This is a genomic window from Lacisediminihabitans profunda (assembly GCF_008040105.1).
GTDB lineage: Bacteria > Actinomycetota > Actinomycetes > Actinomycetales > Microbacteriaceae > Lacisediminihabitans > Lacisediminihabitans profunda.
The window spans coordinates 1-55,430 of record NZ_VRMG01000007.1; the positions used below are offsets into that span (position 1 = coordinate 1).

57 protein-coding genes (1 of these 57 running past the window's edge) are annotated in these 55,430 nt (G+C 67.8%); 13 read left to right on the forward strand and 44 right to left on the reverse strand.

All coding sequences use genetic code 11. The annotated features are described in order from the left end of the window. Positions 1-60 precede the first annotated feature (60 nt). Together sucD and sucC are read right to left on the reverse strand one after the other, a co-directional pair. Positions 61-963: a succinate--CoA ligase subunit alpha gene (sucD, locus tag FVP33_RS09400; RefSeq protein ID WP_147783412.1), complete on the reverse strand. Its 903-nt coding sequence runs from the start codon at positions 961-963 to the stop codon at positions 61-63. 12 nt (positions 964-975) lie between these two features. After that, positions 976-2,139 (reverse strand): ADP-forming succinate--CoA ligase subunit beta, encoded by a 1,164-nt coding sequence (sucC, locus tag FVP33_RS09405; protein ID WP_147783413.1) that lies wholly within the window; start codon positions 2,137-2,139, stop codon positions 976-978. Between the two features lie 241 nt (positions 2,140-2,380). On the opposite strand from sucC, the gene FVP33_RS09410 reads away from it, so the two are divergent. Together FVP33_RS09410 and FVP33_RS09415 are read left to right on the forward strand one after the other, a co-directional pair. Then, entirely contained in the window at positions 2,381-3,124 is a 744-nt protein-coding gene (locus FVP33_RS09410) for an oxygenase MpaB family protein (protein ID WP_147783414.1), read from the forward strand. 259 nt (positions 3,125-3,383) lie between these two features. Further along, positions 3,384-4,451 carry a winged helix DNA-binding domain-containing protein gene (locus FVP33_RS09415; RefSeq protein ID WP_147783415.1) on the forward strand — a complete coding sequence of 356 codons (1,068 nt, stop codon included), beginning with the start codon at positions 3,384-3,386 and terminating at the stop codon, positions 4,449-4,451. Here FVP33_RS09415 and FVP33_RS09420 read toward each other — a convergent pair. Both FVP33_RS09420 and FVP33_RS09425 read right to left on the reverse strand, forming a co-directional pair. Then, positions 4,448-6,862, reverse strand: coding sequence for an ATP-dependent helicase (locus FVP33_RS09420; RefSeq protein WP_147783416.1), 2,415 nt, complete (start codon positions 6,860-6,862; stop codon positions 4,448-4,450). The genes FVP33_RS09415 and FVP33_RS09420 overlap by 4 nt on opposite strands. Before the next feature lie 49 nt (positions 6,863-6,911). Then, positions 6,912-7,910 carry a glycerophosphodiester phosphodiesterase family protein gene (locus FVP33_RS09425; protein ID WP_246142277.1) on the reverse strand — a complete coding sequence of 333 codons (999 nt, stop codon included), beginning with the start codon at positions 7,908-7,910 and terminating at the stop codon, positions 6,912-6,914. Between the two features lie 58 nt (positions 7,911-7,968). On the opposite strand from FVP33_RS09425, the gene FVP33_RS09430 reads away from it, so the two are divergent. The 3 genes from FVP33_RS09430 to FVP33_RS09440 are packed head-to-tail and all read left to right on the forward strand — an operon-like array spanning position 7,969 to position 9,553. After that, complete coding sequence (locus FVP33_RS09430) at positions 7,969-8,205, forward strand: zinc ribbon domain-containing protein (protein WP_147783418.1); 237 nt, start codon at positions 7,969-7,971, stop codon at positions 8,203-8,205. Continuing rightward, positions 8,198-8,719, forward strand: a complete 522-nt coding sequence (locus FVP33_RS09435; protein ID WP_147783419.1) for a hypothetical protein — start codon at positions 8,198-8,200, stop codon at positions 8,717-8,719. The genes FVP33_RS09430 and FVP33_RS09435 overlap by 8 nt, the downstream gene beginning before the upstream one ends. A 9-nt stretch (positions 8,720-8,728) precedes the next feature. Continuing rightward, positions 8,729-9,553 (forward strand): Bax inhibitor-1/YccA family protein, encoded by an 825-nt coding sequence (locus FVP33_RS09440; protein WP_147783420.1) that lies wholly within the window; start codon positions 8,729-8,731, stop codon positions 9,551-9,553. 146 nt (positions 9,554-9,699) lie between these two features. Here the strand turns inward: FVP33_RS09440 and FVP33_RS09445 are convergent, their stop codons facing one another. Beyond that, the gene (locus tag FVP33_RS09445; RefSeq protein ID WP_147783421.1) at positions 9,700-11,145 is read right to left on the reverse strand and encodes an MFS transporter; all 1,446 of its coding nucleotides are present in this window, start codon (positions 11,143-11,145) and stop codon (positions 9,700-9,702) included. A 115-nt stretch (positions 11,146-11,260) separates the two neighbouring features. Between FVP33_RS09445 and FVP33_RS09450 the strand changes: the two genes are divergently transcribed. After that, positions 11,261-11,833, forward strand: coding sequence for a TetR/AcrR family transcriptional regulator (locus tag FVP33_RS09450; protein ID WP_147783422.1), 573 nt, complete (start codon positions 11,261-11,263; stop codon positions 11,831-11,833). A 331-nt stretch (positions 11,834-12,164) separates the two neighbouring features. Here the strand turns inward: FVP33_RS09450 and guaA are convergent, their stop codons facing one another. The 9 genes from guaA to guaB form a co-directional block, all read right to left on the reverse strand. Then, complete coding sequence (gene guaA / locus FVP33_RS09455) at positions 12,165-13,754, reverse strand: glutamine-hydrolyzing GMP synthase (RefSeq protein ID WP_147783668.1); 1,590 nt, start codon at positions 13,752-13,754, stop codon at positions 12,165-12,167. Next, a complete protein-coding gene (locus FVP33_RS09460) occupies positions 13,747-14,202 on the reverse strand; it encodes a DUF3817 domain-containing protein (protein WP_147783423.1) in 456 nt (151 codons plus the stop codon). Before FVP33_RS09460 ends, guaA begins: the two co-directional genes overlap by 8 nt. Positions 14,203-14,206: 4 nt before the next feature. Beyond that, on the reverse strand, positions 14,207-14,977 hold the full coding sequence (locus FVP33_RS09465; RefSeq protein WP_147783424.1) for an SURF1 family cytochrome oxidase biogenesis protein: 771 nt from the start codon (positions 14,975-14,977) through the stop codon (positions 14,207-14,209). 4 nt (positions 14,978-14,981) lie between these two features. Further along, a complete protein-coding gene (locus FVP33_RS09470; RefSeq protein ID WP_147783425.1) occupies positions 14,982-16,331 on the reverse strand; it encodes a cation:proton antiporter in 1,350 nt (449 codons plus the stop codon). Between the two features lies 1 nt (position 16,332). Continuing rightward, positions 16,333-16,869 (reverse strand): cation:proton antiporter regulatory subunit, encoded by a 537-nt coding sequence (locus FVP33_RS09475; RefSeq protein WP_147783426.1) that lies wholly within the window; start codon positions 16,867-16,869, stop codon positions 16,333-16,335. 118 nt (positions 16,870-16,987) lie between these two features. Beyond that, the gene (locus FVP33_RS09480; RefSeq protein ID WP_147783427.1) at positions 16,988-18,718 is read right to left on the reverse strand and encodes a glycerol-3-phosphate dehydrogenase/oxidase; all 1,731 of its coding nucleotides are present in this window, start codon (positions 18,716-18,718) and stop codon (positions 16,988-16,990) included. A gap of 16 nt (positions 18,719-18,734) precedes the next feature. Continuing rightward, on the reverse strand, positions 18,735-19,853 hold the full coding sequence (locus tag FVP33_RS09485; protein WP_147783428.1) for a GuaB3 family IMP dehydrogenase-related protein: 1,119 nt from the start codon (positions 19,851-19,853) through the stop codon (positions 18,735-18,737). A 187-nt stretch (positions 19,854-20,040) separates the two neighbouring features. Beyond that, positions 20,041-21,003 (reverse strand): hypothetical protein, encoded by a 963-nt coding sequence (locus FVP33_RS09490; protein WP_147783429.1) that lies wholly within the window; start codon positions 21,001-21,003, stop codon positions 20,041-20,043. A 255-nt stretch (positions 21,004-21,258) separates the two neighbouring features. Next, a complete protein-coding gene (gene guaB / locus FVP33_RS09495; protein ID WP_147783430.1) occupies positions 21,259-22,761 on the reverse strand; it encodes an IMP dehydrogenase in 1,503 nt (500 codons plus the stop codon). Positions 22,762-22,994: 233 nt separating this feature from the next. Between guaB and FVP33_RS09500 the strand changes: the two genes are divergently transcribed. Genes FVP33_RS09500 through FVP33_RS09515 form a run of 4 tightly spaced genes read left to right on the forward strand, consistent with a single transcriptional unit; the run spans position 22,995 to position 27,062 of the window. After that, positions 22,995-24,374: an ABC transporter permease subunit gene (locus FVP33_RS09500; RefSeq protein ID WP_246142278.1), complete on the forward strand. Its 1,380-nt coding sequence runs from the start codon at positions 22,995-22,997 to the stop codon at positions 24,372-24,374. 10 nt (positions 24,375-24,384) lie between these two features. After that, positions 24,385-25,359: a branched-chain amino acid ABC transporter permease gene (locus FVP33_RS09505; RefSeq protein WP_147783432.1), complete on the forward strand. Its 975-nt coding sequence runs from the start codon at positions 24,385-24,387 to the stop codon at positions 25,357-25,359. After that, on the forward strand, positions 25,352-26,308 hold the full coding sequence (locus FVP33_RS09510) for an ABC transporter ATP-binding protein (RefSeq protein WP_147783433.1): 957 nt from the start codon (positions 25,352-25,354) through the stop codon (positions 26,306-26,308). The genes FVP33_RS09505 and FVP33_RS09510 overlap by 8 nt, the downstream gene beginning before the upstream one ends. After that, on the forward strand, positions 26,298-27,062 hold the full coding sequence (locus FVP33_RS09515; protein WP_147783434.1) for an ABC transporter ATP-binding protein: 765 nt from the start codon (positions 26,298-26,300) through the stop codon (positions 27,060-27,062). Before FVP33_RS09510 ends, FVP33_RS09515 begins: the two co-directional genes overlap by 11 nt. Before the next feature lie 127 nt (positions 27,063-27,189). On the opposite strand, the gene FVP33_RS09520 is transcribed toward FVP33_RS09515, so the two are convergent. The 4 genes from FVP33_RS09520 to groES all read right to left on the reverse strand — a co-directional run bounded on the left by FVP33_RS09520 (position 27,190) and on the right by groES (position 31,254). Beyond that, a complete protein-coding gene (locus tag FVP33_RS09520) occupies positions 27,190-28,464 on the reverse strand; it encodes an ABC transporter substrate-binding protein (RefSeq protein WP_147783435.1) in 1,275 nt (424 codons plus the stop codon). A 177-nt stretch (positions 28,465-28,641) separates the two neighbouring features. Next, positions 28,642-29,901 (reverse strand): ABC transporter substrate-binding protein, encoded by a 1,260-nt coding sequence (locus tag FVP33_RS09525; protein WP_147783436.1) that lies wholly within the window; start codon positions 29,899-29,901, stop codon positions 28,642-28,644. A 41-nt stretch (positions 29,902-29,942) separates the two neighbouring features. Further along, entirely contained in the window at positions 29,943-30,881 is a 939-nt protein-coding gene (rarD, locus tag FVP33_RS09530) for an EamA family transporter RarD (RefSeq protein WP_147783669.1), read from the reverse strand. Positions 30,882-30,957: 76 nt separating this feature from the next. Next, the gene (groES, locus tag FVP33_RS09535) at positions 30,958-31,254 is read right to left on the reverse strand and encodes a co-chaperone GroES (RefSeq protein ID WP_147783437.1); all 297 of its coding nucleotides are present in this window, start codon (positions 31,252-31,254) and stop codon (positions 30,958-30,960) included. Between the two features lie 306 nt (positions 31,255-31,560). Here groES and FVP33_RS09540 point away from each other — a divergent pair, with 306 nt between their 5' ends. Continuing rightward, positions 31,561-32,748, forward strand: coding sequence for a class I SAM-dependent methyltransferase (locus FVP33_RS09540; RefSeq protein ID WP_147783438.1), 1,188 nt, complete (start codon positions 31,561-31,563; stop codon positions 32,746-32,748). Positions 32,749-32,841: 93 nt separating this feature from the next. Here FVP33_RS09540 and FVP33_RS19490 read toward each other — a convergent pair whose 3' ends face one another. The 8 genes from FVP33_RS19490 to glmS form a co-directional block, all read right to left on the reverse strand. Next, on the reverse strand, positions 32,842-33,342 hold the full coding sequence (locus tag FVP33_RS19490) for a hypothetical protein (protein WP_187270654.1): 501 nt from the start codon (positions 33,340-33,342) through the stop codon (positions 32,842-32,844). Positions 33,343-33,440: 98 nt separating this feature from the next. Continuing rightward, a complete protein-coding gene (tsaD, locus tag FVP33_RS09550; RefSeq protein WP_147783440.1) occupies positions 33,441-34,490 on the reverse strand; it encodes a tRNA (adenosine(37)-N6)-threonylcarbamoyltransferase complex transferase subunit TsaD in 1,050 nt (349 codons plus the stop codon). Beyond that, a complete protein-coding gene (rimI, locus tag FVP33_RS09555; protein ID WP_147783441.1) occupies positions 34,487-34,990 on the reverse strand; it encodes a ribosomal protein S18-alanine N-acetyltransferase in 504 nt (167 codons plus the stop codon). Before rimI ends, tsaD begins: the two co-directional genes overlap by 4 nt. Next, complete coding sequence (gene tsaB, locus FVP33_RS09560; RefSeq protein WP_147783442.1) at positions 34,990-35,616, reverse strand: tRNA (adenosine(37)-N6)-threonylcarbamoyltransferase complex dimerization subunit type 1 TsaB; 627 nt, start codon at positions 35,614-35,616, stop codon at positions 34,990-34,992. Before tsaB ends, rimI begins: the two co-directional genes overlap by 1 nt. Then, positions 35,616-36,101, reverse strand: coding sequence for a tRNA (adenosine(37)-N6)-threonylcarbamoyltransferase complex ATPase subunit type 1 TsaE (gene tsaE, locus FVP33_RS09565; protein WP_222706678.1), 486 nt, complete (start codon positions 36,099-36,101; stop codon positions 35,616-35,618). The genes tsaB and tsaE overlap by 1 nt, the downstream gene beginning before the upstream one ends. Further along, the gene (gene alr, locus FVP33_RS09570) at positions 36,101-37,204 is read right to left on the reverse strand and encodes an alanine racemase (protein ID WP_147783443.1); all 1,104 of its coding nucleotides are present in this window, start codon (positions 37,202-37,204) and stop codon (positions 36,101-36,103) included. The genes tsaE and alr overlap by 1 nt, the downstream gene beginning before the upstream one ends. Continuing rightward, the gene (locus tag FVP33_RS09575) at positions 37,201-37,572 is read right to left on the reverse strand and encodes a holo-ACP synthase (RefSeq protein WP_147783444.1); all 372 of its coding nucleotides are present in this window, start codon (positions 37,570-37,572) and stop codon (positions 37,201-37,203) included. Before FVP33_RS09575 ends, alr begins: the two co-directional genes overlap by 4 nt. Before the next feature lie 4 nt (positions 37,573-37,576). Next, a complete protein-coding gene (glmS, locus tag FVP33_RS09580; protein ID WP_147783445.1) occupies positions 37,577-39,433 on the reverse strand; it encodes a glutamine--fructose-6-phosphate transaminase (isomerizing) in 1,857 nt (618 codons plus the stop codon). An 85-nt stretch (positions 39,434-39,518) separates the two neighbouring features. Between glmS and coaA the strand changes: the two genes are divergently transcribed. Beyond that, complete coding sequence (gene coaA / locus FVP33_RS09585; protein WP_147783446.1) at positions 39,519-40,478, forward strand: type I pantothenate kinase; 960 nt, start codon at positions 39,519-39,521, stop codon at positions 40,476-40,478. A gap of 136 nt (positions 40,479-40,614) precedes the next feature. Here coaA and glmM read toward each other — a convergent pair whose 3' ends face one another. From glmM to truA, 4 genes are all read right to left on the reverse strand, one after another. Then, positions 40,615-41,976 carry a phosphoglucosamine mutase gene (gene glmM, locus FVP33_RS09590; protein WP_147783447.1) on the reverse strand — a complete coding sequence of 454 codons (1,362 nt, stop codon included), beginning with the start codon at positions 41,974-41,976 and terminating at the stop codon, positions 40,615-40,617. 20 nt (positions 41,977-41,996) lie between these two features. After that, complete coding sequence (rpsI, locus tag FVP33_RS09595; RefSeq protein ID WP_147783448.1) at positions 41,997-42,485, reverse strand: 30S ribosomal protein S9; 489 nt, start codon at positions 42,483-42,485, stop codon at positions 41,997-41,999. A gap of 31 nt (positions 42,486-42,516) precedes the next feature. Continuing rightward, a complete protein-coding gene (gene rplM / locus FVP33_RS09600) occupies positions 42,517-42,963 on the reverse strand; it encodes a 50S ribosomal protein L13 (protein ID WP_147783449.1) in 447 nt (148 codons plus the stop codon). Positions 42,964-43,104: 141 nt separating this feature from the next. Then, positions 43,105-44,061 carry a tRNA pseudouridine(38-40) synthase TruA gene (truA, locus tag FVP33_RS09605; protein WP_246142279.1) on the reverse strand — a complete coding sequence of 319 codons (957 nt, stop codon included), beginning with the start codon at positions 44,059-44,061 and terminating at the stop codon, positions 43,105-43,107. An 86-nt stretch (positions 44,062-44,147) separates the two neighbouring features. On the opposite strand from truA, the gene FVP33_RS09610 reads away from it, so the two are divergent. Then, positions 44,148-46,067, forward strand: coding sequence for an acyltransferase family protein (locus FVP33_RS09610; RefSeq protein WP_147783450.1), 1,920 nt, complete (start codon positions 44,148-44,150; stop codon positions 46,065-46,067). Here FVP33_RS09610 and FVP33_RS09615 read toward each other — a convergent pair. The 14 genes from FVP33_RS09615 to rplR all read right to left on the reverse strand — a co-directional run. Then, on the reverse strand, positions 46,064-47,086 hold the full coding sequence (locus tag FVP33_RS09615; protein WP_147783451.1) for a GNAT family N-acetyltransferase: 1,023 nt from the start codon (positions 47,084-47,086) through the stop codon (positions 46,064-46,066). The two genes, FVP33_RS09610 and FVP33_RS09615, sit on opposite strands and share 4 nt — an antisense overlap. Positions 47,087-47,145: 59 nt before the next feature. Beyond that, positions 47,146-47,697: a 50S ribosomal protein L17 gene (gene rplQ, locus FVP33_RS09620; RefSeq protein ID WP_147783452.1), complete on the reverse strand. Its 552-nt coding sequence runs from the start codon at positions 47,695-47,697 to the stop codon at positions 47,146-47,148. A gap of 53 nt (positions 47,698-47,750) precedes the next feature. Further along, positions 47,751-48,746, reverse strand: a complete 996-nt coding sequence (locus tag FVP33_RS09625; protein WP_147783453.1) for a DNA-directed RNA polymerase subunit alpha — start codon at positions 48,744-48,746, stop codon at positions 47,751-47,753. Between the two features lie 160 nt (positions 48,747-48,906). Beyond that, the gene (rpsK, locus tag FVP33_RS09630) at positions 48,907-49,305 is read right to left on the reverse strand and encodes a 30S ribosomal protein S11 (protein ID WP_147783454.1); all 399 of its coding nucleotides are present in this window, start codon (positions 49,303-49,305) and stop codon (positions 48,907-48,909) included. 72 nt (positions 49,306-49,377) lie between these two features. Beyond that, positions 49,378-49,758: a 30S ribosomal protein S13 gene (gene rpsM / locus FVP33_RS09635; protein ID WP_147783455.1), complete on the reverse strand. Its 381-nt coding sequence runs from the start codon at positions 49,756-49,758 to the stop codon at positions 49,378-49,380. A gap of 224 nt (positions 49,759-49,982) precedes the next feature. Further along, the gene (gene rpmJ, locus FVP33_RS09640) at positions 49,983-50,099 is read right to left on the reverse strand and encodes a 50S ribosomal protein L36 (protein WP_147783456.1); all 117 of its coding nucleotides are present in this window, start codon (positions 50,097-50,099) and stop codon (positions 49,983-49,985) included. A 97-nt stretch (positions 50,100-50,196) separates the two neighbouring features. Next, positions 50,197-50,418 carry a translation initiation factor IF-1 gene (gene infA / locus FVP33_RS09645; protein ID WP_055811571.1) on the reverse strand — a complete coding sequence of 74 codons (222 nt, stop codon included), beginning with the start codon at positions 50,416-50,418 and terminating at the stop codon, positions 50,197-50,199. A 367-nt stretch (positions 50,419-50,785) separates the two neighbouring features. Next, a complete protein-coding gene (gene map, locus FVP33_RS09650) occupies positions 50,786-51,616 on the reverse strand; it encodes a type I methionyl aminopeptidase (RefSeq protein WP_147783457.1) in 831 nt (276 codons plus the stop codon). Next, the gene (locus tag FVP33_RS09655) at positions 51,616-52,203 is read right to left on the reverse strand and encodes an adenylate kinase (protein ID WP_147783458.1); all 588 of its coding nucleotides are present in this window, start codon (positions 52,201-52,203) and stop codon (positions 51,616-51,618) included. Before FVP33_RS09655 ends, map begins: the two co-directional genes overlap by 1 nt. Further along, complete coding sequence (secY, locus tag FVP33_RS09660) at positions 52,200-53,525, reverse strand: preprotein translocase subunit SecY (RefSeq protein WP_147783459.1); 1,326 nt, start codon at positions 53,523-53,525, stop codon at positions 52,200-52,202. The genes FVP33_RS09655 and secY overlap by 4 nt, the downstream gene beginning before the upstream one ends. Positions 53,526-53,628: 103 nt before the next feature. After that, a complete protein-coding gene (gene rplO / locus FVP33_RS19785) occupies positions 53,629-54,375 on the reverse strand; it encodes a 50S ribosomal protein L15 (RefSeq protein WP_147783460.1) in 747 nt (248 codons plus the stop codon). After that, positions 54,375-54,560: a 50S ribosomal protein L30 gene (gene rpmD, locus FVP33_RS09670; protein ID WP_097060176.1), complete on the reverse strand. Its 186-nt coding sequence runs from the start codon at positions 54,558-54,560 to the stop codon at positions 54,375-54,377. Before rpmD ends, rplO begins: the two co-directional genes overlap by 1 nt. Next, a complete protein-coding gene (gene rpsE / locus FVP33_RS09675; RefSeq protein WP_147783461.1) occupies positions 54,560-55,222 on the reverse strand; it encodes a 30S ribosomal protein S5 in 663 nt (220 codons plus the stop codon). Before rpsE ends, rpmD begins: the two co-directional genes overlap by 1 nt. A 32-nt stretch (positions 55,223-55,254) precedes the next feature. Continuing rightward, positions 55,255-55,430, reverse strand: the 3' end of a protein-coding gene (gene rplR / locus FVP33_RS09680; RefSeq protein WP_147783462.1) for a 50S ribosomal protein L18. The gene runs 196 nt beyond the window's last position; 176 of the gene's 372 nt are visible here — the last part of the coding sequence; the start codon falls outside the window, past its right edge — the gene reads right to left on this strand; its stop codon occupies positions 55,255-55,257.

The following is a 55,430-nucleotide window of genomic DNA, read 5'->3' on the forward strand; positions in this document are numbered from 1 at the left end:
CACAACCGTGCCCCCGTCACACGACGGGGGCACGGTTGCCTTAAGCGGGCTGCGGCTGAACTACAGGTTCGCGAGCACCTCGCGCATGAGGGTGGCGGTCTCGCTCGGCGTCTTGCCGACCTTGACCCCGGCGGCCTCGAGGGCCTCCTTCTTGCCCTGTGCGGTGCCGGCACCGGATGACACGATCGCGCCGGCATGGCCCATCGTCTTGCCTTCCGGTGCGGTGAATCCGGCGACATAGCCCACGACGGGCTTGGTGACGTGTGCCTTGATGTAGTCGGCTGCACGCTCCTCGGCGTCCCCGCCGATCTCGCCGATCATCACGATCGCCTTGGTCTCGGGGTCCGCCTCGAACGCCGCGAGGGCGTCGATGTGGGTGGTGCCGATGATGGGGTCGCCGCCGATACCGATCGCGGTCGAGAAGCCCAGATCGCGCAGCTCGTACATCATCTGGTAGGTGAGGGTGCCCGACTTCGACACGAGGCCGATCGGCCCCTTGCCCGTGATCGTGGCCGGCGTGATGCCGACGAGGGACTCACCGGGGGTGATGATGCCCGGGCAGTTCGGCCCGATGATGCGGGTGGTGCCGCCCTTGGCCTTGGCCGTGGCCCAGAACTCGGCCGAGTCCTGAATGGGGATGCCCTCGGTGATCACGACGACCAGCGGGATCTCGGCCTCGATGGCCTCGAGCACGGCATCCTTCGCGAACGCCGGCGGCACGAAGACGATCGACACGTCGGCGCCGGTCTTCTCGATCGCCTCGGCGACGGTCCCGAAGACGGGCAGCTCGACAGACCCTCCGTCGCTGCCGGCGTGGGTGACGGTGGTGCCGGCCTTGCGGGCGTTGACGCCTCCGACGACCTGCGTGCCGGCCTTGAGCATGAGGGCGGTGTGCTTGGTGCCCTCACCCCCGGTGATGCCCTGCACGATGACCTTGGAATCCTTGTTCAGAAAGATAGACATTGTTCCGCGCCCTTACTTCGAAGCCAACTCGGCGGCCTTGTCGGCGCCTTCGTCCATGGTGTCTGCGAGCGAGACGAGTGGGTGGTTGTAGTCCGCCAGGATCTGGCGACCCTCCTGCACCTTGTTGCCGTCGAGGCGCACCACGAGCGGCTTGCTCGCCGTCGACCCGAGGGTCTTGAGCGCGCCTACGATGCCGTTCGCCACCGCGTCGCAGGAGGTGATTCCGCCGAAGACGTTCACGAATACACTCTTGACCTGCGCGTCGCCGAGGATCACGTCGAGGCCGTTCGCCATCACCTCGGCGGATGCCCCGCCACCGATGTCGAGGAAGTTGGCCGGCTTTGCGCCGCCCCACTTCTCACCCGCGTAGCTCACCACGTCGAGTGTGGACATGACCAGCCCGGCTCCGTTGCCGATCACGCCGACCTCGCCGTCGAGCTTGACGTAGTTGAGGCCGAGCCGCTTGGCCTTCGCCTCGAGCGGGTCTTCGGCGCCGGAGTCGACGAGCGCCTCGTGGTTCGGGTGGCGGAAGTCGGCGTTCTCGTCGAGCGAGACCTTGCCGTCGAGGGCCACGATGTCGCCGTCCTCGGTGAGCACGAGCGGGTTGACCTCGACGAGGGTGGCATCCTCGCCCTTGTAGACCTCGTAGAGCTTCACGAAGACGGGGGCGACCTTGTCCACGATCTCGGCCGGGAACTTCGCGGCGATCGCGATCTCGGTGGCCTTCGCGAGGTCGATGCCGGCGAGCGGGTCCACCTCGATGCGGGCGAGGGCCTCCGGGCGCTCCACGGCCAGCTCCTCGATCTCCATGCCGCCCTCGAAGCTCGAGAGGGAGAGGTACGAGCGGTTCGCCCGGTCGAGCAGCACCGAGAAGTAGTACTCCTCCTTGATGCGAGCGCCGGCGGCCACCATCACGCGCTTGACGATGTGGCCCTTGATGTCGAGTCCGAAGATGGTCTCGGAGGCCTTTGCAGCGTCATCCGGATTGTGCGCCACCTTCACGCCGCCCGCCTTGCCGCGCCCGCCTGCCTTCACCTGCGCCTTCACCACGACGGTGCCGCCGAGCTTCTCTGCCGCCGCTCGGACCTCGTCCGGGGTGTCGGCGATGATGCCGGCTAGAACAGGCACTCCGTACGCCTCAAAAAGGTCTCTTGCCTGATACTCGAAAAGATCCACGCTGCTTGTCCAATCCGCAGGTCGTTTGTCTGATGGGCCACTGAGCTGTTGCCGCACCGGTGTTCGCATGCGACGTCGCTCTGGGCACTGTCTCGACGCCGAGATAGTTCGACGTCAAGACACTTGGGCCACCAAGAACTCTACTCTTGGCTCACCTGTCGGCTCACCGTGAGGCCGGCCGGGGGCGTGAAACTTCTCCCGTTCTTACGTCACTCACGGCGCCGCGCCCCACAATGGTTCCATGCCACTCATCGATCTCGGCGGCGAAGGCGTGCTGCTTGCCGGCGGCGGCAGGGCCATCCTGCTGCAGCTCGCCGACCCCGCGATCGGGCACGCGGTGGCCGAACACAGCAGCTTCGCGACCGACCCGCTTCGACGACTGCGCAACACGCTCACCTACGTCTATGCGCTCGTGTTCGGAACGCCGGCGCAGATCGCGAAGGTCACGGCGATGGTGCACCGGGCCCACGAGCCGGTGCGTTCCGCCGGCTACGACGCCGCGGACACCCGCCTGCAGCTCTGGGTGGCCGCCACGCTCTACGACACCGCGACGGTGCTGCACTCACGCATCTTCGGGCCCCTGACCGACGCGGATGCCGACGAGGTCTACCGCGAATACGCGGTGGTCGGTACCGCCCTGGGCATGCCGCCCGAACTGTGGCCGCCCGACCGAGCGGCCTTCCGGAGCTACTGGGAGCACCGTCTCACCGAGCTCCGCGTCGACGACGCGGCCCGGGGCGTCTGCCGCCAGCTGCTGCATCCGAAGACCGGTCCACTCTGGCTTCGCGCGGTGATGCCCGCGGCCGGGCTGGTGACGGCCGGCCTGCTGCCGGCGGAGCTCCGCGCCGCCTACGGGCTGCCGTGGAGTGCCCGGCGCGCCCGGCGCTTCGACCGTTTTTTGCGGGTGACGGCGTTCGTCTACCCGCGGCTCCCCCGCGGCCTCCGGCACTGGCCGAAGAACCACTATCTCCGCGTGCTCGGCTGACCCCGCCTCCCGTGCGCCCTCCAGTCTCCCCTTCCGCGGTTTCCCCTTCCGCCACAGTTACTCCTTCCGAAATCCATGCAATTCGTGCCGACGCGCCGCTCAGGTGCGCCGCCGCGCGGCGTGTTGCCAAGAAAGCATGGATTTCGGAAGGAGAGGGGGAGGAAGGGAGGGAGCGGGAGGGCGTCCCATTGCATCCCCTCGTTTACTCGAGCATAGCTCAGTACGCCCGGCGACGGGGGTCTTCGGCATACTTGCGCGTATGGCCACACCGGTGAGTGCGAACGACCTTCTGCGCATGCGGCTCACGAGTCAGCTGATCGGCGGCTCGTCGCTCGCCCCCGCCGCGGTCGTGACGCACATGCTCGCCACCCAGGCCCAGGACTTCGCCCAGGCGCTCTGGGCCATCGGGGTGCGGTCGCCCGGCTCGACGCGGTCCTCGGTGCTCGGCTCGCTGCGGTCCGGGGATGTCGTCCGATCCTGGCCATTCCGCGGAACCCTGATGTTCGTGCCGGCCGAAGATCTCGGCTGGATGCTCGGAATCTCCGCCCACCGCGCGCTGAGCGCGGCGGCGGCCCGACACCGCACGCTCGAGCTCGACGACGCCGCCCTGTCCGAGGCGCGCGATCTCACCGTGGCGGCGCTGGAGGGAGGCCGGATGCTCGGACGGGATGACTACTTCGCCCTGCTCGAGAGTCACGGCATCCGCACCACCGGCCAGCGCGGCGTGCACATCATCTGGGTTCTCGCCCAGACCGGAGTCGTGTGCTGGGGGCCGCCCCTCGGCACCCAGCAGGGGCTCGTGCTCGTCGACGAGTGGGTGGGTTCATCCCGTGTGCTCGGCCGCGACGAGGCCCTGCGCGAGCTGGTCGTTCGCTACTTCGCCGGGCACGGGCCCGCGACGTTGAAAGACCTGGCCTGGTGGGCGAAGGGCACCGTCGCCGATCTGACCCTGGGTATCGCGCTCGCGGGCGATGCGCTCGAGCAGCTCAGCCACGAGGGCACCGCCTATTGGAGGCTCGCGGGCGCTCCGGACCCATCGGGCTGGCCCGCCCTCACGATGTTGCCGGGCTTCGACGAATACCTGCTCGGCTACCAGGCGCGCGACCTTCCCCTCGCGGTAGAACACAGCCAAAAGATCGTGCCGGGCAACAACGGAGTCTTCCTCCCGACGATCGTCGTCAACGGTCGGGTGGTCGGAACCTGGAAGCGCGCGTTCCGCGGTGCGTCCATCACGGTGACGCCGGAGCCGTTCGCCGAACTCTCCGCGGCGAACACCGCCGCCCTGGAGCGCGCGACGAAGCGCTACACATCGTTCTTCGCGGGCTAGAGCTTCTCGATCGGGCTGATCTTGATGAGCAGCCGCTTGCGGCCCGCCGACTCGAACTGAACCTCGGCGACGCTCTTCGGGCCGACACCGGTCACGGCGGTCACCCGTCCGTCGCCGAAGTCCACGTGCCGGATGCGGTCGCCGGCGGCGAGGCTGAGGTCGCCGTTGTCGCGCACCGTGTTCGTGACCTTGTTGGCCCACTCGGTCTTGGGCTGGGCGGCGCGGGCCGCTCGCGCCAGGGCGGTGGCGCCGGGCCCGACCGAGCCCGCGTAGCCGGCGCCGAGCGACGGCCCCGACGATTCGACGCCGAATCCGCCGCGGCGCGCGTTGAGTGCGCGCGCTTGGGTTCCCCCGCGCGAGTTCGCCATGCCGGGCGACTGGCGCCACTCGATGAGCTCCGGCGGGATCTCCTGCAGGTAGCGCGAGGGCATCGCGACCGAGACGTCGCCGAACTGCGCGCGCGTCATCGCGAGCGAGAGGTAGAGCTTGCGGCGTGCTCGCGTGATGCCGACGTAGAACAGCCGGCGCTCCTCGGCCGGTCCGCCGGGTTCGTTCGCGGACATCCGGTGCGGCAGCAGGTCCTCCTCGATGCCGGTGAGGAACACGGCCTCGTACTCGAGCCCCTTCGCGGTGTGCAGCGTCATGAGCGAGACGGTTCCGCTCGAGTCGTCCAGGTCATCCGCCGCGGCCACGAGCGAGGTCTCGGTGAGGAAGTCGAGGAGGGTGCCCTCCGGGTTGTTCTTGTTGAACTCCTTGGTCACCGCCACGAGCTCTTCCACGTTCTCGGCGCGCGCCTCGTCCTGCGGGTCGCGGGAGGCCCGCAGCGCCTCCACGAACCCGGTCTTCGTGAGCAGCGCCGTGAGGATGTCCGCGACGGGGGCCGTGTCTGCGGTGAGCGCGACCTCGTCGAGGGTCGCCCCCAGCCGAAGGATCGCGCCGGTGATCTTCGGACCGAAGCCCATCTCGTCCGCGTGCCGCAGGGCCTCCCGGAGGGTCACGCCGTGATGGTCCGCGTAGCTCTGCAGCGCCGCCTCGGTCACCCCGCCGATGCCGCGCTTGGGGGTGTTGAGAATCCGGCGCAGGGCCATGGGATCCGCCGGGTTGGCCACCGCGATGAGGTAGCCGAAGGCGTCCTTGATCTCGGCCCGCTCGTAGAACTTGGTGCCGCCGAGCACGCGGTAGGGCAGCGCCGAACGGATGAAGATCTCCTCCAGCGCTCGGGTCTGCGCGTTGGTGCGGTAGAACACGGCCATGTCGCGGTACTCGAGGCCCTGGGCGTGCAGCTCGGTGATCTCGTCCGCGATGAACTGCGCCTCGTCGTGCTGGCTGTACCCGGTGAACCCGACGATCTTGTCGCCCTCGCCGATGGTCGTGAACAGCTTCTTGTCCTTGCGGTCGAAGTTGTTGGAGATCACCGCGTTCGCCGCGCTCAGGATGTTCTGCGTGGACCGGTAGTTCTGTTCGAGCAGCACGACCTTGGAGTTGGGGAAGTCGCGCTCGAACTCCACGATGTTGCGGATGTCCGCCCCCCGGAACGCGTAGATGGACTGGTCGGAGTCGCCGACCACGGTGAGGGATGCCGGCTCGAGGTGCTTCGTCGGGTTGCTGAGCAGGGACCCGTCGAAGCCGGTCGCGCCGCCGAGCAGGTCGGTGCGCGGGGGCTGGGTGAGCTCCCGGATGAGCGAGTACTGCGCGTGGTTGGTGTCCTGGTACTCGTCGACGAGGATGTGCCTGAAGCGTCGCTGGTAGAGGGCGGCGACCTGCGGGAAGGCCCGGAAGAGGTAGACCGTCTGACCGATGAGGTCGTCGAAGTCGAACGCGTTGGCGCTGGAGAGGCTGCGCGTGTACTCGCGGAAGATGTCGAGGAACACCCGCTCCTGCGGGTCGTTGAAGTTGGCGCCCCTGGCGTAGGACTCCACGTCGCTCAACTCGTTCTTGAGCTTGGAGATCTTGCCGGCCACTCCGCTCACCGTGAAGCCGAAGGTGTCGGCGTCCAGGTCCTTGATGATCCGCTTGATGAGGGCCCGCGAGTCGGCGGAGTCGTAGATGGTGAAGTTCTTGCCGAAGCCGAAGTGCTCGGCCTCGCGGCGCAGGATGCGCACGCACGCGGAATGGAAGGTGGAGATCCACATGCCCTGCGCGGCCTGCCCGAGCAGCGCCTCGACGCGTTCCCGCATCTCCGCGGCCGCCTTGTTGGTGAAGGTGATGGCCAGGATCTGCGACGGCCAGGCGTCCCGCGTCTCGATCAGGCTCGCGACTCGGCGAGTGAGCACGCTCGTCTTGCCCGAGCCCGCCCCGGCCACGATGAGCAGCGCCTGCCCGCGGTATTCGACAGCCTCGCGCTGCTGCGGGTTGAGCCCCGCGAGAAGCGGAGACTCGGTGGGCTCAGCCGGATCCAGAATGAAGGTCATGTCGCACCAATTCTAGGCGGCGCCCCCGACAGCCACCTCGACGTCGCGGCTACCCGAGCGCGGCACGCACCTCGATCGCGAGGTCCGGCTGGTCGGCGAACACCCCGTCCACTCCCGTGTTGTAGATCACCCCGAACTCGCGCCGCCAGTCGCCGAACTCGTCGGCGGCATCGCCCAGGCGCAGCGGCTTCGCCAGAAACTTGTTCTCCGCGCGCAGCGTCCAGCAGAACACCGTGAGGCCGGCGTCGTGGGCGCGGGCCACGAGGTCGGTCACACCCTCGGCGGATGTCGGTGCCCCCTTCGGCAGGATCAGCCGCTTGTGCACGCTGATGCCGTCGACCTCCGCGGCGAGGTCGGCGAGCCCGCCGCGAGTGAGATAGGCGGAGTACGGCGAGGCCTTCCTGCCTTTCGCGGCCACCTCGTCGGCCGGGGCGCCCTTCGCGTCGATCAGGTAGACGAGCGTCGCGGTGACCCCGCGTGCCCGAACCGCCAGCAGTGCGCTCTTCTCGAAGCTCTCCACGGTGAGGCGGTCGTCATCCGTCCAGCCGGCGGCGCTCAGCTCGCTCGCCAGCAGCACGTCGAGCGGTAGGCCGATCGACGCGAAGTAGGCGGCGTGCTTCACCTCCACGACGAGACCGACCCGGCGGGGCGCGCCGTCGACCAGTTCGAGCAGGTCGGAGAGTCTCAGGATGCCCTGCTCCCCCGCCGCCTCGTCGTTGTGCGGACGCACCTTCGGCAGCCGCTCGCGCGCCTTCAGCGTCGCCAGCTCGGCCCAGGTGAAGTCCTCGGTGAACCAGCCGGTGAGACTGGAGCCGTCGATCGTGCGCGTGGTCCGCCGGTCGGCGAACTCGGGCCGGCTCGCCACATCCGTGGTTCCGGAGATCTCGTTCTCGTGCCTGATCACCAGCACGCCGTCCCTCGACGCGACCAGGTCGGGTTCGAGCGCATCGGCGCCCTGCTCGATCGCGAGCTCGTACGCCGCGCGAGTGTGTTCCGGCCGATAACCGCTGGCGCCCCGGTGGGCGATTACGAGGGGGAGAGAGTTCACGCTGCCACGGTACGGGACGCACAAAGACAGCAGTTGAACTGGGGGTAATCTCAACGACATGGGGAAATGCGCGAACTGCGGGGAGGCGCTGCGACCCGCATGGAAGTACTGCATCAAGTGCGGGATGCGCGTGGTGCAGCCCGAGCACGACATCCCCGGCGCCATCCGTCCGGAGCCCGGGCCGGCTCGGCGCAAGCGCCCGGATCCGATGCTCGCGTTCGGCGCGGTGATGGCCGTGGTGGGGGTCGCCCTCATCGTCTGGGTCGCCATCGTCGTGTTCACCCCCCGTGGCTGAGGGAGCCGTCGCCTGGCGGGAGCCCGCAAGGGCGCTGCCGTTGCGCTGGGGCGGCTACCGCGGGCGCTACGCCGCCGCCGTCGCTCTCCTCCTCGTCGGCGGACTCCTCGTGCAGGCAGCCTCCGTCTACGCCGGCTACCTCCTGGTCGGCGGTCTGGCCGCCCACATCGCCGGGTGGATCGTCCTGCCCGCCCGCGGTCCGCGCCGGGTCGCGATGACGCTGCCGAGCGCCCTCGCCGTCGGCTCCCTCCTCTTCGGGTCTGCGGGCAGCATCCTGCTCGTGATCCCGCTCGCCGGCTGGCTCTACCTTCGCCAGCGCCCGGCGATCGCCTACCTCGTCACCGTGTTGCCCGTGCTGGGCGGGCTGGTGCTCAGCCAGCTCTACCCGCAGTACGGTCACGGTGCCATCGTCGTCGCGGTCTCCACGGTCGTGCTCGTGGCCTCCGCCTGGCTCGGCCGGTCGATAGCCAAATCGAGGCCAATCTCCAGCCAGAGCAGAGTAAAGGTCCGCTAATCTTGAGGCATGGCCTCATCGAATCCGGCATTCAACAACTCCCCAGCGTTCTCCGATCGCCCGAACACGGCGGGGAAGTTTCCGATCACCCCCGCGCCGAGCGCCGAGGGGATGACGGCCGAGCAGCTCACCGAGCTGTACAGCCGGCCTTCCGCCACCCCGGTCGAGACCGACCGGATGACCTACGAAGACACGATGGTGAAGGTCGTCGTGAGCTTCGCCATCCTGCTCGTCGGCGCGGCCGTCGGCTGGATCTTCCCCGTGCTGGCCATCCCGGCCGCGATCGTGGGCTTCGTGCTCGCCCTCGTCAACATCTTCAAGAAGAAGCCGTCCCCCGCGCTCGTGCTGAGCTACGCGGCGGTCGAGGGCATCTTCGTCGGCGGCATCACGAGCTTCTTCGAGTCGCAGTTCCCGGGAATCGCCCTTCAGGCGGTCATCGGCACCTTCGTCGTCGTGGGGGTGACGCTCGCGCTCTTCGCGAGCGGCAAGATCCGCGCCTCCAAGCGGGCCACCAAGATCTTCCTCATCGCCATGGTCGGCTACCTGGTCTTCTCCGTCGTCAATGTGATCCTGATCGCGACCGGCGTGAACTCGGATGCCTTCGGCCTGCGCGGCAGCGTGCATGTGTTCGGCATCCCGCTCGGCGTGATCCTCGGTGTGCTCGTCATCATCATGGCGGCATACTCGCTCGTGCTCGACTTCGACAGCATCCAGAAGGGCGTGCAGCGCGGCGCCCCGCGAATCTACGGCTGGACCGGCGCCTTCGGCATCATGGTCACCGTGGTCTGGCTCTACCTCGAGATCCTGCGCCTGCTCGCCATCATGCGCCGCTAGCCAACGTCGAAAGAGGGGCCGTCCTTCTGGACGGCCCCTTTTCGCTGCCCGGGCATCCGCGTCGCCGGGCTCGCGAAGGCTTGCGCCGCGGCGCTCTCCTGTCCAGGGGTCTGACCCATCGAGCGGCCGACGACAGCGGAACCGGATCAGGCGACCTCGGCCGACATCCGCAGCTCCAGGTCTGGCTCGGTTCCGGCCTCCCGCGTCGTCGCCACGGCGGCGCGGGCCGCCGCCGGCACCAGCAGGGCGACGAGGGCCGCCGCGACCGCGAAGGCCGCGAGCACGATGAAGCCGTCCGTGTAGCCAGCCTCGAGCGGGAGACCGGTCGAGTCCAGGTTGCCGGTCACGATCGTCGAGAAGACCGCGGTGCCGATCGCGCCGCCGATGGTGCGCACGTTCACGTTCATTCCGCTGGCCGCCCCGGTCTGGTGAGCGGGGACCGCCTGCACGACGAGGCTGGACATCGCGGAATACGCGATCCCCAGCCCGAGTCCGAAGAGCCCGGACTCGACGGCGATCTGCCACGGCGCCGAGTGCGCGAACACGATCGCCACGGACGAGACCGCGATCACCGCGGAGCCCATCGCCAGCTGCGCCCGGAAGCTCAGCACCGGTGCCATCGGGCCGCTCACGAAACCGGCGATCGCCATGGTGACCAGCATCGGCAGCAGCAGCAGGCCGCTCAGGGTCACGCTCGCGCCGAAACCGTAGCCGGTGCTCGCGGGAGTCTGGGTGAATTGGGGCAGGAAGGCATACACCGAGAACATGCTGGCTCCGAAGAGGAGGGCGACGAGGTTGACCGTCCAGACGGCGGGCAGCCGCATCATCCGCATGTCGATCACGGGGTTGCCGGAGCGGTACTCGACAACGATCCAGGCCGCGAGCAGGATGGCCGCGACGGCGAACAGGCCGATCACCAGCGGCGAGCCCCAGCCCCACACGTGCGCCTCGCTGAGCGGCAGCAGCAGGGCGACGAGCCAGCCGGCGAGAAGGGCGGCGCCGGCCCAGTTGATGCGACCACCGGCACGGGCCGGCGACTCCGGCACGAGGCGGAAGGCGAGCACGCCGACGAGGGTGGTGACGATCATCGGAATCCAGAACAGCCAGCGCCAGCCCAGCGCGCCTACGATGGGTCCGGCGAGCACGACGCCCAGCCCTCCCCCGACGGCGATGATCGCGGAGAGGGCGCCGACCGCGGAGGCGACACGGGCACGGGGGAACTCGTCCCGGATGATGCCGAAGGCGAGCGGGAAGACCGCGCCGCCGAGCCCCTGCAGAACCCGGGCGGCGATGAGCACCCCGATGGCGGGCGCGAGCGCCGCGACGAGGTTGCCCACCGCGATCGCGGCGAGGGCGATCAGCAGGGTGCGGCGCTTGCCGGCCATGTCGCCGATTCGTCCGAGCAGCGGGGTGGCGATGGCGGCGGAGAGCAGCCAGCCGGTGAGCACCCAGGTGACGGTCGACTGGGTGGTTGCGAGGTCGCGCTGGATGGTGGGCAGCACGGGGTTGATGAGGGACTGCAGGAGGGTGAAGGACGCGGCAGCCAGGGCGAGCACCGTGAAGGTGGCCCCGGGTGAGGTGCGGGTGGACATGGTTTCCTTTCGAGAGCGGCTCGCGCTCGTGACTGGCCCGATGGCAAGTGCTAAAGTGGAGGGGTACCTCCCATTATATGGAGGCACCCCTCCGTTTAGCAACCCAAGGATGACGATGACCGACGCCCCCCTCGTGTCCGCGGCAGTCGCGCGACCGCTGAGGGCCGACGCGCGGCGCAACTTCGAGGCGGTGCTGGCGGCCGCGCGGGACGCGTTCGCCACGAACGGGCCGGATGCCTCGCTCGAGGACATCGCACGCCGTGCCGGCGTCGGCATCGCCACCCTGTACCGCAACTTCCCCACCCGCGCCAGCCTGATCGAGGCCGTCTACTTCGACGAGGTGGATGCCCTCTGCCGGGCGGCCGGGCAGTTCGGCGAACTTCCCCCCTGGGAGGCACTCATCGCGTGGCTTCGGCGGTTCGTCGACTATGCCACGACCAAACGAGCGCTGCTGGATGGGCTCAACCGGGATTCGGACATGTTCCGAAATGCGAAGTACGCCATGTTCGAGGCGGGGAAGCCCCTTCTCGCGCGGGCTCAGGCCTCCGGAGACGCGCGAGCGGATGTCGAGATCTCCGACGTGCTCTTCCTGATCTCCGGCCTGCTCTCCGTCTCCTACGCGAACGACGAACAGCGCGAGCGAGTGCTCGGACTGGCCCTGGACGGCATCCGCCCCCCGCGGCCGTAGCTTCTGCAGCCGCGCGTCAGGACTCCGCAGAAACCGCCTCGCGGCTCGCAGACACAGCCTCGCGGCGGGGAAACCGCGTCGCGGCGGGAGTTACGACTCCCGCCGCCATGCAATTTCCCCGCCGCGGGCGGTGATTTCTCCCGCCGCGACGTCGGATCGCGAGCCGCGAGGCGTCAGCCGTCAGCCGCCCTGGCGAGTCAGAGCCTCAGAGCCTCCGCCGCCCACGCACAACTCCCGCTGCGACGGCACAACTCCCGCCGCGACGCGGCCGCCTACGACCCGCAGCCGCCGGCGCTCGCCGAGCCGAAGTGAGCGGCGGCAGCGCCCAGAACTACTCCCACTCGATCGTCCCCGGCGGCTTCGACGTCACGTCGAGCACGACCCGGTTGACGCCGGCCACCTCGTTGGTGATGCGATTGGAGATGCGGGCGAGCACGTCGTAGGGCAGCCGGGTCCAGTCGGCGGTCATCGCATCCTCGGATGACACGGGGCGCAGCACGATCGGGTGCCCGTAGGTGCGTCCGTCACCCTGCACGCCGACGGAGCGCACGTCGGCGAGAAGCACCACCGGGCACTGCCAGATCTCCTGATCGAGGCCGGCGGCGGTGAGTTCGGCCCGCACGATCGCGTCCGCCTTGCGCAGCAGCTCGAGCCGGTCGCGGGTCACCTCGCCGACGATGCGGATGCCGAGTCCGGGACCGGGGAACGGCTGGCGACCCACGATCACCTCGGGAAGCCCGAGCTCGCGTCCGATTGCACGCACCTCGTCCTTGAAGAGGGCGCGCAGCGGCTCCACGAGCTTGAACTGCAGGTCTTCCGGCAGGCCGCCCACGTTGTGGTGGCTCTTGATGTTGGCGGTTCCCGTGCCTCCGCCGGACTCCACGACATCCGGATACAGGGTGCCCTGCACGAGGAAGTCGATGGAGGCGCCGTCGCCCTGCGCCTCGAGGACGAGCGCCTCGGCGGCCGCCTCGAACGAGCGGATGAACTCACGCCCGATGATCTTGCGCTTGGTCTCCGGGTCGGTCACGCCGGCAAGGGCATCGAGGAACTGGTCGACGGCGTCGACGGTGACAAGCCGCACGCCCGTGGAGGCCACGTAGTCCTCCTCCACCTGGCGGCGCTCATCCTGGCGCAGGAGGCCATGGTCCACGAAGATGCAGACGAGTTGGTCGCCCACCGCCTTATGCACGATCGCCGCGGCGACGGCCGAGTCGACCCCGCCGGAGAGCCCGCAGATGACGCGGGACGAGCCGACCTGGGCGCGGATGCGCTCCACCTGTTCGGCGATGACGCTGCCGCTGTTCCAGTCGGCCGGGATGCCGGCCGCGTTGTGCAGGAAGTTCTCGAGCACCCGCTGGCCGAACTCGGAATGCTTCACCTCGGGGTGCCACTGCACGCCGTAGAGCCGGCGTTCGTCGCTCGCGAAGGCGGCGACCGGGGTGGAGGCGCTCGAGGCCAGCACGGTGAAGCCTTCCGGCGCCTTGGAGACGGAGTCGCCGTGGCTCATCCACGTGGTCTGGTCGTGCGGCTGGCCTGCGAGCAGCGTGCTGTCGCCGTCCGCGAGCGTGACGGCGGTGGAACCGTACTCGCGCAGGCCCGTGTTGGCGACCTCGCCGCCGAGCTGCTGGGCCATCACCTGGAATCCGTAGCAGATGCCGAGGACGGGCACGCCGAGCTTCAGGATGCCCGGGTCGAGGGTGGGCGAGCCGGCCTCGTAGACGCTCGACGGCCCACCGCTGAGCACGATTCCCGCGGGGTTGAGGGCGGCGACCTCGGCCGCGGTGATCGTGTGCGGCACGATCTCGGAGTAGACGTTCGCCTCGCGCACGCGACGCGCGATCAGCTGAGCGTATTGTGCGCCGAAGTCGACGACGAGGACGGGCTGCTGCGCGGTCTCGCGCGGCGTCGACTTAACGATTGGTGGCCTCCGGGGTGGTGACGGTGGTGGTCGCCGGCTGTTCCAGCTCGGCGAGTTCGTGGTGCACACGGCGCGTGATGAAGTGCTCGACGATGAAGGAGAGAAACGGCACGACGCCGCCCAGGGCGATCTGGATGAAGCGGCCGAACGGCCAGCGCATGAGGCTCCAGAGCCGGAAGTCGCAGAAGAGGTAGACGACGTAGAGCCAACCGTGGGCGATGAGGATGCCGGTGGAGAGATTGACGGCGCGCACGGTGCCGTCCGGCACGAGCGCAATCACCCCGTTCGGGCCGCCGAGTTCGATCTCGCGGTGAATGGGCGAGTACTTGAACAGCATCTCGAGCACCAGCAGCAGAAGCAGGGTGCCCGTGACGTAGGCGGAGATGCGGTAGAACTTGAGCGCTCCCCGGATGGCGGGAACGTCGGAGGCCTTGGGGCGAAGGGGCATTGCCCTAGTTTACTTCGCTCGCTTCCTCCTGCTCGCGCTCCCAGGCATCCTTCACGAGGCGGTACCAGAGGAACAGGGCGAAGCCGGCGAAGACGACCCATTCGACCGCGTAGAACACGTTGAGCAGGTTGACCTCCACCTCGGAGGAGGGCTCGGGGGAGTCGATCGCGGTGAGGCCGTCGGCGGGGGCGGCCGAGGTCAGGTAGCCGCCGTAGACGCCGGCCGGATCGGCGTGCTTCCACAGGTTGATCATCGCTCCCGGTGAGATGGTGGTGAGCTTGCCGCGCTCGAAGTCGGAGTCCTGGGGACTCTCGCTGGGAATGTAGCGTCCGGTGACGGTCACCGTCGCCAAGGTCTGGCTGGCATCGATCGCCGACAGGGCCGCCTGCGCGGCCTTCAGGCTGGCCGACCAGCCGACGGCCGCGACGAGCCCGACCGTGCCGTTGGTGCCCGGCGCCTGGTTGACCGAGAAGTGCCCGACCACCCAGTAGCCGGCGACGCCCTTGTTGAGGCGGTCGCTCACGATCACGTAGTCGCCGGGCATCCACGCGCCGGTCGCGGTCACCAACTGCGCCGTCGCCCGGTCGGTGACCGGCGATTGCGGTTTCGCCACCGAGGTGAGCGGAACGATCGTCTCGGTGTCGCGCTGGATGACCGTGCCGGTGGCGACGCTCCGCGCCAACTGCCACTGACCGAGCGCGGCGAACCCGGCTGCCAGGGCGAGAGCAAAGACGAGCGCCGCGATCCAGCGCGGGCGACGGGCTACCGACCACATGTCTTCAATACTCCGGGTCTCGTGTGCGACCGGAGGTCTCATCCGATTGCTGCATCGCCTGCTCGATCAGTCGTTCGGCCGCCGTCGACGCCGCCTCCGGCTCGCCGTATTCGAGCCCCTCGGTCGCGGCCTCGACCAGCGCGATGTTCTCCTCGGCCATGATCGGCCGCGCCTGCGGCTTGGGCTTCTTCTTGGTGCGCAGGATGACCGCGCCGATCTTCTGCGAATTGGCCGCCAGGATCGGGCCCGCGATCGACATGATCAGCACGTAGAGCCCGGCGAACGGCACGATCCTCTTGTCGAGTCCCGCACTGATCGAGAGGGTGGCGAGGATGAGGGCGAACTCGCCCCGGTTCTGCAGGATCACCGTCGCGTTGATTCCCGCCTGCGGCCCGAGCTTGTTCAGCCAGGCCACGAACTGGCCGGCGATGACGTTCAGGAGGAAGGTCATGAGCACCGCGCCGAGCACCGGCATGAGAACTGTCGAGAATTCGGAGGCGTTGAGCGACAACCCGAAGTTGAGGAAGAAGAATGCCCCGAAGACATCCCGCATCGGCAACGACAGGTGTTCGATCTTGGACCGGTACTTCGTCGCGCCGAGAACGAGCCCGATGAGGAAGGCGCCGATCGCATCCGTCACTCCGAGCAGTTCGCCGATCCCGCCGAACGCGACGGCGAGCCCGAAGAACAGGATGGTGAACAGCTCGTCGTCCTTGGTGCGAAACAGCCGCGACACCCACTTGCCGCCCCAGCGGGCGATGGTGAACATCACGACGAGGAAGAGGAACGAGACCGCGAGCTTTCCGATCACCGGCCAGATGGCCGTCTCGTTGCTCAGCACGACGCCGACGATCGCCAGGTAGATCGCGATGAAGATGTCCTCGACGACGGTGACACCGAGGATCATCGGTGTCTCCTTGTTGGCGAGACGGTTGAGCTCGATGAGGAGCTTCGTGACGATGGCGCTCGACGACGTTGCGGTGATCCCGGCGATGATGAGCGCCTCGCGGGTGCCCCAGCCCACCCAGAAGCCGAAGGCGAGGCCCACGGCCATGTTCACCAGGATGTACGAACCACCCGAGACGATGAGCCTGCCGGCGTTGCTGAAGAACTCGTCCTGGTCGAACTCGAGGCCGAGGTTGAAGAGCAGGAGGATGAGACCGAAGATGGCGATGAGCTCGATGCGACCGGAGTCGAAATTGAGCGGGAACCAGCCCGTGTGCGGGCTCGCGAGCAGGCCGACGAGCATGTAGACGGGGATGGCGGGCAGCCCGATGAGCTTGCCCAGCCGACCGAAGACGTAGGCGATGAGGAGGAGTGCCCCGAGAATCGCGAGCTCTTCACCCAGATGCACGCTAGCCTCCGGGCGGAGCGTCTACAGGCGCCTTTGCCCCCAGTGACAGCTCGCCCGTGCGATAGAAATTGAAGGCCTTCGTGACCTTTTCCGGTGATCCGGCCACCACGAGGGTGTCACCCGGGAAGACCTTGAAGTCGTCCGCCGGGGCCGGGTTCGCCGAGTCGCCCCGCACGACGGCGACCACCGTGAGGCCGACGACACCGTGGGAGGCGAGGTTTCCGAGCTGCTGCCCGGCGATGTGGTCGTCGTAGTCGACGGTGAACCAGTCGATGGAGAGTCCCGGAATCTGGTCGAGCTTGTCGAGCCCCTCGGTGATCCGGGTGCCCCCGAGCAGTTCGGCGAGGGTGTGCGCCTCGTCTTCACTCAGGCGCAGGGAGACCTTGTTGGCGTCGGATCCGTCTTCCTCGTCGGCGAAGGTGATCAGGTCGCTGTGCCCGGACCGGTGCGTGATGACGCCGGCCTTGCCTCCGTCGGCGGTGACGAAGGTGTGCAACACCCCCACACCGGGAAGCTTGACCCGTCGAACGTCGACCATTGCTGACTCCTCACAGGTTTCGCATTCGTTGATGCGGCAACCAGTCTATCCGGGCCCGCCTGAGCGACCTCCGGCGTTCGCCGCGCGCGCACCCGTCGTGCGGATGGCGCCCGAATTCCTACTTGGCCGAGACGATGTCCGGGGCCTCCAGGCGAACACGATCCGCAGACTCGTCGTCGGGTTCGAGCTGGCTGGCACGCTCCGCCGCGACTCGCTTGAGGTAGTTGTTCACCTCACGGTCGACCCGCTCCTGGTCCCAACCGAGAACACCGCCCATGAGCGCGGCGGCCACCGGGGCCGCAGACACTCCGCGATCCCAGGCCTCGATCGAGATGCGGGTACGGCGGGCGAGCACGTCCTCCAGGTGAAGGGCACCCTCGTGGGTCGCCGCGTAGATCACCTCGGCCTCGATGTAGTCGTCGGCACCCGGCAGCGGGGTGTTGAGCGACGGGTCCTCGCGGATCAGGTCGAGCAGTTCATCGGTCATGACCCCGTAGCGGTTGAGCAGGTGCTCGATGCGCACCTTGTGCACGCCGAACGCCCGGGCGATCTTCGCGCGCTTGTTCCAGGCCGCCTGGTAGCCCTCGGCGCCGAGCAGCGCGATGTCCTGCGTCACGCTCTTCGGAACGTTGGCGTCGAGCGCCGCGGCGGCGGCATCGATCGCGTCCTTGGCCATGATGCGGTAGGTGGTCCACTTGCCGCCGGCGACCACCACGAGGCCCGGCACGCTGTGCGCCACGATGTGCTCGCGGGAGAGCTTCGAGGTCTGCTCCGACTCGCCGGCGAGCAGCGGGCGGAGGCCGGCGTAGACGCCCTCGACGTCGTCGCGGGTGAGTTTCACCGCGAGCACCGAGTTGACGTGCTCGAGGATGTACTCGATGTCCGCGGCAGTCGCCGCCGGGTGCGCCTTGTCCAGGTGCCAGTCGGTGTCCGTCGTGCCGATCAGCCAGTGCCGACCCCACGGGATCACGAAGAGCACGCTCTTCTCGGTGCGCAGCAGCAGGCCCATGGTCGACTGGAAGCGGTCCCGCGGAACGACCAGGTGCACGCCCTTCGAGGCCCGCACCTTGAACTGGCCGCGCTCGCCCACCATCGACTGGGTGTCATCCGTCCACACGCCGGTGGCGTTCACGACCTGCTTCGCCCGGATGTCGAACCGCTCGCCGGTCTCCAGGTCGTGGGCCCGGGCGCCGACCACGCGCTCCCCCACCTTGATGAAGCCTTCGATGCGCACCCGGCTGGCCACATGGGCGCCATAGAACGACGCTGTGCGCGCAAGCGATGCGGTGTACCTCGCGTCATCGACCTGGGCGTCGTAGTAGGTGATGCCCCCGACGAGCGCGTCGTTGGCGAGGCTCGGGATGGAGCGCATCACCTGCGACTTGGTGAGGTGCCGGTGGTGCGGAACACCGGGCGGGCGACCGCCCGTGTAGCTGAAGATGTCGTAGAGCAACATGCCGGCGCCGACATAGAAGCGCTCGAACACCCGCTGCCGCAGCGGGTAGAGGAAACGCACCGGCTTCACCAGGTGCGGGGCGAGGCGCTGCAGCAGGAGGCCGCGTTCGATGAGGGCCTCGCGCACCAGCCGGAAGTCGAGCTGCTCCAGATAGCGGATGCCGCCGTGCACGAGCTTGGACGACCGGCTCGAGGTGCCGCTGGCCCAGTCCCTCGCCTCCACCATTCCCACGCTCAGTCCCCGGGTGACGGCGTCGAGCGCGCTGCCGGTTCCCACGATGCCGCCGCCGACCACAAGGATGTCGAGTTCTTTCTCCTTGAGCGCGGTTATCGCGTCCGCGCGCTCCTCTGGACCCAGTTTCGATGAGCGAGTTACCGTCTTTTGCCTGGCCATCACTGCCTCCCTAGGGTTACTTGTGGTACGGCGCGACCACCACTTCGACCCGCTGGAATTCCTTGAGGTCGGAGTATCCGGTTGTCGCCATGGATCGGCGCAGGGCACCGACGAGATTCACTGTGCCATCGGCAACTGAGGATGGCCCGTAAAGAATTTCCTCGAGCGGAGCGGTCGAGCCGACCTTCACGCGGTTGCCCCGTGGCAGCTCGTTGTGGTGCGCCTCCTGGCCCCAGTGCCAGCCGCCGCCCGGTGCCTCGGTGGCCCGCGCGAGGGTCGAGCCGAGCATCACGGCATCCGCTCCCACCGAGAATGCCTTGGCGATGTCGCCGCTCGTGCCCAGCCCGCCGTCGGCGATCACGTGCACGTAGCGTCCACCGGACTCGTCCATGTAGTCGCGACGGGCGCCGGCGACATCCGCGACGGCTGTCGCCATCGGCGCGTGAATGCCGAGGCTCGCGCGCGTCGTGGATGCTGCTCCGCCGCCGAAGCCGACGAGCACGCCGGCCGCGCCGGTGCGCATGAGGTGGAGGGCCGGGGTGTACCCGGCCGCGCCGCCCACGATCACGGGCACGTCGAGCTCGTAGATGAACTTCTTGAGGTTGAGCGGCTCCTGGTTCTTGGAGACGTGCTCGGCGCTCACGGTCGTGCCGCGGATCACGAACAGGTCGACGCCCGCCTCCACCACGGTCTTGTACAGTTCCTGGGTGCGCTGGGGCGAGAGCGCGGCCGCCACGGTGACTCCGGCCGCGCGGATCTCAGCGAGGCGGGTCTTCACCAGTTCCGGCTTGATCGGCTCGGAGTAGATCGCCTGCATGCGGGCGGTCGCTGCACCATCCGTAAGCGCACGGATCTCGGCGAGCAGCGGCTCGGGGTCGTCGTAGCGAGTCCAGAGGCCCTCGAGGTCGAGAACGCCGAGTCCGCCGAGCTGGCCCATGAGGATCGCGGTCGCCGGAGAGACCACCGAGTCCATGGGCGCCGCGATGAACGGGATCGTGAACTGGTACGCGTCGATGCCCCAGTTGACGGACACGTCCTGGGGGTCACGCGTGCGCCGACTCGGCATGATGGCAATGTCATCAAAGGCATATACCCGGCGAGCGCGCTTGGCGCGGCCAATCTCTACGTCACTCACCCGTTCAGCCTACCGGTCGGTGCAGGGGCGCGCTCCAGCGGGGGTCGGGGGGCGTGCGCCGGGCTAACGGCTCGCGGAGGGAGACCCGCGCCCGCACTGGTGCTCGTGCAGGCCATCCCGCGCGTCCCGACACCTCGCGGAGGGAGATAACGGGCGCGGCGGCGGGGAAACCGCGTCGCGGAGGGGGTCACGCCTCCCGCCGCGAGGTGGTTTCCCCGCCGCGAGGAATTCCGGCGTCAAGGAGAAGCCGCTCGAGTCTGCGCGGCTGAGCGACGTGCTCGGTGAGAATCCGGGTTACACCGCATCCGACTCGGCGGAGCCTGTCCTCGCGCTTCTTCTCCTTCCACAGCACCTCAACGGGATCGCCCTTCGTGAACTCGGCCCTCGTGTACTTCGCCTTGCCGTCGAACTCCGCGACCTGCCGAGTCTCGCGCCAAAAGAAGTCCGGGACGATGAGCCCCTCGGCATCGCGGAATTCGACCTGCAGTTCGGGCGGCGCAAACCCCAGCTGATGGATGACCGCGCGGGTCGTTGACTCCCCGAACGAGTCGGAGAGCGACGTCGCGAAGCCGATCACCCGCCGGAGTTGTCTTCCGCCTGTCCTCGGGTGAAGGGACTCCAGCTCGGTGATCAGGTCCTGCACGGTGACCGCCCGAGGATTCTTCCGCCAGAGGGCCCAATCGACCGATCCAACGGCATCCGAAATGGTCGCCAGCCGCGACACGTCGAGCGCGGTGCGAGCCAGGCTAGTCACGCGGATACCGTCGATGAGCTCGATCTGCGCGGTGGCGAATCCGGCCGCGGTCTTCCTCACGCCGGGCTCGGACCTGCCGCCTCCACGCCACTCGTCGAGCATCGTCACTTCGGCTGGCCAGTCGCCGGCGATCGGCATGCCCCACACTGCGGCCGCGGAGAGTCCGGCCAGCGCACACGGTCGGGACGCCGCCGCGATCGCCGCACGAGCACGCAACAGGTGACGATCGCGGGAATCAGACTCGTCCCAGGTCGATCGTTCGACGAAGGCGCCGCGCCGTAGTGCGACGAGCAGTCCCCGCTCGACATCACGCCTCAACGCTCGCGAGTCGTCGACGTGCTCGGTGATGCGGCTGACGAGGATGAGGCCATCGCGGGCAAGGGGAGAGTAGTGCATCCGCCGAGCATCCACGAACTTCCGGTCGCCAAACCGTAGATCCCGGCGGCGGTGCAGAACTCGCGCGCGCACGCCTCGGCCGCGGAGGGGAATCTTCGGCCGCGGCGGGAGTCGTAACCCCCTCCCCGACGCCCTTACCCCGCCGCCGGCCGCCTTAACTCCCGCCGCGAGGGGACAACTCCCGCCGCGAGGTGCCGGTCTCGAGCCGACCCGCGCGCGCCTGCTGGGTCGGGGCGCGAACCCCGCGCCGCCTCCCTAGCGGGAGTAGTTCGGCGCCTCCACCGTCATCTGGATGTCGTGCGGGTGCGATTCCTTGAGCCCCGCGGCCGTGATGCGCACGAACTTGCCCTTCGCCTTGAGCTCCGGGATGGTGCGCGCACCGGTGTAGAACATCGACTGACGCAGGCCGCCGAGCAGTTGGTACGCCACGGCGGAGAGCGGGCCGCGGTACGGCACCTGTCCCTCGATCCCCTCCGGGATGAGCTTGTCGTCGGACGGCACGTCGGCCTGGAAGTAGCGGTCCTTCGAGTACGACGTCTTCTCGCCGCGGCTCTGCAGGGCTCCGAGGGACCCCATGCCGCGGTACTTCTTGAACTGCTTGCCGTTGACGAACACGAGGTCGCCCGGGCTCTCGTCGCAGCCGGCGAGGAGCGAGCCGAGCATGACGGTGTCCGCGCCGGCCACGAGCGCCTTCGCGATGTCGCCGGAATACTGCAGTCCGCCATCGGCGATCACCGGGATGCCGTGCTCCCGCGCGGCGAGGGACGCCTCGTACACCGCGGTCACCTGCGGCACCCCGACTCCGGCCACGACGCGGGTGGTGCAGATTGAGCCGGGACCGACGCCCACCTTGATGGCGTCCGCTCCGGCATCCACGAGGGCCTGCGCGCCGCTGCGGGTGGCGACGTTGCCGCCGATGACGTCGACGTGGCTCGCGACCGGGTCGCTCTTGAGCCGGCGGATGATGTCGATCACGCCGGCGCTGTCGCCGTTCGCGGTGTCGACGACCAGGGCGTCCACCCCGGCGTCGATGAGGGTCATGGCGCGCTCCCACGCGTCGCCGAAGAAACCGATCGCGGCGGCGACCCGAAGCCGACCGGAGTCGTCCTTGGTGGCGCTCGGATACATCTCGGACTTGTCGAAGTCCTTGACGGTGATGAGGCCGCGGAGCCTGCCGTCGGCATCGATGAGGGGAAGCTTCTCGATCTTGTGCTGCGCGAAGATGGCGACCGCATCATCCGGGTCGATGCCCTCGCGGGCCGTGATGAGCGGAGCACGGGTCATCACGTCTCGCACCAGAGTGGTGGCCTTCTCGAACGGCGAGACGAAACGCATGTCGCGGTTGGTGATGATGCCGACGAGACGGCCGTCGTCCTCCACCACCGGAAGACCGGAGATGCGGAACTGGCCGCACAGCGCGTCCACCTCCGCGACCGTCGCGTTCGGGGTTGTCGTCACCGGATTGGTGATCATGCCGGATTCGCTGCGCTTCACGCGATCCACCTGGTCGGCCTGATCGGCAATCGAGAGATTGCGGTGCAGCACGCCCAGTCCGCCCTGGCGGGCGATGGCGATGGCCATGCGCGACTCGGTCACGGTGTCCATGGCGGAGGAGAGCAGCGGCGCGGCCACGGTGATGCGGCGGCTCAGGCGCGTCGAGGTGTCCGCCTCGCTCGGGATGACATCGGTATGCCCGGGGAGGAGCATGACGTCGTCGTAGGTGAGCCCGATGAAACCGAAGGGGTCCGGCTGGTCCATGTGTCCTCTATTTTCCCGCGAATGCTGAGCTGAAGGTCCGGACTGCATCGAAGGATTCCGGTACTCAATATTAACCAGTTAGCGGGTCGGCTATTCCACCGGTCATAATGGCGAGACTGAAGCGTGCTCTCCGCGAAACACCGGTGACACATTCGACAACTAACGTCAATGACGACGGTCGGCCAGACTGCCCGGGAATCCCTTGCCCCGGCTGGCTCCGCCTTGGAGGTTCCGTGACACTCGCAGGTACAGCTCCCCGACGCAAGACGCGGTGGTTTGTCGTGATCTTCGCGGCGCTCGCCGCGTCCGCCTTTGTGTTCTCCAGCGCGGGAACGGCGTTCGCCGCCGATACGCCGACGCCGACGCCGTCCGCCTCGACGGCCGCCGCCCAGAGCATCGGCGTTTGGGTGCGAGTGGCCGCCGACAAGTCCAACGTCGCTGGAGTCAAGGTCACGATCACCGGTCCGAAGGGCTTCAACAGCGCGGTGGTTACGGGGGCCGACGGCAAGGCGACAGTACCCCTCGACAAGCCAGGAACGTACAAGGTGGCCCTCGACGCATCCTCCATTCCCGCTGGCGCCGGTGCGGTTCTCGGAACCAACCCGCGCGATGTGTCGGTGGGCGTGGGCAACCAGGGTGTACCCGCGTACTTCCTCCTCGGATCGGCAGCGACTACCCCGTCTCCCGGATCGACAGCGAAGCCGTCGCCCGGCTCGACCAGCTCTGGAACCTCGTTCGGCGAACTTGCCCTGCAGCGGGTGGCAACCGGCCTCATCTTCGGCCTGCTTCTCGCGCTCGCCTCCATCGGTGTTTCCCTCATCTATGGCACCACCGGGCTCAACAACTTCGCACACGGCGAACTCGTGACTTTCGGCGCTCTCGTCGGCTACATCGTCTCGGGCACGATGCACCTTCCAGGCTGGCTCGGCATCCTCGCGGCCCTCGTGTTCGGCGGCGTCTTCGGCTATCTGCAGGACCTCGGGCTGTGGAAGCCGCTGCGAAAGAGGGGCGTGGGCCTCATCCCCCTGATGATCGTGAGCATCGGGCTCTCACTCGCGTTGCGCTATATCTATCAGTTCGTCTTCGGCCCTGGGCTGCTCGTCACGCCGAGCGATAACAGTTCCTTCCTCACTCTCGGGCCCGTCCACCTGAGGTTCACGGATGTCTCCAGTCCGGTCGTCTGCATCGTGGTGCTTCTTCTCGTGGCCTTCGCACTGCTTCGGACCCGCATCGGAAAGGCGACCCGCGCGGTGTCCGACAACCGATCCCTCGCGGCAGCGACGGGCATCAACGTGGAGCGGGTCATCCGAATCGTCTGGGTCGCCGGTGGCGCGCTCGCCGGGCTTTCGGGCGCCCTGATCGGCTACTACCAACCGATCAACTGGGAGACGGGCGGGAGCATCCTGCTGCTCATCTTCGCCGCCGTCACCCTCGGCGGCCTCGGCACCGCGTTCGGAGCGCTCATCGGTTCGCTCGTGATCGGCCTCCTCGTCGACCTGTCGACCCTCTTCATTCCGTCGAACATGAAGTTCGTCGCCGCTCTCGCAGCGCTGATCGTCATTCTGATATTCCGGCCACAGGGCATCCTTGGTCGCCGAGACCGGATCGGTTAGGGAAACTCCAATGGACTTGAACTTCATCCCCCTGGCGTTCGGCCAGATCCTCTCCCCCCTCACCGTCGGGTATGCCCTCGCAGCACTGGGGCTCGCAGTCCACTTCGGCTTCACCGGACTGCTGAACTTCGGTCAGGCCGGCTTCATGGCGGTGGGAGGCTACTTCTTCGCGATCACCACGGTGAAGTTCGACTGGCCGCTCTGGGCCTCGCTCATCGCCTGTGTCGTCGGCGCGATACTCTTCGCCCTTCTGCTCGGCATCCCGACTCTGAGACTGCGAGCCGACTACCTGAGCATCGTGACCATCGCGGCCGCGGAAATCGTGCGCTACACCGTCAAGACGCCGAGCATCAGCAATCTGACCGGTGGCTCAGACGGCATCAACGGGTCGTCGCGCGACTTCTACCGGCTCAACCCGCTGCCGGACATCCGCTACGGCTACGGCGTGCTCTCCTACAACAACAACGAGGTGTGGTCGATGATCGTGGGCTGGACCGTGGTGATCGTTGCCGCTGTGCTGGTCTGGCAGCTCATGCGGAGCCCGTGGGGCCGCATCGTCAAGGGCATCCGTGAGGACGAGGATGCGGTTCGCAGCCTCGGCAAGAATGTCACCTGGTACAAGATGCAGTCGCTGATCCTCGGCGGAGTGCTCGCCGCGCTGGGCACGGTGCTCGTCATCATCCCGACCTCGCTTCAACCGGACAATTACGGCACTCAGACCACATTCTTCCTTTACACGATCGTGCTGCTCGGCGGCGCGACCACCGTGCTCGGCCCCATCATCGGATCGATCATCTTCTGGGTCGTTCTCTCACTGTCCGACGGCATCCTGACCCTGCTCGTCTCCAACCACTTGCTGCCGATCACCTCGGTGCAACAGGGACCGATCCGGTTCATCATCGTCGGCATCGCTCTGATGCTGTTGGTGATCTTCCGGCCGCAAGGCATATTCGGCAAGAAGAGAGAGGCGCACTTCAGTGGCTGACGCGAACACGACAAGGGCCAAGCTCCAGATCGGCGAACCGGGACCGGGCGTCAAGAAGGTCGACCCGATTCTCGTTGCGCACGGCGTGAGACGCTCGTTCGGCGGGGTCAGTGCGGTCGACGTCGAGCACGTCGAGATCCCGCGGAACGCCATCACGGCGCTCATCGGACCGAACGGGGCGGGCAAGACGACGTTCTTCAACCTGCTCACCGGATTCGACAAGCCGGATACGGGCACCTGGGAGCTCAACGGCAAGAGCCTGGCCAACGTGCCGGCGTTCAAGGTGGCTCGCCGTGGCATGGTGCGAACCTTCCAGCTGACCAAGGCCCTCAGCCTGTTGAGCGTGATGGAGAACATGCGCCTCGGCGCCGGTGACCAGAGCGGGGAGCGGATTCTCACCGCCCTGTTCAGCGGCTTCTGGCGCAAGCGCGAGAAGGAGATCACCGACCAGGCGCTCGATCTCCTCACCCGGTTCAAGCTCGATACGAAGAAGGACGACTACGCAGCGAGCCTCTCCGGTGGCCAGCGGAAGCTTCTCGAGATGGCGCGGGCGCTCATGTCCAAGCCGGAACTCGTCATGCTCGACGAACCCATGGCCGGTGTCAACCCGGCCCTCACCCAGTCTCTGCTCAGCCACATCCTCGACCTCAAGAAGGAGGGCATGACCGTGCTGTTCGTCGAGCACGACATGCACATGGTGCAGACCATTGCCGACTGGGTGATCGTGATGGCCGAAGGAAAGATCGTCGCGGAGGGATATCCCGATGTCGTCATGCGTGATCCAGCCGTGATCGACGCGTACCTCGGCGCGCACCACGACACCGACCTCGGTTCGCTCACCGGTCAACTCGAAGTCGCGAAGGAACTCGGGGACTCCTTCCTGGTGAACGAGATCAGCGAGGAAATCAGCGACGAAGCGAGCTCGAAGGAGACCACCGATGGCCAGTGAGATTGTTCTGGAGACCAAGGACCTCGTCGCCGGCTACCTGCCGGGAGTCAACATCCTGAACGGGTGCAACGTGTACGTCGAAAAGGGCGAACTCGTCGGGATCATCGGGCCAAACGGTGCCGGGAAATCGACGCTGCTCAAGGCGATCTTCGGCCAGGTCGACATCCGCGGCGGGTCTGTGCTGCTCGCCGGTGACGAGATCACCGGGCTCAAGGCCGACAAACTCGTCACTCGGGGGGTCGGAATGGTGCCGCAGAACAACAATGTCTTCCCGAGCCTCACCATCGAGGAGAATCTCGAAATGGGCGTGTACCAGAAGCCCAAGATGTTCAAGGAGCGCATCGACTTCGTCACCGATCTCTTCCCCGAGCTCGGCAAGCGACTCAAGCAGCGCGCCGGCTCGCTCTCGGGAGGCGAACGCCAGATGGTTGCCATGTCGCGCGCGCTCATGATGGACCCCTCCGTGCTGCTTCTCGACGAGCCGAGCGCCGGCCTCTCCCCCGTGCGTCAGGACGAGACGTTCATCAACGTCGCCCAGATCAACCGCGCGGGCGTCTCTGTCATGATCGTCGAGCAGAACGCCCGACGAGCCCTGCAGATCTGCGACCGAGGCTACGTGCTGGACCAGGGCAAGGATGCGTACAGCGGCACCGGTCGCACGCTGATGAGCGATCCAAAGGTGATCGAGCTGTACCTCGGCACCCTCGCAACGGACCACGCGGTCACCAACTCCACACCGACCGCGGGCGGATAGCGGACGACAGAACGCAGAAGGGGCCCGGCACACAGTGCCGGGCCCCTTCTCGTGCGGCCGATAAGGCCGGACCACACAGAGGATGGGCCCCGGTCCGAGAACCGAGGCCCTTCCGTGTACTGCGTGACTACTTGGTGAGGTCGCCGAACTCGGCGGACTCGTACACGTTGTCGTTGCCCGTCGTGTACTTGTAGATGGAGATGTACGCCTGCGACGGGTCACCGTTCTTGTCGAACGTGATCGGGCCGGAGAGCCCGTCGTAGTTCGCGGCCTTGCCGTCGTTGATCAGCTTGGCGCACGCCGCGAAGGTCGTGCACTTCGTGCCGTCCTTCGACACCGTCTCCAGGTTCGCCTTGATCGTCGGGCCATCGGCCTTCTTGCCCTTCAGCGCGGCCAGGGCGAGGAGGACAGTGGCGTCGTAGGACTCGGGCGCGTAGGTGAACACCGTCAACGCCGCGTTGCCCTCCTTCTTGACGAGCGCCTGCAGCTTGGCCTGGAAGTCCTTCGAGGCGTCCACCCCCGGGACGGTGAACTGCGCGCCAGCGATGTCGGGTCCCGTGTACGTCTTGTCGATGACTCCGTAGTTGCCGTCCGTGCCGTAGAACTTCTTGAAGTCGAAGTTGTTCTTCTGCAACTCGGGGGCGATGGCCTTCAACTGGTCGAACGAGATCACGATGAGCGCGTCGGGGTTCGTCGACAGCGCCTGCGTCACCTCGGACGAGAAGCTGGTCGCCGCGGGGTCGTACGGCACGTTCTCGCCGACTTTTCCGCCACCGGCCTCGATGGCCTTCTTGGCGTTGTCGTCAAGACCCTGGCCGTATGAGTCGTTTTGGTAGATGATCGACACGTTTGTCGCGCCGTCCTTGAGCACCTTCTGGCCCAGCACGCGACCCTGAAGAACGTCAGAGGGGGCGGTGCGCCAGTAGTATCCGTCATCCGCGTAGGACGAGAATGTCGGGGAGGTGTTGGCCGGAGAGATCTCGATGACCTTGGCCTTCGTGATCTGGTCGATGATGGAGAGCGAGACGCTGGAGGACGCGGCGCCGATGATCGCGCTGACGCCATCCGCGAGCAGGGCGGTCGCAGACTGGGTCGCGATATTGGTCTTCGTGTCCCCCGAGTCCTTGTTCTCGACGGTGACCTTGATTCCGGCCTTCGCCGCGTTGATGTCTGCGGCAGCAGCCGCGACGCCAGCGAACTCGGGCGGCCCAAGCACTGCGAGGGAACCCGTCTGCGGCAGAATCGTGCCGATCTTCAGTGTGAGGTCCTTGCCGCTGGAGGTAGAGCCACCCGAGGCACAGCCGCTCAAGATGAGCGCGCTGATGCCGAGAATTGCGATACCGCTGACGGCGGACTTGAGAGACCGTGAGCGGGAGGCCGTGGCCTTCGCGAGAACGCTCATGTTGCTCCTTGCGTTGTGTGAGTTTGACGACGCGACAATGCGGGGCATTGCCGTGCTTATGAACGTATTGCTCTCGATCACGAGAAACAATACGTGTGGGTTACATCCATGTAACACGCCACAATCGTTACCTTTCGTTACCGAAGGATTATCTGGCGGATACGGCAGAGCGGTGGTTCACCCCCCGACGATATCGCCGGTCCGTGCGAATCGATTTGCGGCGTCGTACTTGTAGACGCCGAAGTGCGCGGAGGTCGGATCGCCCTTGCTGTCGAAGGCGATCGGCCCGGAGATTCCGTCGTAGTCGATGTCGGGCTGGGTCTTCAGCACGGCGACACACTCGCCGAAACTCGTGCACTTGATGCCGCCCTTCGAGACGTCGGTGAGCCGTGCCGCGATCGACGGACCCCCGGCATCGCGGGCGACGATCGCCGCGAGCGCGGCCAGAATCGTGGCGTCGTATGCCTCCGGCGCATAGGCCATGCTGCTCGTCGCGGGGTCCGCCGCCTTCACCCGGGCGGTGAAGGCGGCATCCGATCCGGCCCCGGCGAGAATGCCGTTGACCCCGGTCAAGGTGCCGGCCGGCAAAGCCTGCGAGTAGTCGGCCATGTTCTCGCCGGTGAGCCAGAGCTTCGCCCCGCCGAGGCCGGCTGCGGTCAGCGCCGTGATCACCGCCGTGTTCTGCTCCATCGCGGCGAAGGTGCTCGCGAAGACCACGGCATCCGGGGTCGCCTTTTTCACCGCGGCGACGATCGGCGCGAAATCCTTCACGGAGGGATCGAACTTCTGCGTCGCGACGAGGGAGCCGAAGCCGGCCTTGAGCCGGGAACGGAGGGAACCGAGGATCGCGGCGCCGGTCTCGTCGTCGAGGTAGACGTAGGCCACCCTGCCCTTGCCGCCGATGGCCCGCGCGATGGCGTCGCCCTCGAGCGCCGCGGAGGGAATGGTGCGGAAGAACAGTCCGGAGTCCGCCATCGTACTCAGCCGCACGGAGGTGGCGGCGGGCGAAATCATCGGGATGCCCGCGGCGGCGAGCTTCGGCGCCAGTCGCTCCGCGAGCACGGACGACGACGGGCCGATCAGCACGTCGACCTTCCGGGTCTGAAGGTCGGCGAACGACTTCTCGATGGTGTCCGTGCTGACATCGCCCGAGTCCCGGTGCAGCACCTCGACGGGCTTGCCGAGCACGCCGCCGGCCTCGTTGATCTCGCGCACGGCGGCCTCGACCGCCGCGGCCTGGGCCGGCCCCAGGTAGGCCTGCGCCCCGGTCGTGGGGAAGAGCGTGCCGATGCGCAGCACCCCGTCGCCGGTCGGCTTGACCGAGGAACTCTGAGTCCTGGTCGGCACCGGTTTCGGCGCCTCGGTCGCGCATCCGGCGACGGCGAGGCTCAGGGCCGCGGAGAGGGCGACGACGACGAGGGTGCGTGGGCTCGGCATGGGGGTCCTTAGCTGGGGATCATCCCGAACCCTACCGGTGATCAGGCCGTGATCGGCGAGGCGCGGCGCGAGCGGGACCCGGCCACGAAGACATCGATGCTCAGAACGACCAGCGCCACCCAGACCAGGGCGAATCCCGCCCAGCGCATGGGCGGCATCGCCTCGCGCAGCACGAAGGCGCCGAAGAGGAACTGCAGTACGGGCGCGAGGTACTGGATGAGCCCCATGTAGACGAGCGGCAGGCGACGCGCGGCGGCGGCGAAGAGGAGGAGGGGCGTCGCGGTGACGACTCCGGCACTGATGAGCGCGAGCGTGTGCCAGGGGCTCACCGTGCCGAAGGTGATGCCGGCGCCCGCCCCCACCACGAGGAGTTGCACGGTGGCCACCGGCACAAGCCAGGCTGTCTCGAGGGTGAGGCCGCTCACCGCGTCCACCGCGCCGCCGACGCGCTTCTTGATGAGTCCGTACAGGCCGAAGGAGAACGCGAGGGTGAGGGAGATCCACGGCAGCGCCCCGTAGTTGATCGCGAGCACGAGCACGGCGATGCCGCTGATTCCGACCGCGATCCACTGCAGCGGCCTCAGCCGTTCGCGCAGCAGCAGCACTCCGAGCAGCACCGTCACGATCGGGTTGATGAAGTAGCCGAGCGACGTCTCGATCACATGACCGCTGAGGGTGCCGTAGACGTAGACCTGCCAGTTGACGAAGATGAGGGCTGCAGCGAGACCCATCATGAGTACGAGTCGCGGCTGCTTCAGAACCGCGACGAGCTGCGGCCACTTGCGGGTGACCGTGATGATCAGGGCACAGAAGACGAGGGAGAAGAGAATGCGCCAGGCCACGATCTCGATCGCGCCGGCCGGCTGCAGCAGCAGGAAGTAGGCGGGCAGGAAGCCCCACAGCCCATAGGCGGCGACGGCGAAGATGACGCCGGAGCGCTCGTGCGAACGGGGGGAGGCAGTGCTGGTCACTGTGCGCATGCTACGGGATTTCACGGCCCGAAGATGAACGAAGGGCCCGTCCGGCGTACCGGACGGGCCCTTCGAAAGAAGCTGACTAGCGGACGACTACCGCGAGCACGTCGCGAGCCGAGAGCACGAGCAGGTCTTCCCCGCCGTACTTCACCTCGGTTCCGCCGTACTTGGAGTAGATGACCTTGTCGCCCACGGCGATGTCGAGCGGGATGCGGTTGCCGTTGTCGTCGATGCGACCTGGTCCGACCGCGACGACCTCGCCCTCCTGGGGCTTCTCTTTCGCGGTGTCAGGAATGACGAGTCCCGAAGCAGTCGTCTGCTCCGCCTCGACCTGCTTGATGACAATGCGATCCTCGAGCGGCTTGATGGAGACCGACACGGTTGACCTCTTTCTGAATGACTTTTAGAAATCTTGGGTTAGCACTTTCACTGTGAGAGTGCCAGATGTAGCTTAGCCGCGCATTAGCACTCGTGCAATCGGAGTGCCAGACCCGATTGCGTTTCGGGTCATCCCGCGCCCCTCCCCGCGGCCGAAAACGCAGGGGATTCCGCGTCAAACGGCCGCGTGCGCGCTCACATCGCACCGGGCATCCGGGATCTCCTGCGTTTTCGGATGGCGGAGCGGACGGCGGAGCGGAGCGGGGAGGATGCGGGGGTTGCCGCGATCCGTACGAGAATGGGGCGGATGGACATCTCCGAGCTGCGCGAAATTCTCTCCGCCGAGGGCCTGCGGCTGCTCGATTCCTTGCCGCCGTACGAGTCGGCCGCCGACGTGCTGAAGTCTGTGACCGAGCTGCGCAAGGCAGGGCACTCCCCCGCGATGGTCGCCGCCGTGCTGAGCCAGTCGAAGCTGCGGGGCCGGGGCGAGGCCAAGTTCGGCCCGTTCGCGTCGCGGATGCTCTTCACCGAGGCCGGTCTCGAGCAGGCGACGCGTCTTCAGGTCGCCGCCCTGCACGCCGGCCGTTTCCGGGCGGCGGGCGTGTGGCGCGTGGTCGACCTCGGCTGCGGAATCGGGGGCGACGCCATGGCGATGGCCGCCCTGGAGCTCGAGGTGACCGCCGTCGAACGGGACGAGGTCACGGCGGCGATCGCGGCCTACAACCTCGCGCCCTGGCCGAACGCCACCGTCGTCAACGCCGATGCGACAGACATCGACGTCACCGACTTCGACGCGGTGTTCCTCGACCCGGCGCGGCGCACCTCCGGGCACTCGAACACCTCGCGGGTCACCAACCCCGCCGACTACTCTCCCTCTCTTGACTTCGCCTTCGCCACGGCCGCGACCCTGCCCACCGGGATCAAGCTCGGTCCCGGAATCGACCGCGACCTCATTCCCCGGGACGCGGAGGCGCAGTGGGTGTCCGTCGATCGGGACGTCGTTGAGCTCGGCCTGTGGTTCGGCACCCTGGCCAGGCCGGGCATCCGCCGATCGGCGCTCGTGATCGGGCCCCACGGCACGGCGGAGCTCAGCGCGGACGCGGACAGCGAAGACGCCCCGACCGGCGAGCTCGGCGACTACCTCTACGAACCGGACGGCGCGGTCATCAGGGCCCGGCTGATCGGCGACCTCGCGAGGCGCCTCGACGCCACGATGCTCAGCGACGGAATCGCCTACCTCTCCTCGAACAGCGCGATCGAGACGCCGTTTGCGACCTGCTTCCGGGTGCTGGAGGTGCTTCCGTTCGACGAACGCGCGCTGCGCAAGGAGCTCGCGGCCCGCGGGATCGGGCGGCTCGAAATCAAGAAGCGCGGGGTGGATCTCGACCCGGCCGAGTTCCGCAAGAGGCTCAAGCTCAAGGGCGACAACAGCGCCACCCTCGTCGTCACCCGCGTGGCCGGCCGGCACAGCGCGCTGCTGGTGGAGCGCACCTGACGGGCCACCCGGCATGACGAAGGGCCCACCTCCCGGAGGAGGCGGACCCTTCGGCCTGCGCAATGAGACCCGGCTGACTTAGCCGGTCGTCATTCAGTAGCTGTTATTGAACGCGCCGTGGGCGCCGGCCGCGACGAAGACCACGATCCAGCCGATCAGGGCGATGATCGCGATGGCCAGGCCGATGATTCCCGTGATGATGGCGGTGAGCCAGAAGCCCCGGGCCGGGAGGCCCTCGCGCTTCCTCCCCATGATGCCGAGCACGAGCGCGGCCCCCGGGATGAAGAGCTGGAGAATCGAGCCGACGATCGGGATGAAGACGATCCAGAAGCCGAGCAGGCCGACGATACCGGCGATCATTCCGATGAGGCTCAGGGTCTTCTTGGGCGCCACGACGCCCGTCGTGCCATAGGCGGGAGCGGCGTAGCCGGCCGACGGGGGTGCCGGCGGGGTGGGGGCCGGAGGAGTCGGTGCGGCCGGCGGAGCCACCGGAGAGGCGGCCGGCTCGGGAGCTGCGGGCGGAGGCGTCGCCGGGGTCGCCGGCTGGGCTGGCGGCGGTACCGGCGGCAAGTCGCCGTTGACGGGGTCAGTCATGGGTGCTCCTTAGGGAGAGGTCGGCGGTATCAGGCAATTCTCAGCCTTTCACCGTCGTTGCGGCATGTCAAACAGCGCCACGGGCGCAATTGGCCGGCTCAGGCCTGGATGACGGTGACGGGAAGGGTCGAATCGGCGCCGAAGGAGAGATCGGATGGCGCGTGGCCGGACTCGATCAGCTGGGCGCCGAGCGCGGCGATCATCGCTCCGTTGTCGGTGCAGAGCGACAGGGGCGGAATCCTCAGCTCGATCCCGGCCGCGGCGCAACGCTCGGCCGCGACCTCGCGAACCCGCGCGTTGGCGACCACGCCACCGCCGAGCAGAAGGCGGGGCACCCCGCGATCGCGGCACGCCGCGACCGCCTTGGTGAGTAGCACGTCGGTGACCGCCTCCCGGAAGCTGGCGGCGACATCCGCGATCGGCACCTCCTCGCCGGCGTCGCGGGCGCGCTCCACCCAGCGCGCGACAGCGGTCTTGAGCCCCGAGAACGAGAAGTCGTACCGGTGCCTGTCCATGTCCTTCGGCTGGCTGAGTCCACGCGGGAAGCGAATCGCCGCCGGGTCGCCGGTGGCGGCGACCCTGTCGATCTGCGGACCGCCCGGGTACGGAAGCCCGAGCAGTCTCGCGACCTTGTCGAAGGCCTCGCCCGCCGCGTCGTCGATCGTCTCGCCGAGGAGTTCGACATCCGAGACCAGATCGCGCACCAGCAGGAGGGAGGTGTGGCCACCGGAGACGAGAAGAGCGATCGTGGGGTATTCGACGTCCTCGCCGGAGAGCACGTCGGCCCCGACGTGACCGACCAGGTGGTTGACGGCGTAGAGCGGCTTGCCGAGAGAGAGGGCGAGCGCCTTCGCCGCCGCCACGCCCACCATGAGCGCGCCGGACAGTCCGGGACCGCTCGTCACGGCGATCGCGTCAAGATCGTGGAGCGACACCTTCGCCTCGGCGAGCGCGGCCGTCAGCGCCGGGGTGAGTGCCTCGAGGTGCGCTCGCGCGGCGATCTCCGGAACGACGCCGCCGTAGCGGGCGTGCTCGTCCATGGACGACGCGATCACGTTGGCGAGGAGTGTCGTGCCACGCACGATGCCCACGCCCGTCTCGTCGCAGCTCGTCTCGATACCGAGGACGAGGGGTCCCGATGCGCTCATTCGCCGGCCGCCGACTCGGTGGTCGGCTGCGTGGTCGGCTCCGGGATGAGCAGGCGCATGACCACGGCATCCACGCCATCCGGCTGGTAGTAGGCCACCCGCACGGCGATGTCCTCGAATCCGAGGGTGCGGTAGAGCTCGTGCGCGCCGGGATTGTCCGCCCGCACCTCGAGGAACACCTCCGTGGCGCCTCGCTTGCGCGCCTCGCCGATGAGCGCCTGCATGAGCGTGCGTCCCAGCCCGGAGCGCCGTGCCGACTCGGCGACGGCGATGGTCTGGATGTCACACTCGAGAGCGCCCCTCGGCGCGAACAGGCCGGCGTAGCCGTCCAGCTCGCCCGGGAAGCCCAGGCGCTCGGCCACGAGGTAGTAGCACTGCCGGTTGATGAGGTCGCGGCGCATCGCGTCCCTCGACCACGCGTCGTTGCCGAAGGTGCCCGTCTCCAGCTCCATGATGTGGTCGAGGTCGTCGACGGTGGCGGTTCGCAGCTTCCAGGTCATCAGCTCACCCTCTTCGGGCCGGCGGAGACGGTGACGTCCGGGGCGCGCAGGTAGAGCGCCTCCGGGCCGGCGAACGCGCGCCGGTGCTGGAAGAGCCCCTCGGCGAGCAGGCCCGCGGATGCCGCGGAGACCTCGGCGGCATCGATGCGGGCGTGCCCGTCGAGGCCCAGCGTCTCGAGGCCGGCCGGGCTCTCGATGGCCGGGCCGCGTGATCGCTCGGGAAGGCCGAACTCGTCCGCCCCCGAGTAGGTGCTCCAGTAGACCTCCCGGCGTCTCGCGTCGGTGACCACGAGCAGCGGGCCGGTGTTCCCTGCCGCGTAGTGTCCCCAGGCCACGGCGTCGTGGCTCACGACGCGCACGACCGGCTTGCCGGCGCCGAACGCGAAGGCCTGGGCGGCCGCGATCCCCACCCGCAGCCCGGTGAACGGACCGGGCCCCATCCCGACCGCGACGCCGGACAGCTCCGGGATGGAGACTCCGGACTCAGCGAGCGCGAGGGCGATGAGGGTGCCGATGACCTCGGCGTGGCGACGCGTATCCGCCTCCCCCAGTTCGACGATGGTGCCGCGGTCGCGGTCGACGATTGCGACACTCGATCCGGCCGAGGTGTCGATGGCGAGAAGCATCAGGCCAGTTTAAGCCGACTCCACCGCTCACCGTGGCCGGTGATGGTGACCTCGCGCGGCTCGACGGCATCCTCGTCCTCCGCGTCGAAACCGGGAGTCGGGCCTCCGGTCGGACGCTCGATCGCCACCTCGAGCCAATCGTCGGTCACTCCGTCGAGCATGCCGGCCGCCCATTCCACGACCACGATGGATGACGCGAAGTCGATGTCGAGATCGTCCAGCTCGGCCGCCCGGCCGAGACGGTAGGCGTCCACGTGCACGAGCGGTGGCCCGCCGTGCTCCCGCGGGTGCGTTCTGGCGAGCACGAAGGTGGGGCTGGTGACGGCGCCGCGCACCCCCAGCGCCTCGCCGAGTCCGCGGGTGAGGGTGGTCTTGCCCGCCCCGAGTTCTCCGTTGAGCGCCACGAGGTCGCCGGCCCTCAGCTGTCGCGCGATCGCCGCGCCCAGAGCGGCCATCTCCTCGGGAGTGGCTATCGTCACCCGCATCAGCGGTTGGTCCGCTCGATCCGGGCGCCGAGGCGCGTGACGATCTCGTAGTTGATGGTGTCGGCGGCCGCCGCCCAGTCGTCGGCGGACGGCACACCGGTAGACGGGTCGCCGAAGAGAACTGCCCGGTCGCCCACCGAAACCCGGTTGTCTCCCACGTCCACCACGAACTGGTCCATCGCGACCCGCCCGGCGATCCGATAGGTGCGGCCGTTGATGGACACCGGTCCGCGGTTGGACGCGTGTCTCGGGATGCCGTCGCCGTAGCCGAGCGGAACGAGCGCCAGCGTCGCCTCGGTCGCCGTCCTGTGGTCGTAGCCGTAGGACACCCCGCTGCCCGCCGGTACCCGCTTCACCGAGGCGATCGTCGCGCTCAGCTCCAGGGCGGGGCGCAGGCCCAGGTCGGCGGACGTCGCGTCGTCGAACGGGGAGAGTCCGTAGGCGCCGATGCCGAGCCGCACCAGGTCGAACCGCGCCGACGGCACCCGCAGTGCGCCGGCGGTGGCGGCGAGGTGAAGCAGTTGTGGGTCGAGGCCGCTCTCACGGGCGAGGGCGATGGCGCGTTCGAAGGCCTCCACCTGAAGCAGGTCTTCGGCGGCCCCGGCGTTGGCGAGATGACTCCAGAGTCCGCGCACGCGGATGCGGCCGACCCGTTCGTGGGCGGCCGCCGCGGCGAAGAACTGCGGCCATTCGCTGCCCGAGGCGCCGTTGCGTCCGAGGCCGGTGTCCACCTTGAGCTGCACGAACGCGGTCCCGGCGGCGTGGGCGACGCGCTCGAGCTGCTCGGGGTAGCTCACCCCCAGGTCGATTCCCGCGGCGATCGCCTCGTCGAAGCTCGCCAGCGGGTCGTGAAGCCAGGCCAGCACGGGCGCGGTGATTCCCGCCGCCCGCAGGTCGAGTGCCTCGCGCATGTCCACAACGCCGAGCCAGTCGGCCCCACCCGCTAGCGCCGCCCCCGCCGCGGCGACCGCACCGTGGCCGTAACCCCCAGCCTTGACGACGACCATCACGTGCGGGGTGCCGACCGCTCGCGCGAGGGTGCCCACGTTGTGGGAGATCGCGCCGAGGTCGACTCGCGCCTCGCGCATGGGGCGGGCGGTCATCCGATGCCCTCCGCCACGACGTAGGCGACGGCGACCCCGGCGTCGTGGCTCATGGACACGTGGATGGCGGTGATCCCGCGAGCCGCCACGATTCCGGCGAGCGCGTTGTACACCTCGAACGACGGATTGCGGAGTCCGTCGGAGACGATCGCCATGTCGTGCCAGCGCACCCCGGTCGAATCGCCGATCGCCTTGATCAGCGCCTCCTTGGCCGCGAATCGCGCGGCCATCGATCGCAGCGGCCGCTTGGCGGGGCCGTCCCACAGCTCGCTGTCGGCGAAAAGCCGGTTGAGCAGCGCCGGAGTCCTGTCGGCCGCACGCTCGAACCGCGCGAGGTCGACAACGTCCACGCCGATGCCGACGATCACGTCCTTACTCCACGGTCACTGACTTGGCGAGGTTGCGCGGCTGGTCGACGTCGAGCCCCTTCGCCGCGGCCAGCTCCATCGCGAAGATCTGCAGCGGAGCCACCGCGAGCAGCGGCTCGAAGAGCGTCGAGGCGAGCGGAATCGGGATCACGAGGTCCGCATACGGCAGCACCGCGGCATCGCCCTGTTCGGCGATCGCGAGGATGCGGGCGCCACGGGCGCGGATCTCCTGGATGTTGGAGACCACCTTCTTGTGCAGCGAATCCTTGGCACGCGGGCTCGGCACGATCACGAACACGGGCTGGCCAGGCTCGATCAGGGCGATGGGACCGTGCTTGAGCTCGCCGGCCGCAAAACCCTCCGCGTGGATGTAGGCAAGCTCCTTGAGCTTGAGAGCGCCCTCGAGGGCCACCGGGTAGCCGGCGTGCCGGCCGAGGAAGAGCACGGAACGGGTGTCGGTCATCCAGCCGGCGAGCTGGGTGATCGCGTCGTGCTGCTCGAGCACGGTGGCGAGCTGGTCGGGGAGCGCCTGCAACTCGCCGAGAAGTCCGGAGATCTCCTCCGGCGACAGGGTGCCGCGCACCTGCGCGAGGTGCAGGCCGAAGAGGTAGAGCGCGGCGACCTGCGCCACGAAGGCCTTCGTGGAGGCCACCGCGACCTCGGGACCCGCATGCGTGTAGATGGCGGCATCCGACTCCCGAGCGATGGTCGCGCCCTGGGTGTTGCAGATCGACAGCGTCTTCGCCCCGGCGGCCACCGCGTACTTGACGGCCATGAGGGTGTCCATGGTCTCGCCGGACTGGCTGATCGAGACGACGAGCGTGCGGTCGTTGATCACCGGGTCGCGGTAGCGGAACTCGTGCGAGAGCTCCACATCCACGGGGATCCTCGCCCACTTCTCGATCGCGTACTTGCCGAGCATGCCCGAGTACGACGCGGTGCCGCAGCCGAGGATCACGACGCGGTCGATGTTTGCGAGCGCGCCCTCGCCGAGTACGTCCAGCTCGGAGAGGCGAACCGCCCCGTCGACGATCCGGCCGAGGAGGGTCTTGGAGATGGCCTCCGGCTCCTCACTGATCTCCTTGGCCATGAAGCTCGACCAGCCGCCCTTTTCGGCCGCGGACGCATCCCAGGTGATCTCGAACTCCTGGCTCTCCACCGGCAGGCCATCGAAGTCGGTGACCCTCACCGCATCCGAGGTGATCGTCACGATCTGGTCCTGGCCGATCGCCACGGCGCGGCGGGTGTGTTCCACGAAGGCGGCCACGTCGGAACCGAGGAAGTTCTCGCCATCACCGAGCCCGATCACGAGGGGCGAGTTGCGACGGGCGCCGACGACGACGCCGGGCTCGTCCTTGTGCAGCACGAGAAGGGTGAACGCGCCGTGCAGTCGGGCGACGACGTTGCGCAGCGCCTCGGCGAGGTCCCCCGTCTTCTGGTATTCGAGCCCCACCAGGAGCGCGGCGACCTCGGTGTCGGTCTCGCTCGTGAAGACGGTGTCCGGATGGGCGGCGACGAGCTCCGCCTTGAGTTCCGCGAAGTTCTCGATGATGCCGTTGTGGATCAGGGCGAGCTTGCCGTCGTCCCCGAGGTGCGGATGCGCGTTCTGGTCGTTGGGTCCGCCGTGCGTGGCCCAGCGGGTGTGGCCGATTCCGGTTGAGCCGTTCGCGATGTTCGCGGCATCGAGGTCGTCGATGAGCACCTGGAGCTTGCCGGCGCGCTTGCGCGTGTGCAGCTCGCCCTCCGGGTCGATCACGGCGATGCCCGCCGAGTCGTATCCGCGGTATTCGAGCCGGCGGAGACCGCCCAGCAGCACCTCGACGCTCTTGTTGCTGCCGACATATCCCACGATTCCACACATGAAACTCGATTTTACGTTATGTCCCGGGCAACGCGCGCCCGCCCGTGCTCCGCGGCGCAGCCCGACTCCGGTAGCCTGTTGCCCTATGTCTGAGCACGGGTCTGCGCACACCGGCGGCAACGGCCATTCGACGCCGTTCGTCGAAATCGACCGCGCCGACTGGGCCGATCTCGCCCCCACCACGGAACTGCCCCTGAGTCCGACCGAGATCGTGGAGCTGCGCGGTCTCGGCGACCGCCTTGACCTGCGCGAGGTGACCGAGGTCTACCTGCCGCTCAGCCGGTTGCTCAACCTGTATGCGGTCGGTGCTCGGCGGCTTCACGCCGACACCAGCCGATTCCTGCACCGGGACTCGAAGGCGACCCCGTTCGTGATCGGCGTGGCCGGCTCGGTGGCTGTGGGCAAGTCGACGGTCGCGCGCCTGCTGCGCGAGATGCTCTCCCGCTGGGACGACACGCCGCGCGTCGAACTCGTGACGACGGACGGTTTCCTCCTGCCCAACACGGAACTCGAGCGACGCGGCCTGATGGAACGCAAGGGCTTTCCGGAGTCGTACGACCGCCGGGCGCTGCTGCGGTTCGTCACCCGGGTGAAGAGCGGGGAACCTGAGGTGCGCGCCCCGTTCTACTCGCACCTCAGCTATGACATCGTGCGGGATGCCGAGATCGTGGTTCGAGCGCCGGACATCCTGATCGTGGAGGGACTCAACGTTCTTCAGCCGCCGGCGAGCGGGCACGGACTCGCGGTGAGCGACCTCTTCGATTTCACCATCTACGTGGACGCCAGGACCTCCGACATCGCCGGCTGGTACGTCGACCGCTTTCTCAAGCTCCAGCGCGGCGCCTTCGCGAATCCGCAGTCCTACTTTCACCGCTACGCCGCGCTCAGCACGGAGGAGGCGACGGCGAAGGGACTCGAGATCTGGAAGCGCATCAACGAGCCCAACCTGCTGCGCAACGTGCTGCCGACCAGGTCACGAGCCGATCTCGTTCTGCGCAAGGGCGCCGACCACGCGGTGGACAGCGTTCTGCTGCGCAAGATCTAGTTCGCCGGGCTTCGGCCCTCCCGCCTCCCCGGACATCCTCCCCGGCGACCCGCGAAGGTACCCCTTCGTCGCGATTGTCACCGGTCGCCCGAGCACACGGACGACAAACGGGCACGCTCGCGGCGCGTGGGCCGGACTAGACGGTGAGGCGTGCGCGCACGACGTCCGCGAGTGAGTGGGCGATCTCATCCGCCACCGACTGCTCCTGCGCCTCGACCATCACGCGAACGAGCGGCTCGGTGCCGGAGGGGCGCAGCAGCACCCGCCCGGTGGAGCCGAGCCGTTCCTCCGCCGCGGCCACCGCGGCGGCGACCACCTCGTCCGACTTCAGCGCAGCACGCTCGACGCCGCGCACGTTGATCATGATCTGCGGGTAGACGGTCATCGCCGCGGCGAGCTCGGCAAGCGACTTGCCGGTGCGGGCCATCTCGGCGAGCAGCTGCAGCCCGGTGAGGATGCCGTCGCCGGTGGTCGCGTGGTCGCTCATGATCACGTGCCCGGACTGCTCACCGCCGAGGTTGAGGCCGCGCTCGTTGAGCGCCTCGAGCACGTAGCGGTCGCCGACCGCCGTCTGCAGGAGGGTGATGCCGTGTTCGGCCATCGCCACCCGAAGCCCCAGATTGCTCATGACCGTCGCCACGAGCGTGTTCTCCTTGAGCAGGCCGCGTTCCTTCATCGACACCGCGAGCACGGCCATGATCTGGTCGCCGTCGACGATGCGACCGAGGTGATCCACGGCGAGGCAGCGGTCGGCGTCGCCGTCGTGGGCGATGCCGACGTCCGCCCCGTGCGCGAGAACCGCGGCGGAGAGAACGTCGAGGTGGGTGGACCCCACGCCGTCGTTGATGTTGTAGCCGTCCGGGTCTGCGCCGATCACGGTGACGGTGGCGCCCGCGTCGGTGAACACCTCGGGCGAGATGCCGGAGGCCGCACCGTTCGCGCAGTCGAGCACGACGTGGATGCCGTCGAGACGATGCGGGAGGGTGGACAGCAGGTGCACGACGTAGCGGTCTTCCGCGTCGGCGAAGCGGCGGATGCGACCGACCTCCACGCCGGTGGGCGCGAGCTTCTTTTCGTCGAGCGCGGCCTGGATGCGGTCTTCCACCTCATCGGGGAGCTTCGTGCCCCCCACCGCGAAGAACTTGATGCCGTTGTCGGCCGCGGGGTTGTGCGAGGCGGAGATGACCACGCCAAAGTCGGCCTTCACGTCCGCGATGAGAAACGCGGCCGCCGGAGTCGGGATGATGCCGGCGTCGAGCACGTCAACGCCAGAACTCGCGAAGCCGGCCGCGACCGCCGCGGCGATGAACTCGCCGGAGACCCTCGGGTCGCGCGCGATCACACCGACCGGTCGACGCCCGGAGGCGCGACGACCGTCGGCGAAGCGCCCCTTGCCCAGAACGACTGACGCCGCCTGGGCAAGGCTCACTGCAAGCTCCACCGTGATGTCCTGGTTTGCGAGACCACGGACCCCGTCGGTGCCGAACAAACGCGGCATGAGGGTGTTTTCGGCGCGGGTTAGCGCTTCGAGAACTGGGGCGCCTTGCGGGCCTTCTTGAGTCCGGCCTTCTTACGCTCCTTGACGCGAGCGTCGCGGCTGAGGAAGCCCGCCTTCTTGAGCGCGGCGCGGTTGTTCTCTTCGTCGATCTGGTTGAGCGAACGCGCGATGCCGAGACGCAGGGCGCCGGCCTGGCCGGACGGGCCTCCGCCGGTGATGCGGGCGATGACGTCGTAGCTGCCGAGCAGGTCGAGCACCTTGAACGGGTCGTTGATCAGCTGCTGGTGCAGCTTGTTGGGGAAGTAGTCGGCGAGCGTGCGGCCGTTCACCGTGATGGTGCCGGAGCCGGGGACGATGCGCACGCGGGCGATGGCCTGCTTGCGACGGCCGACGGCCGCTCCTGGCACGTTGAGGACGGCGCGGGGCACCTTCACTGCGGTCTCGGCCGGGCTCTCGGTCGAGTAGCTCTCGAGAACTGCCTCGTCGATTGAATCTTCGATCTTCGCCATGTTGTACGAATCCTTTAGTTACTGGTGCGCGCTACTGCGCGACCTGGCCGAGTGTGTAGGTCTTGGGCTGCTGGGCAGCGTGGGGGTGCTCGGCGCCTGCGTAGACCTTGAGCTTGGTGAGCTGTGCACGACCAATGGAGTTCTTGGGGAGCATGCCACGAACGGCCTTCTCGACGGCGCGCGTCGGGTGCTTCTCGAGGAGCTCGGAGTAGGTGGTCGCCGTGAGGCCGCCCGGGTAGCCCGAGTGGCGGTAGGCCTTCTTCTGCGCCAGCTTGGCGCCGGTCAGGGCCACCTTCTCGGCGTTGATGATGATGACGAAGTCGCCCATGTCCATGTGCGGGGCGAAGGTCGGCTTGTGCTTGCCGCGCAGCAGGACTGCCGCGTGGCTCGCCAGACGGCCGAGAACGATGTCGGTCGCGTCGATGATGACCCAGTCGCGCTGGACATCTTCGGGCTTGGGAGAAAAGGTGCGCGTCACAATAGTGCTGCTTTCTTTGTCGAAATGAGGCGTTCGTGAATCCCACTCCGATGGGCGTTCCCAGGCAAAGACTTGCCGGGAACACTGCCGGTGGAGGGCTCAAGTTCGGGTGCAGCGCGAAAGGGCGCAGGCACCAAGGGTCTAGATTAGTCCATCCGCCGGGATGCGGTCAAACGCGGCGGTGCCCGAGGTCTCGAGCGGCGGCCGGCGGGCGCGGGTGACCTCCGCCCGCGCGGCCAGTTCGTCGTCTGGCGGATAGCCGATCTCGACGAGGGTGAGGCCCTTCGCCGGCACGACGTTGAACTCGCTCGTGCGGTCCAGCTCGTCACGGAGCGCGGTCAGGCGTTCCACCTCGAGCTTGCCCTCACCCACCGCGATCGTCGCCCCGACGAGGGAGCGCACCATGCTGTGGCAGAAGGCGTCGGCCTTCACCTCGGCGACGAGCACACCATCCGCGTCCCGTCGCCAGGCGAACTCCTGCAGGGTGCGGATGGTCGTGGCGCCCTCGCGCGGCTTGCAGTACGCCGCCCAGTCGTGCAGGCCGACGAGGGACTCCGCGGCGACCGCCATCCTGTCGAGGTCGAGCGCGGCCGGGTACCAGAGAGTGCGGTTGCGTTCCAGCGGGTTCCGGGGACCGGAGTTGTCGGACACCCGGTATTCGTAGCGTCGCCAGACGGCGGAGAACCGAGCGTCGAATCCCTCGGGGGCGACCACCGCTCGCGAGACGTAGACGTCGGTTTCGAGACCCGCGATGCCATTGAGCCGCCGCCCGAGCGCGGTCGGACCGTCGAATCGCCGGCCGCCGGTGGCCTTCTTTCCTCGCGGGCGGGTCAGCCAGCCGAGCTGTTCGGCCGACAGGTCGAGATGGGCAACCTGGCCGGTCGCGTGCACCCCGGCGTCGGTGCGGCCGGCGACGGTGAGGGTCGGCGCGGGGCCCCGACGGCCGAAGATGATGGCGAGAGCCGCCTCGAGCTCGCCCTGCACGGTGCGCAACCCCGGCTGTTTCGTCCAGCCGTTGAAATTGCCGCCGTCGTACGCGATGTCGAGCCGGATGCGCGTGTAGCCAGCGCCCGCGTCGATCACGCCTTCCCCGTCCACTTCTGAAGTCTATTGGCCAATCCGGCGGCCGCCCCCGCCTCGGGTTGACCTCGCCCCTTCGCACGACAAGACTCGAACTGCACGCCATGACTCCTTCCCTCCTCCTCTCCTCCTCAGCGGCGGTTGCCACCCCGGCTACCGTGCCGTCGAGCGACCGTCGCGTTGGCCGGTTCGCTGGGCTGGACGGGCTGCGGGCGATCGCCGTCCTGGCCGTGATCCTCTTCCATCTGACTCCCGGGGCTGTGCCCGGCGGCTACCTCGGGGTCGACGTCTTCTTCGTGATTAGCGGCTTCCTGATCACGGGGCTCCTGCTGCGGGAGAGACAGTCGACCGGCCGCATCCGACTCGGGGCGTTCTGGATGCGCCGCGCCCGCCGACTGCTCCCCGCCCTCGCGCTCGTGGTCGTCTCCGGCAGCGCGCTGGCACTCGTCCTGGGCGGAGACGTGCTCGTGCACCTCGGACGGCAGGTGCTCGGCGCCACCACCTTCAGCAGCAACTGGCTCTCGATCGGCGCCGGGCAGAGTTACTTCGACGGCACCACCCCCGAGCTCTTCCGCAACCTCTGGTCGCTCGCGGTGGAGGAACAGTTCTACCTGGTCTGGCCCCTGGCGATGCTGGTGCTGCTGCTCGTGCCCTCCGGGCGCCTGCGCATCGGCCTCGTGGTCGCCCTGGCGGTCGCCTCTGCCGCCGCCATGTGGCTGATCTACCTCCCGGGCGCCGACGCGACGCGGGTGTACTACGGCACGGACACCCACTGTTTCGGCCTCGCCATCGGCGCGGCGATCGCGATCCTGCTGAACGAGGCGCCCGAGCGGCTCGCGACGCTCGCGCGCCGCCGATTCGCGGCGATGATCGGTGCCGCGTTCGGAGCCGCAGCCATCGTGGCCCTCTGCGCGCTCGCGGTGTCGATGCCCGCGAGCGCGCCGTTCGTCTACCGGGGTGGACTGATCGGCGTGGCCCTCCTCACCGCGGTCGCCATCCTCGGCTCCATCGGCACCGGATCTGTCCTCGGCCGCGTGCTCGACAGCGCGCCGCTGCGCTGGATCGGCGAGCGATCCTACGGTCTCTACCTCTGGCACTGGCCGGTCTTCGTTCTCGTCGTCGCGGCCCTGCCCGGCTGGCAGCGCACGGGAGGGGACGGCTGGGCGATGGGCGCCGTCGCGCTCGTGATCACGGTCGGGGTCTCGGTCGCGTCCTACCGCTTCGTGGAGCGCCCCATCCGTCTGAACGGATTCCGGGCAACGCTTCGAGCGTGGACGAGCGGATGGCGCGCCTCCGCACCGAGGCTCGTCGCCGCCCTGGCCGCGGTCGCCATCGCCCTCGTCGCGGTCGGCGCCTCGGTCGCCGCCATCGCGAGCGATCCGGGCAAGACCTCGAGCCAGGTCGCGGTCGAGCAGGGCGAGCGGTCGATCGACAGCCACAGGTCTCCCGACGCCACCGGGGGGCCGACGCCAGGTCGCCCACCCGCCGCGCTGCCGGGCGGTGACCAGATCACCGCGATCGGCGACTCGGTGATGCTCGCCTCGGCGCCGGAGCTTCAGTCGACCTTTCCCGGCATCCAGATCGACGCCGTCGTCTCGCGCCAGCTCTCCTCGGTGCCGTCCATCCTGCAGGGCATGGTGGCCGCCGGCACGTTGCGGCCGACCGTGCTGATCGGGCTCGGCACGAACGGACCGATCGACCGGTCGACCCTCGACGCGGTGCGCACGATCGCCGGCAGCGCCCACGACATCGTGATGATCAACGTGCAGGCGCCGCGCGGCTGGACCGATGGCGTGAACTCCACCCTCTCCCGGTTCGCCCAGCAGTATCGCGACGTGGAGCTCGCGAACTGGCGAGACGCGATCGCCGGGCACCTCGATCTGCTGGCACGCGATCAGATCCACCCGGGAAGCGCCGGGGGCGCGATCTATGCGCGTGCCGTGACCGATGCCCTGCAGCGGCTGGCGGAGCTGCCGCCCGCGCTCGGACCCAACGACTTCGGGCTGGCCAGCATCCCGCTCTAGAACATCTTGTGCACGCTGCGGCTGCGGCCGGACTGGCGGAAGCCGACGCCCTCGTACAGGGTGAGGGCGCCGGTGAGGCTGTCCGAGTCGACGTCGAGCACCGCGCTGTCGAGTCCCTCGGCCTTGATCGCCCGCAGGGCCTCCACGAGCATCGCCGGGGCGATGCCGCGATGACGCCACGCCCTGGTGACTCCCACGAGGTCGATGTATGCCGATGAGTAGCCCTGGCCCGGCCAGTCCTCCCGGTTCACCTCGGTGAGGAGGAACCCGGCGACCTCGCCGGTCGGGGCCGTCACCACGAAGGAGAGGTCCGGGCGGGACACGGAGCGGCGCGCGAACCGGTCCCACTGCTCCTCGGTCGTGGGCTGGCTGCCCCAGTGGTCCCGAAAGGCGTCATTGCGGGCCAGTCGGAGCTCCTCGTGTCTCGCCGGCACGGGATTCGCGATGGAGAACCCCTCGGGCACCGGCACCTCGGGGATCGGCTCGTCGAATCGTCGGCGCAGCTCGAAGTAGTACCGCGCGGTGCGGTACCCCGCTCGGGCGAAGAGGTGGTTGGTCTGGATCGCCTCGTCGTCGATGAAGGCGAGGATCCAGCCGGGAAGTGGCTTGTCCGAGGTCGCGAGCTGCTGCAGGGCCCGCTGCTCCTGCCAGCGCAGCAGTTGGCGCCCGATCCCCTTACCCCGCCACGCCGGGTCGACCGCCCCGAACAGCACGGATCGCACGAGGGTCTCCTGGCCGGGCAGCAGGGCGACGCTACCGAAGGCGACGTAGGAGTTCGTGAGGTCGATTCCGACGATGGTGTCCCGGGCGGCGTCGATGTACGAGCTGTCCAGACTGTCGAGCACCTCGTCGCGCTGGGTGAGGTAGCGCGGGTGGTCGACCCTGTCGGCGGCGTGCATCATCCCGGTGATCGCATCGACGTCGCCGAGCCGCGCCGCTCGCCACACGGTGCCGCGGAATTCGGGGATGTCGACCGTCGACGGTGCCACCACCCGCGAGGAGAGAGGAGACTCGTTCACGAACAAAACAGTAATGGCCCCGCTCGATGAGCGGGGCCAAAATCTGGTATTCGAAGAAGTTACTTCGCGTCGCCGACCGGTGCTGCCTCGGCGTCGACCTCGGCGGTCTCGACCTCGACTGCCTCGGCCTGCTCGGCAGACTCGACGGGAGCCTCCTCCGCGGCAGGCTCGGTCTCCTCGACGGCGACCTCGGCCGGCGCGGAAGCCGCGGCGGCGGCCGCGGTCTTCTTGGCCGACTTCGGCTTGGGCGACACGGGCTCGAGAACGAGCTCGATCTGCACCATCGACGCGTTGTCTCCCTTGCGGAAGCCCAGCTTCGTGATGCGGGTGTAGCCGCCCTCGCGCAGTTCGACGAGCGGCGCGATCTCGGTGAAGAGCTCGTGGACCACGGTCTTGTCGCCGATGACAGCTAGCACGCGACGACGCGCGTGCAGGTCACCGCGCTTCGCGAACGTGATCAGACGCTCGACGAGGGGGCGCATGCGCTTGGCCTTCGTCTCGGTCGTCTTGATGCTCTTGTGGGTGAACAGGGCAGCCGCGAGGTTCGCAAGCATGAGGCGCTCGTGCGCCGGTCCACCGCCGAGGCGTGGTCCCTTAGTTGGTGCAGCCATTTCTTAATCTCCAGATGTGAAAGAAGTCGTGAGGTTGTCGAGAACGACGCGCCCTAGTTGGTTTCTTCGACGTCGTCGTAGCCGCTGTAGAAGTGCGCCCCGTCGAAGCCGGGAACGGTGTCCTTGAGCGACAGGCCAAGCTCGACGAGCTTGTCCTTGACCTCATCCACCGACTTCTGTCCGAAGTTGCGGATGTTCATGAGCTGGGTCTCCGAGAGAGCGACCAGCTCGCTGACGGTGTTGATGCCCTCGCGCTTGAGGCAGTTGTAGCTGCGCACAGACAGGTCGAGGTCTTCGATCGGCATGCTCAGCTCGGACGAGAGAACGGCGTCGACGGGTGCCGGGCCGATCTCGATGCCCTCTGCCGCCGTGTTCAGTTCGCGCGCCAGACCGAAGAGCTCGGTCAGCGTGCGACCGGCCGAAGCGATCGCGTCACGCGGGGTGATCGCGTTCTTCGTCTCGACATCCACGACCAGGCGGTCGAAGTCGGTGCGCTCCCCCGCGCGAGTCGCCTCGACGCGGTAGGTGACCTTGAGCACGGGCGAGTAGATCGAGTCGACCGGGATCTGGCCGGCTTCGCTGAACTCGCTGCGGTTCTGGGTGGCCGACACGTAGCCGCGGCCACGCTCGATGGTGAGCTCGAGTTCGAACTTCGCCTTGTCGTTGAGGGTGGCGATGAGCAGTTCCGGGTTGTGGATCTCGACACCGGCCGGAGCCGAGATGTCGGCCGCCGTGACCTGGCCGGCCCCCTGCTTGCGCAGGTACGCCGTGATCGGCTCGTCGTGCTCGCTCGAGACGACGAGTCCCTTGATGTTCAGGATGATCTCGGTGACGTCTTCCTTCACACCGGGAACGGTGCTGAACTCGTGCAGCACGCCGTCGATGCGGATGCTCGTGACTGCAGCGCCGGGAATCGAGGACAACAGGGTGCGACGAAGGGAGTTACCGAGGGTGTAACCGAAACCGGGTTCGAGCGGCTCGATGACGAACCGCGAACGGAACTCGGAGATGTTCTCTTCGGTAAGAGTTGGACGCTGTGCAATAAGCACTGTTGATTCCTTTCGGCGAAGTGTCCGCTATTTGACACTTGTGCGTTCGGCTGGGTGGCTGGCCCGCCGGTCTATTGAGTTGTGTTCGAAAGTGATGTACTGGCGTGCCAGCCCGGCAGCGCGACGCAGCACGCCGCGCCGCCGAGCAGCGAAAAGATGGTTAGACGCGACGACGCTTCGGCGGGCGGCATCCGTTGTGCGCCTGCGGGGTGACGTCGTTGATCGATCCGACCTCGAGGCCGGCGGCCTGAAGCGAACGGATGGCGGTCTCGCGACCCGATCCGGGTCCCTTGACGAAGACGTCGACCTTCTTCATGCCGTGCTCCTGCGCCTGGCGAGCCGCGGACTCCGCAGCAAGCTGTGCGGCGAACGGGGTCGACTTGCGCGAGCCCTTGAAGCCGACTCCGCCGGACGAAGCCCAGCTGATAACAGCGCCGGTCGGGTCCGTGATGGACACGATGGTGTTGTTGAAGGTGCTCTTGATGTGGGCCTGGCCCACGGCGATGTTCTTCTTCTCTTTACGACGCGGCTTGCGAACTGCCGCCTTTGGTGCTGCCATGAATTTCTCCTGAGATCTAAAGCTCGAGTGACATTTCCGTCGGTGCCGCTAGTGCGGCCGCAACGCGAAGGGTTACTTGCGGCCGGCCTTCTTCTTGCCTGCAACGGTGCGCTTCGGGCCCTTGCGGGTGCGAGCGTTGGTCTTGGTGCGCTGTCCGTGGACAGGCAGGCCGCGACGGTGACGGATGCCCTGGTAGCTTCCGATCTCCACCTTGCGTCGGATGTCGGCTGCGACCTCGCGACGGAGGTCACCCTCCACCTTGAAATTGCCTTCGATGTAGTCCCGGAGCGCGATGAGCTGGTCATCGGTCAGATCCTTGACGCGGATCTCTCCGCTGATCTCGGTGTCGGCGAGGGTCTTGAGTGCCCTCGTGCGGCCGACGCCGTAGATGTATGTGAGTGCGACTTCCACGCGCTTATCGCGCGGAATGTCTACGCCTGCTAGACGAGCCATTGTGGCTTCTCCTGGTGGTGAGTGGAGGTCTGTGGCAGCACCTGTTCAGCGGCCTCCAGCCGCTGGTGTCCCCCGCCCTGCGAATGCAGCCGGCCGGTTCTGGTGTTGCTATGTGTTGTACGTATTCAGTTGTGTGGACCGTGTCGGTCGCGTGGACCAACGGACCGGGCGACCGAGACGGTCGCCCGCGTCAGGGCTGCGAAGGCCAGAAATGGCCTTCGCTCTCAGCCCTGGCGCTGCTTGTGACGCGGGTTGTTCTTGCAGATCACCATGACATTGCCGTTGCGTCGGATGACGCGGCAGTGCTCACAGATGGGCTTGACGCTGGGCTTGACCTTCATAGTTTTTCCTTGCTCTCGCTGTCTTCGTACCCTCGAGGCGGTCTCGCGAACGCGACGGGAGGGCCGTTACTTTCCAGCAGCTGCTCCGTGGTGGGGCCTATTTGTAGCGATAGACGATCCGGCCACGGGTCAGGTCGTATGGGCTCAACTCAACAATCACGCGGTCCTCGGGGAGGATGCGGATGTAGTGCTGACGCATCTTGCCCGAAATGTGGGCAAGAACACGGTGGCCGTTGGTCAGCTCAACGCGGAACATTGCGTTGGGCAGAGCTTCGACTACTGCGCCTTCGATCTCGATGACACCGTCTTTTTTGGCCATAGCCTCTTCGTCGCTAAAATATTGTTTGCTGGTCGTGCGGGTGGATTGGTGTCGTGCACTCGTCCCGCATCGCGGAACACGGCCCGTTGCCGGACATGCCAGAAGGCACGCTTTAACGGGCAGCACACACCAAGGATCAATCTTATGCCAATCCCGGGTGTTTTGCCAATCCGTGCCTATAATTCGCTTCCGCTGGCCGCGAACCGGCCCGCGGCATCCGCCCGGCCCTCGTGCGCACGTCTGCCCCTCGTTCGGACGACGGCCCCGCACCCGGGTCACTGCTCCCCCTTGTAGCGAAGGTGCCCCCTCGACCAGGCCCAATCGCGACAAAGGGTAACAATCGCGCGGTCGCGCGGCGCGGGCTGGGCTACGGGATCGGAACGGGAACGACGCCGAGCGGGCGCAGGGCGGCGGCCCCGCCATCCTCCGCCGTGAGTACCCAGATACCGCCGGCGTGCACCGCCACGGAGTGCTCCCAGTGCGCTGCCGCGCTGCCGTCGCTCGTGGCCACGGTCCACTCGTCGCCCCGCGTGACGGTGTCGATGCCGCCGAGGGTCACCATCGGTTCGATCGCCACCACGAGCCCCGGCTTCACCTGGGGTCCTCGGTCGCGCACCCGGTAGTTGAAAACCGGGGGCTCCTCGTGCATGGACCGGCCGATGCCGTGGCCGACGTAGTCCTCGAGAATGCCGTACTCCCCCTGCGAGGCGATGTAGTCCTCGATCGCCGCACCGACCTCGTTGAGATGGCGAGCGGAGGCGAGGGCCGCGATCCCGTGCCACAGCGACTGCTCGGTCACCCTAGCCAGCGTCTCGCGCTCGCGAACGATGTCGGGCCTCGACGGATCCGGGATCACGACGGTCAGTGCCGCGTCGCCGTTCCAGCCGCCGAGTTCAGCGCCGCTGTCGATGGAGACGACGTCGCCGGCCTCGAGCAGCCGCGCCCCGGGGATTCCGTGGACGACCTCGTCGTTCACCGAGGAGCAGATCGTGTGGTGGTAGCCGGGCTCCTTCATGAAGTTGGGCACGCCACCGAGCGAACGGATGGCCTCCTCGGCCAGCCGGTCCAGTTCGAGCGTCGTGATCCCGGGCCGGATCGCCGACCGCACCGCGGCGAGGGAGGCAGCCGTCGCCAGGCCCGGCGCCACCATCAGCCGGAGCTCTGCGGGCGTCTTGTAGATGCTCTTGCGAAAAGCCACTAAGCGACTGGTGCGATCTGTCGGGCGGCGAGAGCCTCGGAAATGCGGGTGCTCACGTCGTCGATCTCGCCGAGGCCGTCGACCTCGATGAGCAGGCCCTTTTCGCGGTAGACGTCGATGAGCGGCGTGGTCTCGCGCGCGTATACTTCCTGGCGGTGACGGATCGCCGCCTCGGAGTCGTCCACGCGGCCCTGGTCGATCGCGCGCTTGCGCAGTCGGGAGACCACTTCCTCCTGGTCCGCGACCAGACGGATCACGGCATCCAGGGCCTGACCCTTGGAGGCGAGCAGATCGTCGAGGTAGGAAACCTGGTCGAGGGTGCGCGGGTAGCCGTCGAGCAGGAAGCCGTCGCGGGCGTCCTCCTCGTCGAGCCGGCTCGTGACGAGCGCGTTCGTGAGCGAGTCCGGAACGTAGTCCCCGGCATCCACGATCGCCTTGACCTCGATGCCGAGCGGCGTCTTGTCGGCGATGTTGTGCCGGAAGATGTCGCCGGTGGCGATGGCCGGGATGCCATAGGCCGCTGCGAGACGAGCCGCCTGGGTACCTTTGCCGGCCCCGGGAGGCCCGACGATCAGGAGGCGGGTCACCGGAGCAAACCCTCGTAGTGCCGCTGCTGCAGTTGGGAGTCAATCTGCTTCACGGTCTCGAGTCCGACACCCACGATGATCAGGATGCTCGCCCCACCGAACGGGAAGTTCTGGTTGGCACCGAACAGCCCGAGCGCGATGAGCGGAACGAGGGCGATGAGGCCCAGGTACAGCGATCCGGGGAGCGTCACGCGGGTGAGCACATAGTCGAGGTACTCGGCGGTCGGTCGCCCGGCGCGGATGCCCGGAATGAAGCCACCGTACTTCTTCATGTTGTCGGCGACCTCCTCCGGGTTGAAGGTGATCGCGACGTAGAAGTAGGTGAACCCGACGATGAGCAGGAAGTACAGCGCCATGTACAGCGGGTTGTCGCCCGTGCGCAGGTTGTCGGTGATCCAGGTGACCCAGGCGGCCGGGGCCTTGCCGGGTGCCGGCTGATTGAACTGCGCGATCAGGGCCGGCAGGTAGAGCAGCGAGGACGCGAAGATCACCGGGACGACGCCGGCCATGTTGACCTTGATCGGGATGTAGGTGTTGTTGCCACCGTAGGTCCGCCGCCCGACCATCCGTTTGGCGTATTGCACGGGGATGCGCCGCTGCGACTGCTCGACGTACACCACGAGGCCCATGATCACGACGCCCATCAGGATCACGAACAGGAAGGTCTCGAAGCCCTTCGACTGGTTGATCGCCCAGAGGGACCCGGGGAAGCGTGCGGCGATCGAGGTGAAGATGAGGATCGACATTCCGTTGCCGATGCCGCGCTCGGTGATGAGCTCGCCCATCCACATGATGAGGCCGGTGCCGGCGGTCATGGTGATCACCATGAGCAGGATCGCGTACCACGCGGAGTTGGTGATGAGCGCTGAACAGGCGGAGGTACCGGTGGAACTCGGGAAGAGGGCACCGCTGCGGGCCACGGTGATGAGCGTGGTCGACTGCAGAACGCCGAGCGCGATGGTGAGGTAGCGCGTGTACTGGGTCAGGCGGGCCTGGCCGGACTGGCCCTCCTTGTAGAGGGTGTCGAAGTGCGGGATGACCACGCGCAGAAGCTGCACGATGATCGACGCCGTGATGTACGGCATGATTCCGAGCGCGAAGATCGACAGCTGGAGCAGGGCCCCACCGCTGAAGAGGTTGACGAGCTCGTAGAGCCCGGACGTGCCGGAGTTTGCTGCGAGACACGCCTGCACGTTGCCGAAGTTGACGAACGGCGCCGGGATGAAGGATCCAAGCCGGAACAGGGCAATCAGCGCGAGCGTAAAGCCGATCTTCTTGCGAAGGTCGGGGGTGCGGAAAATCCGCGCTACGGCTCTGAACACGAGGCCTCCTGGTTGAACTCTTCGGGCAAGCAGGTGGCCCTTTCGGGCCACCTGGGCGACTACTCTACGAAAGTCAACCGAGCGAACGATCCGCCCGGGGACTTCAGTTTACGGAACCGCCCGCTGCGACAATCTTCTGCTCGGCAGAGCCGGAGACCTTGTCGACTGCAACGTTCAGCTTAACCGCAATGTCACCTGCGCCAAGAACCTTGACCTTTTCGTTCTTGCGAACGGCACCCTTGGCGACGAGGTCGCCAATCGTGACGTCTCCGCCGGCCGGGTACAGCTCGGCGAGCTTCTCCAGGTTGACGACCTGGTATTCGACCCGGAACGGGTTCGTGAAGCCGCGAAGCTTCGGGGTACGCATGATGCTGTTCAGGTTTCCACCCTCGAGCCCGACGCGAACCTGGTAGCGGGCCTTCGTGCCCTTGGTGCCACGACCGGCCGTCTTGCCCTTGGAGCCCTCACCGCGACCGACACGGGTGCGGTCCTTCTTGGCACCCGGAGCCGGACGGAGGTGGTGGATCTTCAGCACCTGCGGGCGCGCCTCGACGACGGGCTTGGCCGCCTTCTTGGCGGCCGGAGCCGACTTGGCCGACGACGCAACGGTCGCGTCGTCGCTCTTCGCAGCGGCAGCCTTGGAGGCTGCGGCCTTCGGAGCTGCGGCCTTCGGAGCATCCGCCTTGGCGGTCTTCTCGGCGGTTGCCTTCTCTGCGGCGGGCTTGGACGCTGCCTTGGCCGGGGCCTTCGCTGCGGTCTTCGGCGCGTCCGACTTTGCGGCAGCGGCCTTCGGGGCGGCGGCCTTGGCGGCCGTTGCCTTCTCGGTTGCTGGCTTCTTCTCGTCAGCCATTAGTCAATCTCCTCGACCTTGACCAGGTGAGCGACGGTACGAACGTAACCGCGGTTCTGCGAGTTGTCCTCGCGAACCACGACGTCGCCGATGCGGTGAAGCCCAAGGCTCCGCAGCGTGTCGCGCTGGTTCTGCTTCTCACTAATTTTGGACTTGATCTGGGTCACCTTCAGGCGAGCAGCCATCAGACACCTGCCTTTGCGTCAGCCTGGGCACGCAGGAGGCGCGGCGGGGCGACATCCTCGAGCGAGAGGCCACGACGTGCGGCGACCGCACTCGGCTCCTCGAGCTGCTTGAGCGCAGCGACCGTTGCGTGCACGATGTTGATCGTGTTCGACGAGCCGAGCGACTTGCTCAGCACGTCGTGGATTCCGGCGCACTCGAGCACGGCGCGAACCGGGCCACCGGCGATAACACCGGTACCGGCGGATGCCGGACGCAGCAGGACAACGCCTGCGGCGGCCTCGCCCTGGACGGGGTGCGGGATGGTGACGCCGACGCGGGGAACGCGGAAGAAGTTCTTCTTCGCCTCCTCGACGCCCTTGGAGATCGCGGTGGGCACCTCGCGGGCCTTGCCGTAACCTACGCCGACCAGACCGTTGCCGTCGCCGACGACGACGAGAGCGGTGAAGCTGAAGCGACGACCACCCTTGACGACCTTCGACACGCGGTTGATCGTGACGACGCGCTCGAGGAACTGGCTCTTCTCAGAGTCACGGCTCCCGCGCTGCTGGTTGGGGTTGCGCTCGCGACCGCCACGACGAGCCTCGCGGGGCTCGTTGGCGGCAGGCTCGGTTGCGGCTGCAGTCTCGACGACCGCGACGGTCGGTTCGGCTTCAGTAGCCACGACGGCCTCCTTGCTTGTGTTTGTGGTGTCGCTCACAGGTCCAGTCCACCCTCTCGAGCTCCCTCGGCGATGGCAGCGACGCGTCCCGCGTACTTGCTGCCACCACGGTCGAATACAACGGCCGCGATGCCGGCCTTCTTCGCGCGCTCGGCGACGAGTTCGCCGACCTTGCGCGCCTTGGCCGTCTTGTCACCATCGAAGGTGCGAA

Bases quoted from the DNA above. Each gene is read 5' to 3' on its own strand.
- rplQ (WP_147783452.1), bottom strand. From the start codon at position 47,697: ATGGCTGCACCAACTAAGGGACCACGCCTCGGCGGTGGACCGGCGCAC.
- infA (WP_055811571.1), bottom strand. From the start codon at position 50,418: ATGGCCAAAAAAGACGGTGTCATCGAGATCGAAGGCGCAGTAGTCGAA.
- FVP33_RS09465 (WP_147783424.1), bottom strand. From the start codon at position 14,977: ATGTGGTCGGTAGCCCGTCGCCCGCGCTGGATCGCGGCGCTCGTCTTT.
- FVP33_RS09415 (WP_147783415.1), top strand. From the start codon at position 3,384: ATGGCCACACCGGTGAGTGCGAACGACCTTCTGCGCATGCGGCTCACG.
- glmS (WP_147783445.1), bottom strand. From the start codon at position 39,433: ATGTGTGGAATCGTGGGATATGTCGGCAGCAACAAGAGCGTCGAGGTG.
- FVP33_RS09540 (WP_147783438.1), top strand. From the start codon at position 31,561: ATGGACATCTCCGAGCTGCGCGAAATTCTCTCCGCCGAGGGCCTGCGG.
- FVP33_RS09450 (WP_147783422.1), top strand. From the start codon at position 11,261: ATGACCGACGCCCCCCTCGTGTCCGCGGCAGTCGCGCGACCGCTGAGG.
- FVP33_RS09420 (WP_147783416.1), bottom strand. From the start codon at position 6,862: ATGACCTTCATTCTGGATCCGGCTGAGCCCACCGAGTCTCCGCTTCTC.
- FVP33_RS09410 (WP_147783414.1), top strand. From the start codon at position 2,381: ATGCCACTCATCGATCTCGGCGGCGAAGGCGTGCTGCTTGCCGGCGGC.
- rpmJ (WP_147783456.1), bottom strand. From the start codon at position 50,099: ATGAAGGTCAAGCCCAGCGTCAAGCCCATCTGTGAGCACTGCCGCGTC.
- coaA (WP_147783446.1), top strand. From the start codon at position 39,519: ATGTCTGAGCACGGGTCTGCGCACACCGGCGGCAACGGCCATTCGACG.
- rarD (WP_147783669.1), bottom strand. From the start codon at position 30,881: ATGCGCACAGTGACCAGCACTGCCTCCCCCCGTTCGCACGAGCGCTCC.
- FVP33_RS09460 (WP_147783423.1), bottom strand. From the start codon at position 14,202: ATGCCCCTTCGCCCCAAGGCCTCCGACGTTCCCGCCATCCGGGGAGCG.
- FVP33_RS09505 (WP_147783432.1), top strand. From the start codon at position 24,385: ATGGACTTGAACTTCATCCCCCTGGCGTTCGGCCAGATCCTCTCCCCC.
- tsaE (WP_222706678.1), bottom strand. From the start codon at position 36,101: ATGCGGGTGACGATAGCCACTCCCGAGGAGATGGCCGCTCTGGGCGCG.
- FVP33_RS09610 (WP_147783450.1), top strand. From the start codon at position 44,148: ATGACTCCTTCCCTCCTCCTCTCCTCCTCAGCGGCGGTTGCCACCCCG.
- tsaD (WP_147783440.1), bottom strand. From the start codon at position 34,490: ATGAGCGCATCGGGACCCCTCGTCCTCGGTATCGAGACGAGCTGCGAC.
- guaB (WP_147783430.1), bottom strand. From the start codon at position 22,761: ATGGACCAGCCGGACCCCTTCGGTTTCATCGGGCTCACCTACGACGAC.
- glmM (WP_147783447.1), bottom strand. From the start codon at position 41,976: ATGCCGCGTTTGTTCGGCACCGACGGGGTCCGTGGTCTCGCAAACCAG.
- sucD (WP_147783412.1), bottom strand. From the start codon at position 963: ATGTCTATCTTTCTGAACAAGGATTCCAAGGTCATCGTGCAGGGCATC.
- rimI (WP_147783441.1), bottom strand. From the start codon at position 34,990: ATGACCTGGAAGCTGCGAACCGCCACCGTCGACGACCTCGACCACATC.
- FVP33_RS09515 (WP_147783434.1), top strand. From the start codon at position 26,298: ATGGCCAGTGAGATTGTTCTGGAGACCAAGGACCTCGTCGCCGGCTAC.
- FVP33_RS09520 (WP_147783435.1), bottom strand. From the start codon at position 28,464: ATGAGCGTTCTCGCGAAGGCCACGGCCTCCCGCTCACGGTCTCTCAAG.
- rplO (WP_147783460.1), bottom strand. From the start codon at position 54,375: ATGGCTGACGAGAAGAAGCCAGCAACCGAGAAGGCAACGGCCGCCAAG.
- FVP33_RS09525 (WP_147783436.1), bottom strand. From the start codon at position 29,901: ATGCCGAGCCCACGCACCCTCGTCGTCGTCGCCCTCTCCGCGGCCCTG.
- FVP33_RS09445 (WP_147783421.1), bottom strand. From the start codon at position 11,145: ATGTCCACCCGCACCTCACCCGGGGCCACCTTCACGGTGCTCGCCCTG.
- FVP33_RS09480 (WP_147783427.1), bottom strand. From the start codon at position 18,718: ATGGCCAGGCAAAAGACGGTAACTCGCTCATCGAAACTGGGTCCAGAG.
- FVP33_RS09440 (WP_147783420.1), top strand. From the start codon at position 8,729: ATGGCCTCATCGAATCCGGCATTCAACAACTCCCCAGCGTTCTCCGAT.
- FVP33_RS09490 (WP_147783429.1), bottom strand. From the start codon at position 21,003: ATGCACTACTCTCCCCTTGCCCGCGATGGCCTCATCCTCGTCAGCCGC.
- FVP33_RS09430 (WP_147783418.1), top strand. From the start codon at position 7,969: ATGGGGAAATGCGCGAACTGCGGGGAGGCGCTGCGACCCGCATGGAAG.
- rpsI (WP_147783448.1), bottom strand. From the start codon at position 42,485: ATGGCGAAGATCGAAGATTCAATCGACGAGGCAGTTCTCGAGAGCTAC.
- rpsM (WP_147783455.1), bottom strand. From the start codon at position 49,758: ATGGCTCGTCTAGCAGGCGTAGACATTCCGCGCGATAAGCGCGTGGAA.
- rpmD (WP_097060176.1), bottom strand. From the start codon at position 54,560: ATGGCTGCTCGCCTGAAGGTGACCCAGATCAAGTCCAAAATTAGTGAG.
- FVP33_RS09475 (WP_147783426.1), bottom strand. From the start codon at position 16,869: ATGGTCGACGTTCGACGGGTCAAGCTTCCCGGTGTGGGGGTGTTGCAC.
- tsaB (WP_147783442.1), bottom strand. From the start codon at position 35,616: ATGCTTCTCGCCATCGACACCTCGGCCGGATCGAGTGTCGCAATCGTC.
- FVP33_RS19490 (WP_187270654.1), bottom strand. From the start codon at position 33,342: ATGACTGACCCCGTCAACGGCGACTTGCCGCCGGTACCGCCGCCAGCC.
- alr (WP_147783443.1), bottom strand. From the start codon at position 37,204: ATGACCGCCCGCCCCATGCGCGAGGCGCGAGTCGACCTCGGCGCGATC.
- rpsK (WP_147783454.1), bottom strand. From the start codon at position 49,305: ATGGCAGCACCAAAGGCGGCAGTTCGCAAGCCGCGTCGTAAAGAGAAG.